The sequence below is a fragment of the Ciceribacter ferrooxidans genome (genome assembly GCF_004137355.1).
Taxonomy (GTDB): domain Bacteria; phylum Pseudomonadota; class Alphaproteobacteria; order Rhizobiales; family Rhizobiaceae; genus Allorhizobium; species Allorhizobium ferrooxidans.
Genome location: NZ_SDVB01000311.1, coordinates 338,890 through 396,560, shown reverse-complemented (window position 1 = coordinate 396,560; position 57,671 = coordinate 338,890). Strand labels below are relative to the sequence as shown.

The following is a 57,671-nucleotide window of genomic DNA, read 5'->3' as shown; positions in this document are numbered from 1 at the left end:
CGTGTCTTCCTGCTCCGTCTTCAGACGGCTGTCCTTCAGGCGATCGGTGTATTTCTTGGAGTCGCGAAACTTCAGCGGATCCTGCGCGACCTTCGGCTGCGGCAGGGCTTCATAAGCTCCGTTGTCAAAGAGATCCAGAAGTCGGGCTTTCGCCGGCATCTTCATGTGATAGCCCGAGGACGGGATCACCCACTTGTTCTCTTCAAGGTCCTTGTGAAAGACCATCTCGCCGGTTTCAGGGCATTTGATCCAGAGGTTTTCCGGAACCTCACGGCGACCGAGCATGGAATTGATGCGCGGCCGCACGTAGTTGGTAATCCAGTTCACGTCACTAAACTCCTGACTGATGTCACCGATATGGGGTGCTATTCTGCGGCGGCAAGCCGGGCGGCTCGGACACCGGTCGCCAGACCCTGCACCAGGGTCGCAACGGCCTGCACCGTGTCAGCGCTCGCCGTTCCGTCCTTGTTGAGGCTCAGAGCAACCTGGTTCACGATCGCTGTACCAACGACAACACCATCGGCGTTAGCGCCGATCAGGCGCGCATGTTCGGCCGTCTTTACACCGAAACCGACACAAATCGGCAGGTCTGTGTGCGCCTTGATGCGATTGACGGCCGCAGCCACCTTTGACGGGTCAGGCAGAGCCGAGCCGGTGATCCCCGTCATCGACACATAGTAGACGAAGCCTGACGTGTTCTTCAGCACGGTCGGAAGGCGTCGATCGTCCGTCGTCGGCGTCGCCAGGCGGATGAAGTTGATGTCTTTCCGGCGCGCCGGAATGCAAAGCTCGTCATCCATTTCCGGGGGCAGATCGACGACGATGAGGCCGTCGATTCCTGCTTCGAGCGCCGCGTCCAGGAACTTCTCCACTCCGAAAACATAGATCGGGTTGTAGTAGCCCATCATGACGATCGGCGTGTGCTGGTTCCCCTTCCGGAATTCACTAGCCAATTGAAGCGTCTTCTTCAGCGTCTGTCCGGATTTCAGTGCCCGCTGGCCTGCCATCTGGATTGCCGGACCGTCCGCCATCGGGTCGGAGAACGGCATGCCGAGTTCGATCACGTCGGCACCGGCCTCGGGCAAAGCCTTCATGATGGCGAGCGACGTTTCGAAGTCGGGATCTCCACCCATGAAGTAGGTGATCAGCGCCGGCCGGCCTTCCGCCTTCAGCTCGGCAAACTTCTTTTCCATGCGTGCAGTCATTTCAGAGCTCCATGCCGAGGATCTTGCCGACGGTGAAGATATCCTTGTCTCCGCGACCGGAGAGGTTGAGCAGGATCACCTGATCCTTGCGCATCTTCGGCGCCCGCTTGATGACCTCGGCAACGGCGTGCGACGGCTCAAGGGCCGGAATGATCCCCTCGAGCTTCGTCAGCAGCTGGAAGGCTTCGAGTGCCTCTCCATCCATGATCGGAACATACTCGGCGCGACCGGTGTCGTTGAGCCAGGCGTGTTCCGGCCCGATGCCCGGATAGTCGAGACCTGCGGAAATGGAGTGCCCTTCCTTGATCTGGCCGTCGGCATCCTGCAGAAGATAAGTGCGATTTCCGTGCAGGACGCCCGGGGAACCCGCGGTGATCGACGCACAATGTTCGTCACCGGAAAGCCCCTTTCCGCCTGCCTCGACCCCGACGATCTTGACATCAGGATCATCGAGGAACGGATGGAAGATGCCAATCGCGTTCGACCCACCCCCGACGGCAGCAATGACGAGATCGGGAAGCTTGCCCTCTGCTTCCAGAATTTGCTCGCGCGCTTCCTTGCCGATCACCGACTGGAAGTCCCGAACCATCTCGGGATAGGGGTGCGGACCTGCCGCGGTACCGATCAGGTAATAGGTGTCCTCGACGTTCGTGACCCAGTCCCGAAGCGCTTCGTTCATCGCGTCCTTGAGCGTACCATGCCCCGAGGTCACCGGCTTCACTTCGGCGCCGAGCAGCTTCATGCGGAAGACATTCGGCGCTTGGCGTTCAACGTCGGTCGCGCCCATATAGACCACGCAGGGGAAGCCGAACCGCGCGGCGACGGTAGCCGAGGCGACGCCATGTTGGCCGGCGCCGGTTTCGGCGATGATGCGCTTCTTGCCCATGCGTTTGGCAAGGAGGATCTGGCCGATGCAGTTGTTGATCTTGTGCGAGCCGGTATGATTGAGTTCCTCGCGCTTGAAGTAGATCCTGGCGCCGCCTAGGTGCTCGGTCAGCCGTTCCGCAAAATAAAGCGGGCTCGGTCGTCCGATATAGTGAGCGCCAAGCCCGGCCAGCTCGGCCTGAAACTCAGTGTCGGTTTTTGCCTTTTCCCACTCGGCTTGCAGATCCAGGATCAGCGGCATCAGCGTCTCGGCGACAAAGCGGCCGCCGTAAATCCCGAAACGTCCGTCCTCGTCCGGACCTTCGCGATAGGAATTCGGTGATACTGTCTGGTTCACTTCGTGCTCCCTGAAACCGGCTCGAGCGCAGAGGCGCGTTTCACTGCCGCAAAAAACTCGTCGATCATGGCTACATCCTTCACGCCCGGTGCGCTCTCAACGCCGGAAGAGACATCGATACCGTGGGCGCCCGTCTCGCGTAGGGCCGCCGCAATATTATCCTTGTTGAGGCCGCCGGAAAGCATGTAATCGATACTGCCGTCAAGCGTGCGCAGCACGCGCCAGTCGAAAGGAATCCCGTTTCCTCCAGGCAATTCCGAGTCGCTTGGCGGTTTCGCATCGAAGAGAAAACGATCGGCTATACCGATATATGGTTCGATTCTTTTCAGATCTTCGGGTTCCCGGATCGAAAATGCCTTGATGATCGGCAGCCCGTAGAGCGCCTTCAACATGAGAAGACGTTCCGGGCTTTCTTTCCCGTGCAGCTGAAGGATATCTGGCTTCAGCAGATCCACAATTTCATCGAGCTCGTCGGTATCGGCGTCAACGGTCACCGCGACGATCTTGGCGCGCCCGCGGACCCGATCCGCCAGCGTGCCCGCGATGTCCGGCTCGATGTTTCGCGGACTCTTTTCGAAGAAAATGAAGCCGACATGCGTCGCGCCGCGTTCAACCGCGCGGTCGACCGCCTCCGAGGTTTTCAATCCGCAGATTTTGATATCCGGCATCATGGCAGCGAAGTCGCACGAAAACGCAAAAGAGTCGAGCCAAATTGCGACAATAGCCGGCCGCCTTTGCCTGCACTAGCTAAAGTCGACGGCATGCAGCTGCGAGCCATGCCGCTTCAGCCAAGCCTTTGCCTCATCCATCGCGGGGCACAGCTCACCGCACAGAGCCCAGAAGGCGGCACTATGATTCATCTCCCGTAGGTGGGCGACTTCGTGAGCCGCAAGATAGTCGATGACCTGCGGTGGAGCCATGACGATTCGCCAGGAGAAGCTCAGATTGCCATCCCACGAACACGAGCCCCAACGGCTGCGGGTATCTTTCATCGTCAGCGAGCGTACCGGCCGTCCGATACGAGCGGCATGGGCGGCCACGAGCTTCTCCATATCCCGCCGCGCTTCCTTTTTCAGAAAGGCTGCAATGCGGCGGCCGACATGCTCTTCCATGCCGCTCACCCGGAGAACGGAGCAACCGTCGACGACGGCCGTTTCTGTGATTCCGCGCAGAAGTCCCGTGTGCACGATCCGGTGCGGCACACCCCGGACGGCTATCTCGCCGTCATGTCGCAGCCTGATTTCGGAACCATAACGCGCCAAGCGCGTCATCAGCCATCCCTGGTGACGTTCAAGGAACTCATCAACTTCCCAATGACGCAAGCCGTGTGGCACCGTCATCTTCAAGGCTCGACCGCCTGGCTCGATCCTCAGGGTAATTCTTGTGGCACGTGGATTCTGCCGGATCGTCAGCGGCATCTCTCGACCGTTGACCTGCAGCACCCGCTGCTGCGGCACCGCCTTCGGTCGCGTCGATTTCTTCAGGAGCTGAAACATAGATCGTGTTTGTACCCGATTCGCCGTCGGTACGCGAAGAAACCGGCATCCGCGGACGCCGGCCTCGATCGGTAATCCACGAGACGTTCACGTAGTGGGTTGAACAGGCGCCTCGCCGGAACGCTTCGCCGCTTCACGATCCCTCATGAAACGGTTGAACTCCTCCTGATCCTTTGCCCGTCTCAGTTCCCGCAGATAGGCATCGAATTCTTCTCGCATTTCGTCGAGCTTGCGACGTTCAGCCTCCAGCCGATCAAGTTCTGCTTTTCGCCAATCGTCGAAGGCGACGTTGCCGGTCGAAAAGTGCGGCCCGCGATAACGCCCATGCCGGCAGCGGTCGAACATACCCTCGGCCGCGGTATTGGCTTCGCGTTTGAAGCTTCGAAACCGGTCGCCGAACAGGATGTAGGCGAGCATGGCCAAGCCCAGTGGCCAGAACACTATGAAGCCGAGCACCATGAGTGCAACGGTTGCAGGCGTCCAATCCGGACGCAGCAATGCTGACTGGTTCATCATCAATGATCCTCGTTTTCTTCGGGAGCATCATGCCGTCCGAATGAAAACGATGTGGGAAGAGCCCAAACCCGCTTCAAGGTCGGACAACCCGGCCTCCTGTTAAGGGTATGAAACCCCTAGCGCAATTCTCGACTAGGCCGAACGTCCGCCCCTGATCACTTCCTTGACGACGGATCGCTTCTTTCCCTGCGCGTGGTTCCTCGCGAAGGCGAGGATCCGCGGCGCGATCTCCTTGCGGAACCTGGAGCCGTTGAACACGCCGTAGTGACCAACGTCCGGCTGAAGATAGTGCATCCGCTTCGCCTCGGGAATGTTGGGGCAAAGTGATTGGGCTGCCCGCGTCTGGCCGACGCCGGATATGTCGTCGTTCTCCCCCTCGACGGTAAGGAGCGCCACATTGCGGATAGCAGTTGTGTTTACCGGCTTCCCACGATGCGTCATCTCCCCTTTCGGCAAGGCGTGCCGAATGAAGACGGTCTCCACGGTTTGCAGATAGAATTCGGCCGTCAGGTCCATGACCGCCAGATACTCGTCGTAGAAGTCCCGGTGCTTCTCGGCCGAGTCGCCGTCATTCTTGACCAGGTTCACGAAGAAGTCCTTGTGGGCGATCATATGCCTGTCCAGATTCATCGACATGAAACCCGAAAGCTGCAGGAAACCCGGATAGACGGCACGCATGAAACCCGGCTGCGGCCACGGGACATTCATGATGACATTGTCCCTGAACCACTCGAGTGGCCTGTTCTGTGCCAATTCGTTGACCCCGGTCGGATTGATCCGCGTGTCGATGGGGCCACCCATGAGCGTCATGGTAGCCGGAGCAAGGGGATCGCCGTTCGCCTCCATCACCGCGACTGCGGCCAGAACGGGAACTGAGGGTTGGCACACCGCAACAACGTGGGTGTCGGGCCCGAGGTAGTGCAGAATGTCGATCACGTAGTCGATATAGTCGTCGAGATCGAAGGCTCCGTCGGTGACCGGGACCATGCGCGCGTCGATCCAATCTGTAATATAGACGTCTGCACCCGGAAGGAGCGCCTCTACCGTCCCGCGCAGAAGCGTGGCATAGTGTCCGGACATCGGCGCAACGAGAACGATCTTGGGATCGGAATGACCCGCCGGCAACTGGCGATCGAAATGGATGAGATTGCAGAACGGTCTGCTCCAGACGATTTGCTCCTGTACCGCGACCGGTCGACCACCGATCTGCGTAAACGGTAAATCGAACTCGGGTTTGCCGTAACGTCGTGTGACGCGCTCAAAGACCTCGAAGCCGGCCGCAAGTGTTCGTCCGACGACTGTGTGTGCCAAAGGATTGAGCGGGTTCCTGTAGGCAAGACGCATTGCGTCGGCCGTTGCGCGGAACGGGGCCATCGCTGCGTGGTTCAATTCATAGAGCTGGTAGAACATGAGCGCTCTTGCCTTTCGGTTATCATCGAACGCCGGATGTGCCGCCGGCTGATATACGAGAATTACCAGAGTTCATCAAACAAGTAACGAATTTGTTGCTGCGCAAAAAAGACCATCGTTGCGGGGCAGCATTAAGGCCGCTCGATGAACGCCTTATTGCTTGCACGCAGGCGAACGGCGCCCAAATATCGAAAACTGTCATCCCTCTCCACCAACTCGATCGGAACGAGAACACTCCATGACAAGCAGCAACCACAGGCAATCCGATTTCAACATCAATCCCGTGTTCCTCGACCGCTGGTCGCCGCGCAGCTTTTCAGGCGAGCCGATGCCGAAGGAAACACTCCTGACCATGCTCGAGGCTGCCCACTGGGCACCGTCTGCTTCGAACTATCAGCCGTGGCGGTTTGTTTACGCACTGAGAGACACCGGTGATTTCGACAGGATTCTCTCTGTTCTCGCCGAATCCAATCAAGTCTGGGCGAAGACCGCTTCGGCTCTGGTCATCATCTTTTCCGACATGCTGAGCCGCAAGGATGACGGCTCCGAGCCAAAACCTTTCCGAAGCCACAGCTTTGATGCCGGCGCATCTTGGGCAATGCTGGCGATGCAGGCCGTTTACTCCGGCTATTACGCGCACGGTATGGGCGGAGTCGACTTCGACAAGGCGATTGAGGTTCTCAACGTTCCGCAAGGTTACCGAGCGGAGGCGGCCGTCGCGATCGGCAAGCTCGCCGACAAAAGTCTGCTGCCGGAACACCTGCAAGCACGGGAAATCCCGAGCAACCGCAAGCCGCTCAGCGCCGTCGCCTTCGAAGGGTTGTTTCGCTCCACCTGAGGCCGGCATTGTTTCACGTGAATCATCGTTAACAGATGATTCACGTTCTCGTCAGATGTCGAGATTGGCGACGCTCAACGCATTGTCCTGGATAAACTCGCGCCGGGGCTCGACCTCGTCGCCCATCAGGCGCGAGAACAGGCCGTCGGCATCGGTCGCGTCGGTGACCTTCACCTGGAGCAGTGACCGGACGTTCGGATCGAGCGTCGTCTCCCAGAGCTGTTCGGCGTTCATCTCACCGAGGCCTTTGTAGCGTTGCATGGACAGGCCTTTTCGGCCGGCGGCAAAGATGGAGTCCAGCAAGGCTCGAGGACCCGACATCTCCTGCTGTCCATCCTTTTTGGAGAGTGCTGGCGGAACGCCATAGACTTCCCTCAGTCTGGTGGACATCTGATCGATGTGGCGCGCGTCCGCGGAACCGATCAGGGCTACATCGACGAAAGCGACTTCCTTGACCCCGCGGACCATGCGCTCGAAGCGCAGTCCGCCTTCATCGGTCACATGCCCAGTCCAGCCACGCTCCGTCTCCTCAGCAATCAAGTCGAGCCGACGCGCAACCTCAGCCGCAGTCTGCTCCGCACGTTCACGGTTCCCCGTCAGTTCCGGATTAAGCGCCCCTGCGATTGCCGCCTGTTCAATTACGTTGCGGTTATAGCGGGAATGCAGACCGTCGATCAGGGACCGCAGCCGGAGAGCGTCCTGGATGACTTCGCGAAGATCGGAAGCTGCGCGCACCTCACCGTTGCCGAGTGTCAGCCGCGCATCTTCCAGACCCATCGTGATGAGATAATCCTCGAGTGCCTTCTCATCCTTCAGGTACTGGACCGACTTGCCACGGGTCACCTTATAGAGCGGTGGCTGGGCTATGTAGAGATGGCCCCGCTCGATCAGTTCCGGCATCTGGCGGAAGAAGAAAGTCAGCAGAAGGGTGCGGATGTGGGCGCCGTCGACGTCAGCATCGGTCATGATGATGATCTTGTGGTAACGCAACTTGTCTGCGTTGAACTCATCCTTGCCGATCGACGTACCGAGCGCCGTGATCAACGTTCCGATTTCCTGGCTCGACAGCATCTTGTCGAAACGCGCACGCTCGACGTTCAGGATCTTGCCCCGCAATGGCAGGATGGCCTGTGTCTCGCGGGAGCGTCCCTGTTTTGCCGATCCGCCAGCGGAGTCGCCCTCGACAAGGAAGAGTTCGGACTTGGACGGATCACGCTCCGAACAATCGGCAAGTTTGCCCGGCAGCGATGCAATATCCAGTGCGCCCTTACGCCGGGTCAATTCACGCGCCTTGCGCGCGGCCTCCCGAGCCGCAGCCGCCTCGACGACCTTGCCGACAAGGATCTTGGCATCACCCGGATGCTCCTCGAGCCACGTGCTGAGGGCTTCGTTGACGAGGCTTTCAACTACTGGCCGAACTTCCGACGAGACGAGCTTGTCCTTAGTCTGCGAGGAGAACTTCGGATCCGGAACCTTTACCGAAAGAACGGCGGTCAATCCTTCGCGGCAATCATCGCCGGTCAGCGTCACCTTCTCCTTCTTCATGATCCCGGAACTGTCGGCATACGAGACGATCTGGCGGGTCAGCGCTCCGCGGAAGCCGGCCATGTGCGTACCACCATCCCGCTGCGGAATATTGTTTGTGAAGCAGAGGACGTTCTCGTGATAGCTGTCGTTCCACCACATGGCGACTTCGACGGTGATCCCGTCCTTCTCACCCTTGATGGCAACCGGTTTTTCCACCAGCGGCTTCTTCGAGCGGTCGAGATAGCGGACGAAGGCTTCCAGGCCACCGTCGTAACTCATCTCTTCCTGGCGGACATCGGACTTTCGCTTGTCGGTCAGCAGGATATGAACGCCGGAATTCAGAAACGCCAACTCGCGAAGCCGGTGTTCCAGAGTTCCGTAGTCGAATTCTATGTTGGTGAAAGTCTCCGGGCTCGGCAGGAACGTAACCTCTGTGCCCGAGCGACCTTCGTACTCGCCGCTGACCCGGAGCGGAGCATCGGCGACACCGTGCGTGAAGCTGATTTCGTGAATCTTGCCGCCACGGCGGATCTTGAGCACCAGCTTGGTTGACAAGGCATTGACCACCGAGACGCCGACCCCGTGAAGACCGCCGGAGACCTTGTACGAGTTCTGATCGAACTTACCGCCGGCATGGAGCTGCGTCATGATCACTTCGGCCGCGGACACCCCTTCCGACGGGTGAATATCCGTCGGAATTCCACGACCGTTATCCGTGACTGTGACAGAACCGTCCGCGTTCAGCGTGACGGTGACAATGTCGGCGTGGCCCGCCAACGCCTCATCGATCGCGTTGTCTACGACTTCATAGACCATGTGATGCAGACCTGAACCGTCATCGGTGTCGCCGATATACATGCCCGGGCGCTTGCGCACGGCATCCAGACCTTTCAGTACCTTGATCGACTCTGCCCCGTATTCAGCGGAAGCAGTGTTCTCAGTTACCGGCGTGTCACTCATTTAACGATCTTTCCAGTCAGTCATAAGGAGCCGCAGCGCGTCGAATCAGCGGCTACAATCGCGTCGACTATAGGTGGTTTGACAGAAGTTCCAAACGCAAGGGACCCCAAATCCCGTGGATAGGGATGCCACCGGGGGGTTAAACAGGTCATTTGGCTTTTTCTAGGACGCTGTTCAACTCGTTTATCACGTTCGGAGGAAGCGAGCGAATCCTGTGAGCGAGCGCATTGGCGAGAGCAGTATACTGCGGAGGAAGGCCCGATGTGTCGAGCACCACGCGAGGATCGGACATGCCCGCTACAAGAAAGAGTTCCTCGGCTTCGTCCCAGATAATGTTGAAATAGCCGGCGATGCGTTGGAGAAGATCGAAATTCGGCCTGCCGCGTTTTCCGTGTTCAAGCGCCGACAGGTAGGCCGGTGACACGCCGATCGCGGCGGCCATCTCTTTCTGCGAAACGCCTTTTCTCTCGCGAAGCATCCGCAGCGCCTGTCCGAAAGGTGTCATGGATGATCCCCGCGCGCGCGGGAGAGGCGGACATACAACGCCCCCTCACCGCCGTGCTGGCGCGCAGCCACCTCATACGAGGAGATCAGGCGGCGGAATTCCGGCTTAGAGAACCACAATGGTGCGGCCCGCTTCAACGCTCCGTCGCTGCCAAGTGAACTCCCCTTGCCTGTAATGACAAGCACATGCCGCAGTCCGCGCTCATGCGCCCTCACGAGGAAGTCGAGAAGCATCGCGTGCGCCTCGCTCTGGACAAGCCCATGGAGATCAATACGCGCTTCGAGAGCGAGATGTCCTCGCGCCAGTTTGCGTTTGACGGGCTTCTCCAGCGGGTGATGACGGTTGGCAATCTTCTTTTCGCGCTCGCCTGCGGTCGTCTTCGGCGCTGCACTGCTTTCCGGCTGCTCGACTCCGCCCGGGCTCGACTCCGCCGATTCGGCAAACTCCTCCTCGAAAACCAGCAAATCTTCGAGCCTGCCGTGCAGAGGTCGCGTGGTCCGGGCCACCTTGCCCCACAGAATCCGATCATCGGCGCTGAGCTTTCCCTTTCCCGCCACTAGGCATACCTCGCCGCTGCGTCTTTCGGCATGAGTATATAGAAGTCGGCGTCGTTGCGAACGGCTCCCGCCAGTTCGCCGGCCTCATCACCTGAGCCGGTGAAGATGTCACCCCGCGCCGGGCCGACAATGGCCGAGCCGGTATCGAGGGCCAGCATCAGCCGTGCGAACGGCTTGCCGCGGTCAATGCTCGTCAGGGTCTCCGAGTGGACAAAAAAAGGAAAACCAAAGGTATGGATCTGCCGATCAACCGCCAGCGATCGTCCGGCGATCAGCGGAACTTTCGCTGCGGCGATCGGGCCGAGGACCGGATCGTCCACATCCGCCCCTCGGAAGAATATGTAGGAGCGGTTATGCCATAACACTTCATCGGTCTGGTCGGGATGCTGTGCCAGCCAGCTGCGGATCGACTGCATTGAGATGTTCTCCGGCTCGATCTCGCCACGCTCGATGAGCAACGTGCCGATCGCCGAGAAAGGATGGCCTGCCTTGGCGTCGTAGGTGATACGCTTCGTCTCTCCGTCCGGATAGCGAAGACGCGCGGCGCCTTGGATATGGGCGAAGAAAACGTCTACCTTCGATTTCGCCCAGGCGATCTCGAGATTCTGTCCTTCGAGGTAACCTCGATCGATCGCCCTACGGTCCGGATAGGTCGAAATCGTCCCGTTCCGCAGCAATCCGAAGCGATAGGAAGGATCCATGTCCGCCGGTCGGTTCTCTTGATCGATGTCGATCAAATCGGACGGACGGCGATAGAACGGGTGCCGGTACTCATCACTTGGTTTCGAAGAGACGCTTACCTCGGGTTCGTAAAACGCCGTGACAAGACCCGGTTTGCCGTCCTTTCGGTCAATCCGGAAAGGCTGACACTCCGTTTCAAAGAAACGACGGGCGAATCCACTGGCCTGACTTTCCGCCTCTTCCGCTTTCTCGACAAGCGGCATCAGATCGTCACAACGGAGACCCAGAGAGCCCGTGCTGTAAGGCCTCACGGACCGGATATATCGCCCGCACGCCCTTAATCCTGCAAACAGGGGCGAGGGATCGTCCTCACGCCAATGAGGGATCTCGTTGAACGAGACTGGTGTAAGCCGGAAGCCTTCAAGTTCCCCGCTCATTGTTCCGATTCGGTCGCGACGAGCTTCCAGTTCGGGTCACGCGACCGGACGTCGCGTGCAAAAGTCCAGATGTCATTGACTTCCCCGACCGCTTCGGGATCGCCGTCGATGAGCTTTCCGTCCCTGTCAAAGGTTGCCGTTATGAGCTGGCAGAGCACGCGAACCGTGACCTGTTCCTCGTTGTCCTTAACGCCGACCTGCTTTATTTCGGCCTTTTCGATGCCGACGAACGTCGACTTCATCGTTTCTCCACGCGACTCCCGCTCGGAAATCGCACTGTCGAAACCCTCATAGACCTCCCGCGAGAGAAGGCTCTTCAACGTCTTGCGATCTCCGGCGGCAAAGGCGGTGACGATCATCTCGTAAGCCATTCGCGCACCGTTCAGGAATTCCTTGGGGTTGAAACCAGGGTCAACGCCCACCAAGTCCCTAAGTGATGAATTGAGCGACGTGCCGGGTTTGGCAAAGGCATCAATCGCAGAAAAGCGGTCATCGCCGGCGTCCTCGCGGCGCGGCAATGTCACCAGCTTTCCATCGTCGCCGCCCGGTGCCTGTTGGACATCGCGGGGGCTGTAGGGTTCAAAGGGTGGCTTCTCATTGCCGGTCCTGCGACCTAGAACGCTGCGCAGCTGGAGAAAAATCAGCACTGCGGCCACGAGAAAAAAGAGCGTTACAAAGTCGTTCGAACCCATCGCATCCGCCAGTGACGTTTATTTTCCGATCTTCATCCCCATATAGTCTGCATCCGGCCATCATTCAAATGGCGTTGCCAATGTTTGGCTCGCCTCATGCCGAACCATTTGCCGAGGGGCCATCGACAGGTTCGGAGGAGAATTGCGCATGCACATTACGGCACTGTTATTCATACTCCTCCCCCTCGTCGAGATCACTGGTTTTATTCTGGTCGGGAAGGCAGTCGGCGTCGCCGTTACACTCGGCTTGATTATCCTCTCGGCGGTCGCCGGGCTCATGCTGCTTCGCGTTCAAGGCGTAGGAATGGTACGGAAACTGCGCCGAGAAAGCCAATCGGCGCCTGATGGGGGAGAGGCTCTCGCTCACGAAGCGATGATCGCTGCTGCAGCCATACTTCTGATTGTTCCTGGTTTCGTGACCGATATCATAGGCCTGCTGCTCCTGCTGCCGTTCCTGCGAAATATCGTATGGTCGCGGCTTGGTGCGCGAACCGTCTTCTTCTCCTCACGTCAGCGGTTTTACGCCGAGCAGGGCAACGGTTCGGAAAGAGCGCAGTCACGAACCATCGATCTTCATGAAGCCGATTTTCGTCGTAAGCCGGACAACAGATCACCGTGGCATGTGGAGAAGGACGGCGACCAATAAGCTCGTCGGGTTCGGCCGGCCGCAAGGGTTGTAACCGTGGGCCCGAAGTGTTAGATGGCCACGACAATCCAAAGCCGCGAGGAGCGCCCAATGGCCAATGACAACACGGGAACGGCGAGCCCCTCCCTTAATATTCTGGCTCAGTACATCAAGGATCTCTCTTTCGAGAACCCCGGCGCTCCGCGCTCGCTGCAGTCTCGCGACAGGGCTCCCGCGATCAACATCAACGTCAATGTTAACGCCAATCCGCTGTCGGAGTCCGACTTCGATGTCGTGCTTTCGCTGAACGCCGAGGCCAAGGACGGCGACAAGGTCGTGTTCGCCGCCGAACTGGTTTATGGCGGCGTCTTCCGCATTTCCGGATTCCCGCAGGAACATATGCTGCCGGTTCTCTTCATCGAGTGCCCGCGGTTGCTTTTCCCCTTCGCGCGCCAGATCATTGCCGATGCAACGCGCAACGGTGGCTTCCCGCCGCTGATGATCGATCCTATCGATTTCGCGCAGATGTTCGCGCAGCGTGTGGCCGAAGAACAGGCCCGAGCGAAGGTCCAGGCTACGAACTAACCGCCGTTGTACCGAAAGAGAAAGCCCGGTTCGCCGGGCTTTTCTGTATGAGCGGGGGCTGACGTCTCTAGGGCTGATACCTGGACCAGATTGCTTTTTCGCCCAGGCGCGCGATCAACAAACGGTGAGACTCAATTTCGTCGACGGTAAGGCGCGGCGCGAGCTTTGTCGTCCGCACGAGCAGATGGTCGGCGATCTCGACTTCTTCCTCCGCAATTGCCTTCTTCTCCTCTGCCTGCACCAAACCGAAGGCAGCCTGCCTACCTCCAAGCATTTCGACGTAGACTTCGGCCAACAGCTCGGCATCGAGAAGTGCCCCGTGCTTTGTACGGTGGGAGTTATCGACACCGTAACGCCGGCAGAGCGCATCAAGTGAATTCGGCCCCATGGGATGTTTTCGGCGCGCCAGAGCCAGAGTGTCGATCACCATATCGGACGGCACCGGCGAGCGATTCAGGCGTTCGAATTCGGCATTTATGAAGCCGATGTCGAAGTTCGCGTTGTGGGCGATCCAGCGAGCGCCCTCGAAGAACTCGAGGAGCTCCTCCACGATCTCTGCGAAGCGCGGCTTGTCTTTCAGAAAGTCATCACTGATGCCGTGGACGGCAAGCGCGTCCGGATGCACCTTGCGATCGCCGGGATTAATATAGACGTGGAAGCTGCGACCGGTCGGAAAATGGTTCAGCAGTTCGATCCCACCGATTTCGATGACCCGATCGAACTTAGACTCCAGTCCCGTCGTTTCCGTATCGAAGACGATTTCCCGCATGTACTATCCTCCAGTCGGCGACTGGCGTCGCAAGATTGAAATAATCTCATCCACCTGACTGCGCGCCGATTCGATGCCATGACCCGTGTCGACGACAAAATCGGCACGCGCACGCTTTTCCTTATCGGGCACCTGTCGCGACAGGATCAAGTCGAATTTCTCCTCCGTCATTCCCGGCCGCTTCAGGACCCGCTCCTTCTGTAGCTCCGGATCACAACTGACGACCACGACCACGTCGACACGATCCTGGGCACCGGTCTCGAAGAGAAGCGGTATATCCAGCACCGCTATGTCGGCGCCAGAATCCCGCGCACCGTCCAGGAACGCCCGCTCGCGGCTTCTCACCAGCGGATGAACGATCCCCTCAAGGGTCTTAAAGTTAGCCGGATTCTTCGCCAGATTCTCCGAGAGCTTGTTCCTATCGATTACTCCCCCTTCGATTACATCCGGAAATGCAGCCGCAATCAGCGGCACTGCTTCTCCACGGTAGAGATCGTGGACCACCCGATCCGAATCGCTGACGGGAATGCCCTGCTCCGCAAAGAGCGCTGCTGTCGTCGATTTGCCCATGCCAATCGAGCCAGTCAGTCCAACAATAATCATGCATGTGTTTCCATGTCGGCAATCACAAGCGCCCGCAGCTCAGGCGTGACTTCCGGACGGCGTCCGAACCACTTTTCAAAACCTGGCACCGCCTGATGTAGAAGCATGCCGAGTCCGTCCACCGTCGCCAATCCGTGGTGCTCCGCCTGCAGCAGAAGCGGCGTTACGAGCGGGACATATACGATGTCGGTCACGGTCGCCTCCGGCTTCAGCCGCTCCAGAGGAAAGTCCGGAACCGGTATCCCGTGCATCCCCAGTGAGGTCGTATTGACAAACAATCCCGCGCCGGTGAGGACCTCGGCGAGTGCTCCCATCGGATGAGCAAAGACCTTTCTCCCGAAGCGATCCGCCAGTTCCTCCGCACGCTCCACCGTGCGATTGACGACGTGGATCTCATCGAAACCCCGATCTCTCAGGGCCTGGATGATCGCTCGGCTCGCACCGCCGGCGCCGAGCACGACGGCTTTCTCAAAACGATCCCAACCCGGCCTTCGCTCGTCGAGATTGGCAAGGAAACCGAGTCCGTCGGTATTCGTCGAGTATACCAGCCCGTCTTCTACCCACAACGTGTTGGCGGCACCAAGTTCCTCGCTCAAGACATCCGGTCTATCGGCAAGTCGCACCGCCATTTCCTTATGCGGTATGGTGACATTACCGCCGCTGTAACCCGCGGTACCGTCTCTCAAACGTCCAAGGAATACCGGAAAGTCCGCTTCGGTGACTTCTTCGGCGCGATAGCTCCCTTCAATTTCAAACTGCCTGAGCCAATAGCCGTGGATAATCGGCGAGCGGGAATGCTTGATCGGATAGCCGACCACAAAAGCGTGGCGACCTGTTTCACGTGAATCAGGCATTGATCTCCCCCAGTTCCCGGAGTTGTGCCAACAGCGGCAGGAGAGGAAGTCCCAAGATGGTGAAATAGTCTCCCTCCATTCTCTCGAAGAGCTGAATGCCCTCCCCTTCAAGCTGGTAGGCTCCGACGCTGCGCAGGACCGCCTCAGCCATCCTGGCGAGATAGAGATCGAGGAAGTCATCGGAGAATTCGCGCATCGTGAGTTCCGCTATGCCTACGTCACTCCATAGAATCGCACCGTTGCGCGCAAGGGTGACCGCGCTGTTCAAGCGATGGGTTCTTCCTCTAAGGAGCACCAGGTTGGTCCTCGCCTCGGCAATGTCGGCAGGCTTGTGAAATATGCGATCTCCAAGCGACATCGTCTGGTCGCAGCCGACCACCACCGCAGACGGGAGACGGCGACTCACGTCGAGCGCCTTCTGTCGAGCGAGCTCCGCGGCCAGTTCCACCGGTCCGAGACATACGCCTCCGCTGCCGCGTTCGATCTCGCGTTCATCTATTTCCGCCGGGATCGCCTCGAAATCGAGGCCGGCATTCTTCATCAACATTCGCCTCGAGGGGCTTGCCGACGCGAGAACCAATCCTATCGCCATATTTCCTCGTCCCGTCCTTGCTTGCCGGATTCGGCTAACGCTGCTTCACCTTCAAAGCAACGATCGCCGCCGCAGTCTCTTCAATCGACCGTCGGGTGACATCGATCAACGGCCAGTTATGACGAGCACAGAGCAGACGCGCATATTTCAGCTCTTCGGCGATTGATGCACGGTCGATATAGTCGCGCTGGTCAAAGCCGGTCGTCGTCCCGAGCTCGCGGTTTCCCCTTACTTGAGAAATCCGATCACTCGTAGCAATCAGTCCGACGACAAGGGGTTTTGTGGCGCTAAGTAGGCTCTCCGGCAACGGCACGCCGCAGACGATAGGCACGTTGGCGGTCTTGATGCCCCGATTGGCCAGGTAGATGCTCGTCGGCGTTTTCGAGGTACGGCTGATGCCGACAAGGACGACGTCCGCCTCGTCGTAGTCGCCAGGCAATTGGCCGTCGTCGTGATCCATGGTGAAATTAAGAGCTTCAATACGGGCGAAATATTCGGCCGTAAGAGCGTGCTGCGCTCCGACTCGTCGGCGAGACGGAGCACCGAGATACGTCTGGAAGATAGCCATGACGGGTTCGAGCACGTTGACCGTCGGAAGCGCCATGTCACGGCAACGCGCTTCCAGCACTTCGGCAAGCTCGCGGTCGACGATTGTGTAAAGAACAATTCCAGGTTCCTGATCGATCGTCTCCAAGACCGATGTCAGCTGTCGTTTATTACGGATAAGCGGATAGACGTGTTCGATCGCCACGCTCGCATTGAATTGCGCGGCAGCGGCTCTTCCCGCTGAGATCAGAGTCTCCCCTGTCGAGTCAGAAATCAGATGCAGATGGAAGAAGTTTTTTCTGTTCTCCACGCTGTTCTTGCTCGTCTGTTGAAAACCAGGGAGGAAAAGAGGTAGCGACAGCCGAGGCTCCCAGGCAAGGGGAAAAGTGCGCTTTTATCCACATCTGCCTCTGGAAGGAGAAAGAACGGCACTCCCTGTGGATTGCGGGAATATGAGGATAAGAGTTCCGAGTTGTCCACAGCTTGTCCAATTCAATTTGATGATGCGATTTTCATCAAGACACTGAAATTAAATGATATATCTTACCTTCCGGCCTTTTTCAGTCGTGCTCGGGGCTTTTTTGTCCTTAGGACTTCAGACGTCGTCAGCATCAGCCGTATTGTCGTGGACGAGCTTTAATCCTTGATAGTCAGTGACTCTTAGAAATAGAAGAAGATTCATATCTCATATTTTTTTGGAAGGTTTGACCGTTGGCCAACTCTCGTCGGAAGGTGATGGATGTCTTGAGAGGGGAAGTGGTGAACCCGCCGCCGATCTGGCTCATGCGGCAGGCAGGACGCTATCTTCCGGAGTACAGGGAAACACGCGCGCTTGCGAAGAACTTCCTCGACCTCTGCTATTCACCTGACCTCGCCGTGGAGGTCACTCTGCAGCCGATCCGCAGATACGGCTTCGACGCAGCGATCCTCTTTTCTGACATTCTCGTGGTACCCGATGCGCTTCACCGCAATGTACGCTTCTCAGAGGGCCATGGTCCGCAGATGGATCCGATTTCGGCTGATGAAATCGGTGCGCTGAAGCCAGTAGGTTTCCTTGGCCATCTTCAGCCGGTCTTTGAGACTGTCCGTAGGTTACGGAAGGAATTGCCCGACGAGACGACGTTGTTGGGCTTCTGTGGCGCGCCATGGACCGTCGCAACCTATATGATCGCTGGCCACGGGACCCCCGATCAGGCGCCAGCGCGGCTGTTCGGGTACCAGCATCCCGAAGTGTTTGAACACTTGCTGGCCGTTCTCGCCGAGCTGTCGGCCGAATATCTCGTGGCCCAGATTGATGCTGGCGCGGACGCCCTCCAGATCTTTGATTCTTGGGCAGGCGTTCTTGGTGAGGATGAGTTCGAACGCTACTGCGTCAAGCCGGTGGCACGAATCATTGCCTCGGTGAAAGCGCAACGACCCTCGGCGAAGACTATCGCGTTTGCGAAGGGAGCGGGCCTGATGTTGACGGATTACCGGCGAAAGACCGGAGCCGACGCCATCGGTCTCGACTGGACAGTACCTCTCTCTTTCGCGGCCGAATTGCAGAAAGATGGACCGGTGCAGGGAAATCTTGACCCGATGCGCGTGGTAGCCGGCGGGAATGCCCTTGCGGAAGGTGTCGATGCGATTCTGGCGGCACTCGGAAATGGGCCCTTGATTTTCAACCTTGGCCACGGCATCACTCCTCAGGCCGATCCGGAAAACGTTGCCGCCTTGGTCGCCCGAGTGCGCGGGAGCGGAACCTGATGACGGAGCATGAAGCGAAGGCCTCGGGGCGGAAGGTCGTTGTGAGGGCTGCGACGGCCATCTTCCTGTTTTGCCTCGTCGCATTAGGTCTTGTGTTTCTGCAGCCGGACGCATTGTATCTTTGGATCAAGGCGCTTCACGTCATCGCCGCCATCTCCTGGATGGCGGGAATGCTCTATATGCCGCGTTTGTTTATTTACCATTTGGACGCGCCGCTGGGCTCGCAACTGGCGGAGACCTTCTCGGTCATGGAGCAGCGGCTGCTGAAGATCATCATGCGTCCTGCGATGGTGATTGCTTGGATTCTTGGCCTCTACCTGGCTTGGGAGGGTTTTGGCTTCGTGGGCGGTTGGCTTCATGTGAAGCTGGCGGCAGTGCTTGCGCTGTCGGCCGTGCATGGATATTTTGCCCGTGCTGTTGCAGCTTTTGCCCGTGGCAATTACATGAAGACCGCTCGGTTCTGGCGGTTGATGAACGAAGTCCCGACCGTCCTGATGGTCGTCATCGTCATCATGGTCATCGTGAAGCCCCTTTAAGCCGTCGGGCGGCCTTCCGGCTTATTTTGGATCGGATGCGCCTTTTCTCTTGCGGCGGGTAGGTTGAATCGCTATTTTCCCGCAAATCCCATCTATCCTCAGTGTGCGTGACGTCCTGTCACTTGCGGCTCCACAGACCGTACCGACCAGCATCAGCACGCCCTCCCCGACAAAAAACGTGGTTCCCCTTAATGGCTGAAATGAAGCTACAAGAACTCAAGAGCAAATCTCCGACGGACCTGCTTACCTTTGCGGAGTCGCTTGAGGTCGAGAATGCCAGCACCATGCGCAAGCAGGAGCTGATGTTTGCGATTTTGAAGATGCTCGCCGCCCAAGACGTCGAGATTATCGGCGAAGGCGTGGTTGAAGTTCTGCAGGACGGTTTCGGCTTTCTCCGTTCAGCCAACGCAAACTACCTGCCGGGGCCGGACGATATCTATATCTCCCCCTCACAGATTCGTCGCTTCTCTCTGAAGACCGGCGATACGGTCGAGGGCCCAATTCGTGGACCCAAGGAAGGTGAACGGTACTTCGCGCTTCTGAAGGTCAATACGATCAATTTCGAGGATCCGGAGAAGATCCGCCATAAGGTTCATTTCGATAACCTGACGCCGCTTTATCCGAACGAGCGGTTCAAGATGGAACTCGAAACGCCGACGAAGGATCTGTCTGCACGCGTAATTGATCTCGTCGCCCCTCTCGGCAAAGGCCAGCGGGCACTCATCGTGGCGCCCCCGCGAACCGGCAAGACGGTACTGTTGCAGAACATTGCGCATTCCATCACGGCCAACCATCCGGAATGCTACCTGATCGTTCTGCTGATCGATGAGCGTCCGGAAGAAGTGACCGACATGCAGCGTTCGGTGCGGGGCGAGGTTATCTCCTCGACGTTCGACGAACCGGCAGTTCGCCATGTTCAGGTGGCTGAGATGGTCATCGAGAAGGCCAAGCGCCTCGTCGAGCATGGTCGTGACGTCGTTATCCTGCTCGATTCCGTCACGCGCCTGGGTCGTGCCTACAACACGGTTGTTCCGTCCTCCGGTAAGGTTCTGACCGGCGGCGTCGATGCGAATGCGTTGCAGCGTCCCAAGCGCTTCTTCGGTGCGGCCCGCAACATTGAGGAAGGTGGCTCACTGACGATTATCGCGACTGCGCTGATCGATACAGGTAGCCGAATGGACGAGGTGATCTTCGAAGAATTCAAGGGTACCGGCAACTCGGAAATCGTTCTCGATCGGAAGGTCGCCGATAAGCGTATCTTCCCGTCTATGGATATCCTGAAGTCGGGTACGCGCAAGGAAGACCTTCTGGTTCCGCGTCAGGATCTTCAGAAGATATTTGTGCTGCGGCGCATTCTTGCGCCCATGGGTACGACCGATGCCATCGAATTCCTTATCGACAAGCTGAAGCAGACGAAGAACAACGGAGACTTCTTCGACTCGATGAATACCTGAGCGGCTTTGGTACTTAGCCGGATTCTTCAGCGGGCGGCAAGGACGGAGGGTGTAGCTCGCTTGGGGTACGTCAATGATCCCTGATTTCAATGAGACGATCTTTGCACTTTCGTCCGGTGCCTTGCCCGCAGGGGTGGCCGTTGTACGACTGAGCGGAGCGGCCACGTTCCAGATCCTGAATGCACTCGTTGGAACGCTTCCAAGGCCCCGTTTTGCAGGCTTGAGGTCGATTCGGAGCCGTGACGGTGTTCTCTTGGATACGGGGCTCGTCGTCATCTTTCCCGGTCCCGCGTCGTTCACCGGCGAAGACTGCGCCGAGATCCATCTTCACGGTGGAAAGGCAGTGGTCGCGGCACTACTCTCAGAGTTGGGAAGCTTCGACGGATGCAGAATTGCTGAGGCCGGAGAGTTCTCCAGGCGAGCGTTCGAGAACGGAAAACTCGATCTGGTCGAGATCGAGGGCCTCGCCGATCTTCTCGCGGCGGAAACCGAGATGCAGCGGCGGTTGGCCGCGGAGCAGAGCTTCGGCCGGTTGTCGGCGGTCTATGATGGCTGGCGCGAGCGGCTTCTCCATGCCAGGGCCATGGTCGAGGCGGAGCTGGATTTCGCAGACGAGGGTGATATTCCCGGCTCTGTTTCGGACCGAGTGTGGCCGGACCTCAGCGCGCTTGCAGGTGAGGTGAGAGGGCAGCTTGAGGCCGAGAGAGCCGGCGAGATCATTAGAGACGGCTTCAAGGTAGTCATTGCGGGGTCTCCTAATGTCGGCAAGTCAAGTCTCTTGAATGCCCTGGTCGACCGCGAGGTCGCGATCGTAACCGAATACGCCGGTACGACACGCGACGTTCTTCATTGCGAGTTGGATATCGACGGCTTCGCCGTTCACCTTTTCGATACGGCCGGTATCCGGGAAACCGATGAGGCCGTCGAGAAGGAGGGTATAAGGCGTGCGTTAGGGAAGATCGCGGAAGCCGATCTCGTTCTTCATCTGAAGGACGCCAGCGCGGCCGTCGAGTCGGTCGATCTCGCGTATAACGGCGATGCGCCTGTGATCACCGTCGGAACAAAGATCGACGCGATAACCGCTTCTTCGCCGAAACAAATATATGATTTGATGATATCATCAGCTCAGAGGGTTGGCTTGGACGATCTTCGGCAGGCTATCCTTCAGGTGTTGCGCGAGAAGACAGATGTGATCTCGCTTGCAATTCCGAGCCGGATTCGGCAGAGACAGCATCTGCGCGATGTCCTCGCGAATGTCGAGGAAGCGGTGAGAAGTGCTGACATCGGTTTGGAATTGAGAGCCGAGTATCTTCGGCGTGCGTCAGACTCGCTCGGAAGAATCACGGGGAAGATTGATGTCGAGGCTATGCTCGGGAAGATTTTCTCGGATTTCTGTGTCGGCAAGTGATTCACGTGAAACACGCGACATCTTGAAGCGCGAATGAAATCTGCGAACGCGGAAGGTGAGAGATATGCGTTTTGATGTAGTCGTTGTCGGGGGTGGCCACGCCGGTTCCGAGGCCGCCGCGACCGCGGCCCGGATGGGTGCCCGGACCGTCTTGGTTACGCATCGTCGCGACACGATCGGCACAATGTCATGCAACCCGGCAATTGGTGGCTTAGGTAAAGGACACCTGGTTCGTGAAATTGACGCTCTCGACGGCTTGATGGGGCGTTGCGCAGATCGAGGTGGCATCCAGTTCCGGATGCTGAACCGACGGAAGGGCCCGGCGGTGTGGGGTCCTCGGACGCAGGCGGACCGTGGACTGTATAAGAACGCTATACAAGAGTCGCTGTTTGCTCTCGATAACCTCGAGATTATCGAGGGCGATGTTTTCGATATAGATCGTTCCGATACCGAAATAAAATCGGTGATTCTGAAGGACGGGCGACATATACATGCTGGCGCCGTCGTGCTGACGACGGGAACATTCTTGCGCGGACTAATTCACATTGGCGACCGCAAGATTGCGGCTGGCCGCATGGGCGAAGATCCGTCCGTCGGGCTGAGCGCAACGCTGGCGAAAGCCGGCCTTCGGCTCGGACGATTGAAGACTGGCACTCCTGCTCGTCTTGACGGGAACACGATCGACTGGGCATCGCTGGATAGTCAGGCGGCCGATGCTGATCCGACGCCGTTCTCCTTCCTCACCGAGAGAATTACCAATCCGCAGATCACTTGTGGGATCACGCGGACGACGGAGCGAACCCACGCGCTTATCAGAGAGAACATTCATCGATCGGCGATGTATTCCGGACAGATTGAAGGCGTCGGGCCGCGTTATTGCCCGTCGATCGAGGACAAGATCATGCGGTTCGGTGACCGCGACGGGCACCAGATCTTTCTCGAACCGGAAGGGCTGAACGACGATACTGTGTATCCGAACGGCATCTCAAGCTCCCTGCCGGAGGAGGTTCAGGAGGCCTTTATCCACTCCATTCCGGGTCTTGAGAGCGTTCGAATCCTACAGACCGGCTATGCGATCGAGTATGACCATGTCGACCCTACCGAACTTTACCCCACCCTGCAGGTCAAGAGTATACCCGGTCTGTTCCTGGCGGGACAGATCAACGGGACCACGGGATACGAGGAGGCCGGTGCCCAGGGGCTTGTCGCCGGTTTGAACGCAGCGCTTCTTGCGGGAGGCGGAGCGCCTCTAGTCCTGAGCCGCACCGATTCGTATATCGGCGTCATGATCGATGATCTTACTTCCCGCGGAGTGGCTGAGCCGTACCGCATGTTTACGTCGCGCTCAGAATACCGGCTGACACTCCGTGTCGACAATGCGGACGAGAGATTGACGCCGTTCGGTATGCAAGTCGGCTGTGTTGGGGCGGAGCGCGCCCAACGCTTCTCGGCATACCAGCGCGAGATGGAGGATGCGCTTGCGCAGCTTTCAACCCGGACGCTTTCTCCAACAGCTGCGTCACACGCCGGTATCGTGGTGAATCAGGACGGGCGCCGACGGAGCGGCCTGGAGCTTCTTTCCTATCCCGGGGTCGATCTGGATGCACTGCGCCGGGTCTGGGGTGATCTCCCCTCATGGCAACCGAAGGTGAGGCAGGCGGTGGAGATCCACGCCGCCTATTCGGTCTATCTCGACCGGCAAGAGTCAGACATCGCGATGGTCCGGAGGGAAGAGGGTCGCGTGATCCCCGCGGACTTCGACTATTCCGGCCTGTCGGGTCTCTCTAATGAGCTGAAGCAGAAGCTTGGAGTCGCCCGTCCCTGGAGCATCGCGCAGGCGTCGCGCCTGGACGGCATGACGCCGGCAGCACTTTCGTTGTTGATTGCGCATCTCAAACGCGCAGAGCTTCGGATGGTCGGTTGATACAATGCAGGAGAGTCTCGCCCTTGATGTAATCGGCCTGCGTGTTTCACGTGAAACGTTGGGACGGCTCCAACTGTTTGCGGAGCTCTTCCGGAAGTGGTCACGCACGATCAATCTCATCGCGGCTTCCACGCAGAACGACATGTGGACACGCCACATCGCCGATAGCGCACAGATCTTCGCCCTCTCGCCGGAACCAAAGCGGTGGGTTGATCTTGGAAGCGGTGGCGGCTTCCCAGGCGTAATTACCGCCATTCTGCTGGCAGAAACGGGCGCCGGATGGGTTCACCTCGTTGAAAGCAATCACAAAAAGGCGAGCTTCCTGCGTGTTGCCCTCAGCGAAACTGGCGCAAGGGGGAGTGTTCACGCGTGTCGGATCGAGGAAGCGCACCAACAAATCCAGCATTGCGATGCGATATCGGCGCGAGCACTAGCGATGCTTGATCTCCTGTTCGATTTTGCAGCTCCGTGGGCAGAACGCAATCCCGACCTCCGTTGCTTCTTCCACAAAGGACGGGATTACCAATCCGAGGTGGACAAAGCTCATGGTGGTTGGTCTTTTGATCTGCTACAACACCAGAGCGCGATAGAGGCGGATTCCGTCATCCTGGAGATCGCTCATTTGGCGCGGAAACTCTGAGCAGAGTCAGGTAGCAGCATGGCTGGCGAGAAGAACCGGATCATCACCATTGCCAATCAAAAAGGCGGCGTTGGAAAGACAACGACTGCGATTAACTTGGCCACTGCGCTGGCGGCCATCGGAGAGCGCGTGCTGATTGTCGATCTCGATCCGCAGGGAAACGCCAGCACGGGTCTTGGAATCGAGCGCAAGGAGCGCAGGTACTCATCCTACGACGTTCTGGTCGGGAGCCACCGGATTGAAGACGCTGTTCTGCACACAGCGGTGCCGAACCTTTCTATCGTTCCCTCCACGCTCGATCTCCTTGGACTTGAGATGGAGATCTCCCAACACGCAGACCGAGTTTTCAGACTGAAGAAGGCGCTTCAGGCCGATGACGCGCAAGAGTACACTTATATTCTCATCGACTGTCCGCCATCGTTTAATCTCCTTACAATGAACGCGATGGCCGCAGCGCACTCCGTTCTCGTACCGCTGCAATGCGAGTTTTTCGCTCTTGAAGGGCTCAGCCAGTTGCTTGAGACGATCAATCAGGTTCGCCACAGCGTCAACCCGACGCTGGATATACAGGGCATTGTCCTGACAATGTTCGACTCGCGCAACAATTTGGCCCAGCAAGTGGTCTCTGATGTGCGCACCCACCTCGGTGAAAAGGTCTATTCGACACTTATACCGCGCAACGTGCGCGTGTCGGAGGCGCCGTCATACGGGAAGCCGGCAATTCTCTACGACCTGAAGTGTGCAGGCAGTCAGGCTTACCTTCAACTTGCATCCGAGGTCATCCAACGTGAGCGTCAGCGGCGGGCCGCGTGACGCCGCCATTCGATTTTTTCAGGTGAGGCGAGCATGAGCGACGATCTTTCCAAACGCCGGCTTGGGCGCGGTTTGGCAGCACTTATCGGTGAGATGGATCAACCTCTCCCTGTCGGAACTCCCCGCTCCGCCGTCAATCCCGACCGGACCGTTCCGATCGAGTTTGTGTCCCGAAACCCGCGCAATCCTCGTCGGTACTTCGATGAGACGGAGCTGCAGGATCTTGCGGGATCCATCCGCCAGCACGGGATTGTTCAGCCAGTAGTTGTAAGGACATCCAGCGCCGATCGGTACGAAATAATAGCCGGCGAAAGACGCTGGCGAGCGGCTCAACTTGCGGGGTTGGCCGAAATTCCTGTGATTGTCCGGGATGTCGATGACCGGACGGCCTTGGAGCTTGCGATCGTCGAAAACGTCCAGCGCGCAGACCTTAATCCGCTGGAGGAGGCGCTCGGCTACGAGCAGTTGATTGCGGAGCATGGCTACACTCAGAACGACCTTGGAGAGATCATCGGTAAGAGCCGAAGCCACGTCGCCAACAGTCTTCGCCTGCTGAAACTGCCTGAGCCGGTTCGGGACATGCTGGCTGAGGGAACTTTGTCAGCCGGGCACGCGCGAGCACTGGTGTCGACGCCGGACCCATTGGCCCTGGCGAAGACGATCGCCACCAAGGGGCTCTCGGTGCGTGATGCCGAGCGACTTGCTCAGAATCAGATCAGGGCTCAGTCAGAGCCTAGCGCGGCGATACAACGGGAAGCCAAGGACTCGGATACGATTGCACTCGAGCGCAGCCTTTCCGATCGACTTGGCCTTTCCGTAACTATCAACCATAAAGGTGCGGGCGGCCAGATTCGCATCGGTTATAAGTCATTGGATCAGCTCGAAGAAATATGCCGACTTCTTGAAGGTCGCTGACCTGCTCAGTCTAGCGGGTCTGCCTGTTTCGACGCGAGGCCTGCAAAGTCGTCGACAGAAGCGTCTGCAGGGCGAGATTGTCTTCGAGGAGCGGCTTTTGCCGCGATTGCAGGATCGCGGCCTGTAGCTTCGTCGCCTCTCGCGAGAGATCCACCGAATTCCAGTTCTTGAGCGCTCTCTCGACGCTCGGCTTGCGCCTAAAATGTATTCCGCGGCCGAGATTTTGCATGACCTGAGCAGGCTGGAGACGCCTCTCTTCCATCTCTGACCGCATCAGATCGAGTTGCTGGAACTGTCGCAAGCAAGACTGCAGGACAAGGAATATGGGCGTCTTCGACGTTGTGATCTTTTGCACGGCGTGAAGAAACGCGTCAGAATCGCCAGTCAGGACAGCGTCGATAACCTCGTCAGTGGAAATACCACTTGCGTCTCCAATGATTTCTCTCACGTGCTCTTCATCAATAACGTCCCGCCCGAGACAATAGAGAGCAAGTTTCCTGATTTCATTGCGTGAGGCAATCCTGTCCCCACCGAGCAGTTCGACCAGCAACTCGCGTGCCGCCGGCGTGATTCGCAGGCCAGCGGCCGCGAGCTCGCTGTCGATCAGAGCATTCAGCTGACGCACGTCGTCTTGGTAACAGGCAATTGCTGCCATCGTGCGGGCGGCTTCCGCAGTCTTGCGCAGCAGCGCGCCCTTCTTGAGATCGCCAGCCTCTACGATGACATGGCTCGTTTCAGGTGGATTCTCGCTCAGGTACTGCAGGCCCTCGACGAGTGCCTTCTCGCTCGCGGCGTCCTTGATCCAGATAAGCTTACCACCGCCGAAGAGACCAAAGGCGTTTGCTTCGTCAATCAGACGCCCCGGATCGCCTTGAAGATCACCAACGTCCAGGCGGATCACTGAAAAAGGATCCTCGAGGTCAACTCCGGTGACCTTCGCCAACTGACCCGCTCGCTCGGAGACAAGCCCCCGGTCCGGGCCGTAGATGACGAAGAGCCGGTAATGCCTTGCCGACTTCTGGAGAAAACTGTCGAACTCGCCTGACTTTATCTCCGACATCGCGGCGCCTGCTCAGCGCCCGATGATCGTCGCAATGTCAGCTCGAATAAGCTCGGCCAACTGATGGGCGCCCCTGTCTTCCGCATCGCGGATCGCGCGGAGCTTGGCAAATTCCTGCTCGGGATAGTCAACCGGCGCAACGATCTGGCGACGGCCGGTACGTAGGACCGTACCGTCCGAGGTACGTGTGAGTGTATAGTCAGCGGAGACAATGACACGCCCCGCTTTCGGAACGTCTGAAGACTGCTCGAGAAGTACGCCCATTGTCTTCGAATCGACCTTCATGTTGACTGTGTACTGCGGATTCGCTGGCTCTCCGCCACCTCCGCCGGTCAGGAACACCAGCTGATTGCGGACCTCTTGGCCGACGCGGCTGTCGGCCTGCGAGTAGCCGATAGCCGCCAGGCTCTCCGCCCTGCCCGCCGCTCCGTCATGCAACGGACGAACTTGGCAGCCAGCCAGAGCCGTTGCTACGCTCAAACCAAGCAAAATCCTTCGGATCGGACGAGCGATGCGTTCACACAACAATGTTGACGATCCTCTGAGGTACCACGATGATCTTCTTCGGCACCTGCCCGTTCAAGGTGGCCTTGACGGTATCAAGGGCGAGGACCGCATTCTGCACCGCAGTTTGATCCGCCTCACGAGCGATTGTCAATTCCGCGCGCTTCTTTCCGTTGATCTGCACCGGCAGAACAATTTCGTTCTCGGTCACCAGGTCAGGATCGTATGTCGGCCACGGTGCTTGGGCGACCATGCCCGGATTGCCGAGCGCCCCCCAGCACTCTTCTGCCAAGTGTGGTGTCATCGGAGCGATCAGGTGGACGAGGATGTTCGCGCCGTCCTTGACCGCAGCTAGGTAAGCCCTGTCGGCACCACCGGCGGCTACTTTCGTTAGCGGGGCCGCGAGCGCGTTCACGAACTCGTAGATACGTGCGACGGCCTTGTTGAAGGCGAGCTTGTCGTAGTCAGCCTGAACCGCCTTCAAGGTCTTGTGCGCGATTTGCGAGACAGCGAGCCCCTCGCCTTCCTTAGCCGGATTCGCGTTACACTCGGCCATTTGCTCGGAAGCTTCGGAAATCAGACGCCATGCTCGTTGTACAAAACGATGTGCGCCTTCCACCCCTGATTCCGACCAGATGACGTCGCGATCGGGCGGCGAATCTGAAAGCACAAAGAAGCGCGCCGTGTCGGCCCCGTAGGAGGCGATGATGTCGTCTGGGTCGACCACGTTCTTCTTCGACTTGGACATCTTCTCGATTGAGCCGATCGTCACCTCTTCCCCGGTCGCGATCAGAACCGCGCGGCGATTGCCGTCGACCTCTTCGATGCGGATCTCGGCCGGTGCGACCCACTGCCCCTGTGCGCCGGAACCGAGCTTATAGGTCTCGTGCACCACCATGCCCTGGGTGAATAGGCCCTTGAATGGTTCGCTGAGGTTCACGTGACCGGTCTCGCGCATGGCGCGGGTGAAGAAGCGAGAATAGAGCAGGTGCAGGATCGCGTGCTCGATGCCACCAATATACTGGTCGACCGGCAGCCAGCGGTCGGCGATCGCCGGAACGGTCGGCATGTCCTCGTGCGGTGCCGTAAAGCGGGCGAAATACCAACTCGAATCGACGAAGGTATCCATCGTGTCGGTCTCGCGCCGGGCATCCTTCCCGCATTCCGGGCAGGCCACATGGCGCCAGGTCGGATGGCGGTCGAGCGGATTGCCAGGGACGTCGAAGGCGACGTCGTCCGGCAGTTTGACCGGCAGGTCCTTCTTTGGCACTGGTACGACACCGCAGTCGTCGCAGTGGATGACCGGAATCGGGCAGCCCCAGTAACGCTGGCGCGAAATGCCCCAGTCGCGCAAGCGGAACTGCACCCTGCGTTCGCCCTGCGGTGCATTGCCCAGCATGGTCGAAGACAGGCGGTCCGCGACCACCTTGAAGGCCACCTCGGTGTCGAGGCCGTCGAGGAAGCGCGAATTGATCATCACACCGTCACCGTCATAGGCGGTGTCGCCGACCGTGAAGGTCGCAGCGTCGCCGTCCTTCGGCATAACTACTGGCACGACCGGCAGATCATACTTGCGGGCAAAGTCGAGGTCGCGCTGGTCGCCGGACGGGCATCCAAAGATCGCGCCGGTGCCGTATTCCATCAGCACAAAATTGGCGACGTAGACCGGCAGCTCCCAGGAGGGATCGAAGGGATGGCGAACCCTGATACCGGTATCGACCCCCTTCTTCTCGGCCGTCTCCAGCGCGGCGAGCGAGGTCCCGGCGCGACGGCACTCCTCGCAGAAGGCGGCGATCTCGGCATTGCCCTCGGCAACGGCCTTGGCCACGGGGTGATCGGCAGCAATTGCCAGGAAGGAAGCGCCGAACAGCGTGTCGGGCCGCGTGGTGTAGACGGTGATCTCGGAATGCCCGTCCAGGGCCGCACCGGCAATCTCCCAGCGCAGCGTCAGGCCCTCCGAACGCCCGATCCAGTTCTTCTGCATCAGGCGCACTTTTTCCGGCCACTGGTCGAGCGTGTCGAGCGCGTCAAGCAGGTCCTGGCTGAAGTCGGTGATCTTGAAGAACCACTGCGTCAGTTCGCGCTGTTCGACGAGGGCACCCGAACGCCAGCCTCGACCTTCGATCACCTGCTCGTTGGCGAGCACGGTCTGGTCGACCGGATCCCAGTTGACCTTCGACTGTTTGCGGTAGACGAGCCCCTTCTCCATCATGTCGAGGAACAGATACTGCTGGCGATGGTAGTATTCGACGTCGCAGGTCGCGAATTCGCGGGACCAGTCCAGCGAAAGGCCCATCGACTTCAGCTGGCCGCGCATCGTCGCGATGTTCCGATAGGTCCAGTCCTTCGGATGAACCTTGTTCTGCATCGCTGCGTTCTCGGCCGGCATGCCGAATGCGTCCCAACCCATCGGATGCAACACGTTGTAACCGCGAGCGCGCTTGTAGCGGGCGACGACATCGCCCATGGCGTAGTTGCGCACATGGCCCATGTGAATGCGTCCCGACGGATACGGGAACATCTCTAGCACGTAGTATTTCTCGCGCATGTCGCTGTTGTCCGTGACGAAAACGCCAGCTTCGGACCATTTCGCCTGCCAACGAGGTTCGGCGTCGCGCGGATTGTAACGTTCGGTAGCCATTTGTCGCATTTCCGGAAAATCAAGGAGAGTCGGCGTGACCTTCACCACGAAACCGGCCAAGCGTCAAGTTTTCCGGGCACTTCGGCGGCGGAAAGCTCGAACGGATACGCTGCTGCAAGTTGCCATCGAAGCAGCTTGCTTGGCGGGGGCACCAAGGGTGATTATATCGGCCGTGAGTCGATTGACCGGAAGGACAGAAATGACAGTCGCAGAGCAGTTGGACAGCGTGGTGGGTCGGGTCGCTTCGGTGGCGAGAAGGGCAGGTCGTGAGCCGGATTCGGTGCAACTCGTCGCGGTATCGAAGACCTTTCCGGCTGATGTGATCCGCTCGGCGATCGCCCGCGGTCAGAGGGTGTTCGGCGAAAACCGCGTGCAGGAGGCGCAACAGAAGTGGCCGCATCTCAAGGCGGAGACGGCCGGGATAGAGCTGCATCTCATCGGACCGCTGCAGTCCAACAAGGCTGCCGATGCCGTGGCGCTCTTCGACGTCATCGAGACGGTCGACCGGGAGAAGATTGCCCGTGTCCTGAGTGAGGAAACGAAACGGCAGGGGCGCTCGCTGCGGTTCTACATCCAGGTGAACACAGGGCTCGAACCACAGAAGGCCGGCATCGCACCCGACGAGACCGTCGAATTCGTTCGATTCTGTAACCAGGAACTCGGCATGACCGTCGAGGGACTCATGTGCATTCCGCCGGCCGCCGAGAATCCCGGACCGCATTTCGCGCTGCTTGCCAAGTTGGCCGCTGAGTGCGGTTTGCGCAGACTCTCCATGGGAATGTCGGGCGATTTCGAGACCGCTATTGAATTCGGGGCGACCAGCGTTCGGGTGGGATCCGCGATCTTCGGCACGCGTTAGCCTCTGCTCAGCGACCGCGGATCTGCGCACGCCATAGGCTTTCGTCTGACTTTCCAGCTAGCGAGTGCCTGCCTAATATCCCGCCAATCTTGCAAAGAGTTGGTTCGGGAGGACGTCATGGAGAGCAAGTACCTCGATACCTATCGCTCGTGGGAGCGTGATCCGGAAGCGTTCTGGGGTGAACAAGCGGCCAAGATCCACTGGTTTCGCCCTGCCGATAAGGTATTTGACGCGGACATGGGCGCGTATGGTCGCTGGTTCGTCGGCGCGGAGACGAACACCTGCCACAACTGTCTCGATCGGCATGTCGCCGCTGGCCGTGGCGAGCAGGCTGCCGTCATCTACGACAGCCCGATGACGGGTGAGAAGAGAAGCTTTACCTATAACGAGGTGTTGACGGAAGTGACGGCGATTGCCGCCGTCCTCAGAAACCATGGCGTCACTAAGGGTGATCGCGTCATCATCTACATGCCGATGATCCCGGAAGCGGTCTTCTCCATGCTTGCCTGCGCGCGGCTGGGAGCGATTCACTCGGTTGTATTCGGCGGCTTTGCTGCCCATGAACTTGCCACCCGTATCGACGATTCGAAGGCGAAGGTGATCATCAGCGCGAGCTGCGGTCTCGAGCCTGGGCGTATTGTGCCGTACAAGCCACTTCTCGATCACGCGATCGACATGGCGCAGGTAAAGCCCGAGTATTGCTTCGTTCTGCAACGCGACCAGTTGCATGCACCGCTCCGGTACGAGCATGGCGACGTCGACTTCGCGAAGGCTGTTGACGTCGAACGCGCGAACGGCACCGATATCCGGTGTGAACCGGTGCTCGCGACCGATCCGCTCTATGTTCTCTATACGTCAGGTACGACGGGGCAACCGAAGGGCGTCGTTCGCGACAACGGCGGGCATATGGTTGCGCTACAGTGGACGATGGAGAACATATACGGGGTCGCTCCCGGCGAAGTCTTCTGGGCGGCATCGGACATCGGCTGGGTCGTCGGTCATTCCTACATCGTCTATGGGCCTCTTCTCGCTGGAAACACGACGGTCATCTTCGAAGGCAAGCCAATCGGCACGCCCGATGCCGGAACCTTTTGGCGTGTCGTTTCCGAGCACGACGTAAAGGCGCTGTTCACCGCGCCCACTGCTTTCCGCGCCATCCGTCGTGATGATCCAGACGGCGACCATATCCGGCGTTACGACCTCTCTGGTCTCCGTTCGTTGTTTCTTGCCGGCGAACGGGCCGACCCTGAAACCATCAAATGGGCGGAGAGGATGCTCGAGGTTCCGGTGATTGATCACTGGTGGCAGACGGAAACCGGTTGGCCCATGGCAGCCAATCCCGCAGGTCTCGGCCTTCTGCCGGTCAAATATGGCTCTCCTACCGTGGCGATGCCCGGATATGCGATCGACGTGCTCGACGATGCCGGACACCCCGTGCGCAAAGGGACGCTCGGCAATATTGTCGTGAAGCTTCCTATGCCTCCCGGTTGCCTTGTGACCTTCTGGAATGCGGAGGAACGTTTCCGTTCCTCCTGTCTCGAGGAGTTCCCGGGGTATTACAAGACCGCTGACGCGGGGATCGTCGATGACGACGGCTACGTCTTCGTCATGGCCCGTACGGACGACATCATCAACTGTGCCGGCCACCGTCTTTCTACCGGTGCGATGGAAGAGGTCTGCGCGATGCATCCGGATGTCGCCGAATGCGCGGTCATCGGTATCGCCGACGACCTCAAGGGGCAGATTCCTTGCGGCTTCCTGGTGCTGAAGAACAATGTCTCACGTGACTTCTCAGTCATACAGCGCGAAGTCGTTCAGCTTGTCCGCGACGAGATCGGCCCGGTGGCGGCGTTCAAGACCGTGATGAAGGTCGAGCGCCTGCCGAAAACCCGATCCGGTAAGATCCTGCGCGGGACAATGCAGAAGATCGCGGACGGGCTACCCTGGAAAATGCCGGCTACGATCGATGATCCCGCGATTCTTGATGAGATCAGCACCGTCCTCAGGCAGCACGGTCACGGTTGAGCGCTAGTGCCGTCGTGACAGCGACGTTGCAAAAACAAAAAGCCCCGCGACTCGCGGGGCTTTGAAGTATCAGTCGATAGAAGCGGCTCAGTAGAGATCGTCTTCGTCGTCGTCCTTGCGGTCCGACTTCAGCGATTTCAACTTGGCGAAAACCGCATTGGCGTCAATTTCCTTCTCCTCATCCTGAGAGAAGTCATAGCCGAGGTTTTCAGTCTCTGTCGCCGACTGCAGGGTTGCTCCGAGTTCTGCAGCGGTCGGTAGCGGCCGGCCCTTGGATGCCTTCTCGACTTCCATATCGAGATCAATCTGGCTGCAGAGGCCAAGGGTGACCGGGTCCATCGGCGAAAGGTTCGCCGAGTTCCAGTGGGTCCGGTCACGAATCTGTTCAATTGTGCTCTTGGTGGTTCCGACCAGCCGCGAAATCTGCGCATCCTTCAACTCAGGATGGTTGCGCACGAGCCAGAGAATGGCGTTTGGCCGATCCTGGCGTTTGGAGACGGGCGTGTAGCGGGGTCCACGACGCTTGGAATCCGGAACGCGGACCTTCGGCTCCTGCAGCTTCAGTTTGTGGTTCGGATCCGCTTCTGCGCGTGCAATCTCTTCACGGGAAAGCTGTCCGGTTGCGATCGGGTCCAGGCCCTTGATGCCTTGCGCTGCTTCGCCGTCTGCGATGGCTTTGACCTCAAGCGGGTGAAGCTTGCAGAACTGTGCGATCTGATCGAATGACAATGCCGTGTTATCGACCAGCCATACGGCCGTTGCCTTTGGCATGAGCAATGTCTGAGCCATGGAAATAGTCCTTCTTTGCGTCCGCGCCGGGGGCCGCGGGCCGTGGGTATCAACCACAATTTCCGGAGAATAATGAGCTGTATACCCTCATTAAACGGCAATTGCAATTCTTCCTAAAACGGATGACCTTTGTCTAATTGCTGGGTCTGTATGACCTGCTATGAATGTGGCACATACGGCCGAAAACGGGAGTTCGGCGTTCAGACCAGTTGGCGTCTCTACATGAGGAGGAGTTCATGTCAGCCAAAATCTATCCGGTCCTAAAGGCGGCGAAGAGCCGAGCCTTGGTCGACAACGAAAAATACCTGAAGTGGTATGAGGAGAGCACTGAGGATCCGGAGAAGTTCTGGGATAAGCACGGCAAGCGGATCGACTGGTTCAAACCTTACACGAAGGTCAAGAATACGACGTTTAAGGGCAAGGTTTCGATCAAGTGGTATGAAGACGGCCTGACGAACGTTTCGTACAATTGTATCGACCGTCACCTGAAAACCCACGGCGAGCGCACGGCAATCATCTGGGAAGGTGACAACCCGTACATCGACAAGAAAATCACCTACAACCAATTGTACGAACAGGTTTGCCGCCTTGCAAACGTGCTGAAAGCCAACGGCGTCAAAAAGGGTGATCGCGTCACCATCTATATGCCGATGATTCCGGAAGCGGCGTACGCCATGCTGGCCTGCGCCCGCATCGGCGCCGTACATTCGGTGGTCTTCGGCGGGTTCTCGCCCGAGGCGCTGGCCGGCCGCATCGTTGACTGCGAATCGACCTTCGTCATCACATGCGACGAGGGGCTTCGGGGTGGCAAACCGGTGCCACTGAAAGAGAATACGGATACGGCGATCGATATCGCCGCGAAGCAGTTCGTCATCGTCAACAAGGTCCTTGTTGTTCGCCGGACCGGGGGCAAGATCGAGTGGGCTCCAGGCCGCGACCTCTGGTATCACCAGGAAATTGCCAAGGTGAAACCTGACTGCCCGCCGGTTAAAATGCGAGCTGAAGACCCCCTCTTCATTCTCTATACCTCCGGTTCGACTGGTAAGCCGAAGGGCGTGGTACATACGACCGGCGGCTATCTCGTCTATGCCGCGATGACGCACGAATACGTGTTCGATTACAAGGACGGCGAGATCTATTGGTGTACGGCGGACGTCGGTTGGGTGACAGGCCACTCCTACATCGTGTACGGACCACTTGCGAACTGTGCGACAACGTTGATGTTCGAAGGCGTGCCGAACTTCCCTGATCAGGGCCGGTTCTGGGAAGTGATAGACAAGCACAAGGTGAACGTCTTCTACACCGCTCCGACGGCAATCCGCTCCCTGATGGGAGCCGGCGATCACTTTGTGAAGCGTTCGAGCCGTTCGAGCCTCCGTCTGCTGGGCTCGGTCGGCGAGCCGATCAATCCGGAAGCCTGGGAGTGGTACTACAACACGGTGGGTGACGAGCGTTGCCCGATCGTGGATACTTGGTGGCAGACGGAAACGGGTGGCATTTTGATCACGCCGTTGCCGGGCGCCACCGATCTCAAGCCCGGCTCCGCAACGCGTCCGTTCTTCGGGATCAAGCCACAGCTCGTCGACAACGAGGGCAATGTGCTTGAGGGGGCCGCCGACGGCAATCTCTGCATCGTCGACAGCTGGCCGGGTCAGGCAAGATCGATTTATGGTGACCATCACCGCTTCGCGCAGACCTACTTCTCGACCTACAAAGGCAAGTACTTCACCGGCGACGGTTGCCGCCGCGACGAAGACGGCTATTACTGGATCACTGGACGCGTGGACGACGTTCTCAACGTATCCGGTCATAGACTTGGTACCGCCGAAGTCGAGTCCGCCCTCGTGTCGCACCATCTGGTCTCCGAGGCAGCGGTGGTCGGTTATCCGCATCCGATCAAGGGCCAGGGCATCTATTGCTACGTCACGCTGATGGCGGATCACGCCGGCGACGATGCCCTGCGTCAGGACCTGCTGAAGCACGTACGTGCGGAAATCGGTCCGATCGCCACGCCGGACAAGATCCAGTTTGCCCCGGGGCTGCCGAAAACTCGCTCCGGCAAGATCATGCGGCGCATCTTGCGTAAGATCGCTGAAGACGATTTTGGCTCGCTCGGCGATACGTCGACCCTCGCGGATCCGGGTGTCGTTGACGACCTGATTGCCAACCGGCAGAACCGTAACGGTCAGTAGATGATCTGACGCGAGAGTTCAAAAAGGTCGTCCCACGATGCCGTGGGGCGGCCTTTCGTTTTCCTGGCTAGCAAGGGTGCAGATGCTTGCGGCCGCCGTCATATGATTCAACAAGGCCGGAGGCGAGCAAGACGTCCGCGACGCTTCGCCCATCCTCCAGGCGAATGTCGGCAAGCACCCGGCCGTAATACTTGTCACCCGAGATGGCGAGCAGCGAAATCTTCGTGGTGAGGAGCTTCGACAGGCCATCTCGCGCCTGCTGCGCAGCAAACCGGGTCGCTTCGCACTTCGCATGCAGTTCCGGTGCGTCAATCCCACGCAACCGGACGTAGGTCTCGATACTATGTTCGGGCCACGGAGCGGCACTGACCAGAAGCGTATCTCCATCGACGACGCGAATGAGCTTTGCTTCCACAGGCCCTGAGATCAGGTGATCCTCGGAAGCTGCCGCGTGATGCCCACTTGACACGGCCAGCAGCAGCAGGAGGGAGGAAAGGGAAGTCGAGCGCATGAAAGGAATATATTCCGTTTCTCGGACGTCGACAATAGGTATTTATTCTGCATTAGAAGTCGATCGCACGCCCCTTGATTTCCCAATCGCCAAAACGCGCAGGATCAGGGCCACCTCGCCCACCGATCTCCTTTGCGGGTTCTACCGTAGTTTCACTGCGGCGCCTCTCCTCGGCCTCTTTCAGAGCACGTATGGCCGGGGCAGAGAGCTCTTTCTTTACCGGATGTTCCACAGTCGGGCTGTTGTCTGAGGAGGGATGCTGCTGGTCCTGCGAGAGTGTCATGTCCGTTCGTATCCGGATGTGTTGGCGTTCAGCAGACATTGAAATCGCCTGCTGAAATTTTAAATCATAATGTAGCTGCTGCAGCCGGTGATGTCCAACTGCAGAAAGCCTGAGGAGCAAAACATGAACTTCATGCGTACCGCGATGCTGCTTGCGTTTATGACGGCGCTATTCATGGGCGTCGGCTACCTGATAGGTGGTCAGAGCGGCATGATCATCGCGCTGATGATCGCCGCCGGCATGAACTTCTTTTCCTATTGGAACTCCGACCGAATGGTGCTCGCCGCTTACCGGGCGCAGGAGATCGACGAGAATAACGCCCCGGAATTCTTCCGGATCATCCGCGACCTGGCGCACCGGGCGAGTCTGCCGATGCCGCGCGTCTATGTTTTCGACAGTCCGCAGCCGAACGCGTTTGCCACCGGACGCAATCCGCAGAACGCGGCCGTAGCCGCCTCCACCGGCCTTCTGAATCGCCTGACTCCGGAAGAAGTGGCCGGTGTCATGGCGCATGAACTTGCGCATGTCGAAAACCGAGATACGCTGACTATGACGATTACCGCGACGCTTGCCGGCGCGATTTCCATGCTTGGTAATTTCGCCTTCTTCTTCGGCGGTCGCCGCGACGAGAACAACCCCCTCGGCGTGGTGGGATTGCTTGTCACTATGATCGTTGCACCGCTTGCCGCCATGTTGGTTCAGATGGCGATCAGCCGTACCCGTGAGTATGCCGCGGACCGTCGTGGCGCCGAAATCTGCGGCGATCCCCGGTGGCTTGCGTCAGCCCTGCGCAAGATTGCGAGCGACAGCGCCCGGATAGTCAATGACGATGCCGAACGTAATCCTGCGACGGCGCATATGTTCATTATCAATCCCTTGAGCGGTGAACGGATGGACAACCTTTTTTCGACCCATCCAAACACGGAAAACCGCATCGCGGAGCTAATGCGGATGGCGGAAAGCACAGGGCCGGTATCGACGTGGTCCAATTCCGCTGTTAAGCCGAGCCGCAGGTCGCGCTCTGTTCCGGATACCGGGCGTGGCCGCGTTGGTTCGCAACCGCCCAAGGGACCGTGGTCTTGAACGACAGAGACAAGAATAAGAATGCCAAAGTCGGCAAGGCAAGAAACAAGGACAGTCATCCTGATCGTCGCCGACCTACGTTGGAAGACAAAGCCGGGCTGGACGCGAGAATAGCGGCCGCCAAGATCCTTGCGGCTGTGGTCGATCGCCGGACACCTCTGGACGGTATGCTGGATGCGGAGCACGGCAATCCGGCGTACAGAGCGCTCATCGAGCCGGATCGTGCCCTGGTCCGGGCAATATTGCAGGCTGCGCTCAGACATTTGCCGCGAATCGAAGCGATTCTTTCGTCGCTTCTCGACTCGCCGCTGCCGGAAGGTGCCCGTTCCTTACACCACTTGTTCGTGGTCGCGATGACGCAGATGCTCTATCTCGACGTGCCGGACCATTCTGCCGTCGACCTTGCTGTCGAACAGTCGACACGGGACCCTCGCAACAGGCGGTTTGCAAAGCTCGTCAATGCCGTCCTGCGGCGGCTGGGACGGGAGAAGGCGGCGCAACTCGCGAGTGTCGCTTCGCTTCCCTCGACGCCGAAATGGTTCTTCGATCGTCTTGTGGCTGTGTATGGGGCTGATGCAGCGGCACGAATAGCCGACGCCCAAAGCCGTCCTGCCCCCATAGATCTCACGGTGAAGAGCAATCCTCAAGGTTGGGCAGAGCGTCTCAATGGATGTGTTCTGTCGACGGGCAGCATTCGGCTTGCCGGATTTCGTGGTGGAATTCCCACTCTTGAAGGTTTCTCCGATGGCGAATGGTGGGTCCAGGATGCGGCAGCCGCTCTGCCTGCCCGGCTTCTCGGTAACGTTGCCGGTCAACGGGTGGCCGATCTCTGCGCGGCACCCGGCGGAAAGACTGCGCAACTCATTCAGGCCGGAGCTACCGTCACTGCTGTTGAGCAGTCGGAAAACCGCATGCGGCGACTGAAGGGCAATCTGGCCCGTTTGCACCTCGAGTGCGAATGCGTGAACGCCAATCTGCTTGACTTCCGGCCGGCCGAACTCTTCGACGGCGTGTTGCTCGACGCGCCCTGCTCGTCAACAGGTACGGCGCGACGGCACCCTGACGTGCTCTGGACCAAAGGCCCGGAGGACGTCGCAAAACTCGCCAGTCTGCAGGAAACGCTTCTCCGGCATGCCCTGACACTGGTTCGCCGCGGCGGCCGTCTCGTTTTTTCGAACTGCTCGCTCGATCCTTCTGAGGGAGAAGAGGTTGTCGCGCGCGTCCTCGCCGACACGCCTGGTTATCGCCGGGAGTCGATCCTTGCTGCCGACTGGCCGGGGCTGGAGGAAGCTGTCACTCCCCTTGGGGAGTTGCGAACCACGCCGGCAATGCTGCAACCGGAGGGCACCGAAGGTGGGCTCGACGGGTTCTACGCATGTGTTCTCTCGCGAGATTAACGGAATATTTACCAAAATCATTGCCATCATCCGGTGGATAACGGCTAAATCGCTCAGCGCGCGGGTCGTTGATGCGCATGCATTTCGTGGGTACGAAGCGGCGAGGCCCCGTTCTTCGTCCGATTTCAGTGCGGCCGTGCTGTCATGGAAAAACAATGCGATTCACGGAACGCCAAAGGCTGGTCTATCTTTACCTCCGTGAAGCGTGGAGACGGATTTCCCGGCAGATTGCGATCGGTCACATCTCAGCCCTGCGCTTTGCAGGTGCGGGATCCGGTCGTCTGATCGTCGCACCCACTGACCTCAGGATCGTCGACCCCTTCGTTGCCGAGGAAATCCTCGTTCGGCGCTTTCCGCTCGCGGGAAAGATCCTGGATGCGGGGGACCGGTCGCCTTTCGAGCTCGAGGCGCCTTCTTCATCATTTGCCGTCCGCCTGCATTCCTTCGCCTGGCTCAGGCACGTCCGTGCCGACAAGTCACCGGGCGCCTGCGCCAATGCTCGGGCCATTGTCGATGAGTGGATCCGATTACATGGCACCCGCATCAGCGGAGTTCCGTGGGACGCCGACGTGATCGCCCAGCGGGTGATCGCCTGGTTGTCGCATTCGCCGGTCGTCCTGCAGGATGCTGAAGGTGGTTTCTACAGACGTTTCCTTGGGAGCCTCGCTTTCCAGATCCGCTATCTCAACCAGATCGCCGATCACGTACCGGATGGGCTGCCGAGACTAAGGGTCCGGATCGCACTCGCGATGGCTTCCATCTCAATGCAGATGCGGGGCATTTCCGCTCGTCGGGCGGCGCGGCATCTCGACCGGGAGCTGGACCGGCAGATTCTGCCGGACGGCGGTCATATTTCGCGCAATCCGAACGCGGCGGTGGACCTCTTGTTCGATCTCCTGCCTCTGCGTCAGACCTACATCAATCTTGGCCATGACATACCGGTAAAACTCATTCCGGCCATCGACAGGATGTACCCTGCAGTGCGCTTCTTTCGGCACGGCAGTGGTGATCTCGCTCTCTTCAACGGCGCGACCTCAATTCTCGCCAATGAACTGATGTCAGTGCTGCGCTACGACGAGACGGCCGGGCAACCCTTCAAGTCGCTGCCACATTCGCAGTATCACAGGCTCTCCGGTGGTTCGGCCGTAATCCTCGTCGACACCGGCTATCCGCGATCGACGGAGCTGTCGAAGACAGCCCATGCCGGCTGTCTCTCCTTCGAGTTTTCCTCGGGGCGGCATCGTCTCATTGTCAACAGTGGCTCTCCCCGCTTTGCTGGCGAGAAGCTGCGCCAGCTCGCGCGGACGACCGCCGCGCATTCGACAGTTTCGGTTGGCGAGACATCTTCGGCGAGGATCTCGCGTTCCCCCTTCCTCGGTCCTTTGATGGTGTCGGGTGTAACCGCCGTCGAGGTGACACGACAAACTGCAGCCGACGGGAGCGATCGGCTTTGTGCCCGCCATAACGGCTATCTCCTCAATTTCGGCCTTTGGCATGAGCGGGAGTTGCGGTTGAACGAGGCAGGCACGAAGGTCGCGGGGCGTGACCGTTTTCTGCTGCCCGGTGGCGAGCCGCTGCAAAGCGCACCGCCACCTGAAAGCCTCGGCCGTTTCCATATCCATCCGGCGGTGCGCCTCGAACAGGTAGACGATCGTGCTGTTCATCTGATCGCTCCAGATGGTGAGACCTGGGTGTTCTCAGTTCCGACGGGCGAGGTGGCTATTGGCGAGGACGTCTTTTTCGCCGACGCATCGGGTGCGCGCTCCTCCGAACAGCTCGAAATTGCATTTGAGGGCCCGGAAATCCGCTGGTTTCTCACACATAAGACTTAGGCTGGTTTCCTCTCGCTGCAAGCTGTGCTAGGCGGCTGCCACACATGCTATCTTCCGCGCTGCCGCAGCACGCCCATCAGATTGGAGCAGAAACCATGGCCGTCGTTTCCAAGAAAATACCCGCTCCCGACCGGGTCAGAATCCAAACCGCTCTTCTCTCGGTCTCAGACAAGACAGGCATCGTCGAGCTGGCCCGAGCGCTGAACGCCATGGGTGTACGACTTCTGTCGACCGGCGGTACTCACAAGGCGATTGCCGGTGCCGGCCTGCCGGTGACCGACGTTACCGACGTCACCGAATTTCCGGAAATCATGGACGGGCGGGTGAAGACGCTTCATCCGCGCGTTCATGGCGGTCTTCTCGCGATCCGCGACGATGTCGAGCACCAGCAGGCGATGCGTGAGCACGGCATCGAAGCCATCGACCTCACCGTCATCAATCTCTATCCGTTTGAGGAGGTTCGAGCCGCCGGCGGGGACTATCCGACGACCGTCGAGAACATCGACATCGGAGGCCCGGCGATGATCCGGGCGTCGGCGAAGAACCATTCCTATGTGACGATCGTCACCGATCCCGCGGATTACGAGCCTCTGCTTGCGGCGCTCACGTCCGACGATTGTCAGACGAGCTACGCGCTTCGCCAGCAGTTCGCGGCGAAGGCTTTCGCCCGGACGGCTGCCTACGATACGATGATCTCCAACTGGTTTGCCGTTGCCCTTTCGATCGATGTTCCGATGTACCGCACGATCGGCGGCGTTCTGAAGGAGAAGATGCGCTACGGCGAAAACCCGCATCAAAGCGCGGCATTCTACGTCACCGGCGACGATCGTCCGGGCGTCGCGAACGCTACCCTGCTGCAGGGCAAACAGCTCTCCTACAACAACATCAACGACACCGACGCGGCGTTCGAGCTGGTCGCCGAGTTTACACCCGATAACGGGCCTGCCTGCGCGATCATCAAGCATGCCAATCCCTGCGGCGTCGCGACCGGCTCGTCTCTCGTCGAAGCTTACAAGCGAGCACTTGCCTGTGATTCCGTTTCTGCCTTCGGCGGCATCATCGCACTCAACCAGACGCTCGACGCCGCGACGGCTGAAGAGATTGTAAAGCTGTTCACCGAGGTGATCATTGCGCCTAATGTCACTGACGAAGCCAAGGCGATCATCGCCCGGAAAGCAAATCTTCGCCTCCTGACGACGGGTCGTCTGCCCGATCCGCGAGCGGCCGGCATCACGGCGAAGACCGTTTCCGGCGGGTTGTTGGTCCAGTCTCGCGACAATGTTGTCGTCGAAGATCTCGATCTGCGTGTCGTCACCAAACGGGCGCCGACGCCGACCGAGCTCGACGACATGAAATTCGCGTTCAAGATCGCCAAGCACGTGAAGTCGAATGCGGTGATCTACGCAAAGGACGGACAGACGGCGGGTATCGGCGCGGGCCAGATGAGCCGAGTCGATTCCGCTCGCATCGCCGCCATGAAGGCCGAAGACGCGGCCAAGGCACTCGGCCTTGCACAGCCATTGACGAGGGGTTCAGCAGTTGCCTCGGAAGCCTTCTATCCCTTTGCCGATGGATTGCTCGCCGCCATCGCGGCAGGCGCGACGGCTGTCATCCAGCCGGGCGGCTCGATGCGTGATGAGGAAGTGATCGCAGCAGCCGACGAACATGGCGTGGCGATGGTCTTTACCGGCATTCGGCACTTCCGTCACTGATCACGGCAACCCTGTCGCCATTCTGGAGTCCGGCTTCAGCCGGGCTCCTTTTATTTTGGCCTGGTTGCCGGATTACCGCCGGCCGGGTAAGGCGTGGCAAGCAGCACGATGAATCCGACGCCGAGGTAAATCAGAATGCTTGCCATGCCAACTCGCGGCGAGCCGGTCCAGTAGGTCAGCATCGAGAAGCTCAGGGTAGCCATAAAACTCGTGACGCGACCGGACAGCGCATAGATGCCGAAATAGCGCCCTGCTTCTTCCGGGGAAACGCTGCGGGCGAGATAGGATCGGGACGAGGCCTGAACGGGGCCGAAGGCGAGTCCGATAAGAACACCGAACAGGATATAGGTTTTTTCTGCGGCTGTCCCGAAAATGCCCGGTGTGGACATCGCGGAGAGATCGACGATGCCGAAGAGCGTGTAGCCCGGGCCGGTCGAGATGATGCCGAAAGTGGCAACCATCAGCATGACGACGCTGAGAAGCACTGTGATTTTCGCGCCGAACCGGCGGTCGATCGAACCGGCTGCCAGACAGCCGAAGATCGCGACGACATTCAGGATTATTCCGTAGAGCCCGATTTCCATCGTGGACCACTGGAACATGGCGGCCGCAAAGACGCCGCCAAGCACCACCAGGCCGTTCACACCATCCTGGTAGATCATGCGTCCGATCAGGAACCGGGCAAGGCCGGCCCTTGCCCTCAGCTCGCCAAGCGTATTGCCGAGTTCGTTCAATCCGGCTTTCACCGCCTCGCCGAGCGGCTTTCCCTTGGTCGCGTCCGGGGTGAAGAAGAACATCGGCAGGATGAAAACGAAATACCAGAGAGCCGATATCGGGCCTGTGATGCGTGCATCCTCGCCGGTAACCGGATCCAGTCCGAAAAGCGGCGGTCGGCCGATCAGCGTCATTCCGGTCTCCGGGTTCGCTGCCAGCAGGGTTACCACCGCGATGAGCACGATGATCCCGCCGAGATAGCCGAGACCCCAGGCGAGGTTTGAGATTCGGCCCACCGTCTGCGGGGTGACGAGACGCGGCATCATCGAATCGTTGAAGACGACGGAGAACTCAGCCGACACCGTGGCGAGGATAATCAGAATGACGGGGACGACAACCGGCGAGCCCGGAGCAGCGGTCCAGAGCAGGCCTAGGCTGATGATCTTTATGATGGCGAAGAAGCCGATCCACGGTTTGCGGCTGCCGGACTGATCCGCAATTGACCCGAGGACAGGAGAGAGAACGGCGATGATGATCGATGCGATCGTCGCCGTGTTGCTCCATGTCGCCTGGGCGGAGACCGGGTCGGAGGTCATCCGCGAGACGAAGTAGGGTCCGAAGATGAACGTCGTCACCACCGTAAAAAAGGGCTGGGCTGCCCAGTCGAACAGCATCCAGCCCCAAATTCCTCGGGCGGGTACCCTTGCGGTTCCCGCTACCGACATCTCCGTTTCAAGCGCCACCAACTCTTCCCCCGATGTTTCGGGGGAGAGTGTCACCTTGTTTTTCCGTGCGCAAGGTCTGTCAGAAGGCCCGCGGCAACCGCAATTTTGGAGAGGCTAGGATCACCGCTCTCGGTGATCGCAACCAGCTCGGTGACAAGCCGGTCGATACGCTGCTGATCGGCCCGTCGCCACGCAACAATTGGATCCCTTTCCGTCGCGTAACGCGACAGCGCCTCGGCAACGATGTCACGCCTCGCCGCACCGATCTGATGAATGCTGCGGGTCAGCGAGAGGCTTTCGTAGTGATCGGCCGTGGAGACGCGGTTGGCCGCGGCAAGGACGCGTTCGATGCTGAAAGCCCCGGAGACTGCGAAGTAGCTGCTGACGGTGCGCGTGATCGTTGCGCCCGTTCGCCCGGAAATTTGCATGACTTCCGGCACCAGCAACAGGACCGACAAGCGGACAACGTCACCGGCAAGATCCTCCGGCGTCCCTGCCTGCACGAGCTCGGCAATTTCCCTGTCGAGCCGTTGACGCAGGTCCTGCGGCAGCGCGGTTCCAAACGACTGCTTCAGTGACTTGACGGTCGTCTTGAGTCGGGCAAGAGCTTCGGTGATCCCGCCTCCTGACAGCCCGGTCTCGACGAGCAGACGTGACACGCCGGTGTAGACATCTTCCACGGCCGCATAGAGCCTGTTCTGCAGCTCTCCGGGCACCTTGGCGTCCAGCGCGTCGATGCGCCCCCACAGATCGGTGAGGTCGAGACCATCCCTCACAAGCAGAGCCGCCTTGACTACATCTGCCGGAAGAACACCGGTCGCGTCCGCTGTGGTGACGACAAAGCCAGGACCACCGCGATTGATAACGTGGTTGGCCAGCACCGTGGCAACGATCTCCCTGTGCAAGCGGTGCCCGGCGATCTCCGCAGCAAAGGCCTTGCGCATTTTCGCGGGGAAATAGTTGAAGAGCGTTGTCGTGCAATACGGGTCATCCGGCAGGTCCGACGCCACCAGTGAATCGAAGAGAACGATCTTGGCGTAGGAGAGCAGAACGCCTATCTCGGGACGAGTCAGTGCCTTGCCTTCGGCATAGCGCTCGGCAAGTGCATTGTCATCCGGCAGGGTCTCTACCTTGCGATTGAGCCGTCCCGCTGCCTCGAGTGAAGACATCAGGCGACTCAGTTCCTCCCGGTTGCGAACGCCCTTCCGCTCCGTCAGCGAGATCGCCAGCGGCTGCAGATAATTGTTGCGCAGAACGAGGGATGCGACTTCGTCGGTCATGTCGGCGAGCAGCCTGTCGCGCTTGGCCATGGTGAGGCGATTTTCCGCAACCGCCGGCGCCAACGCGATCTTGATGTTGACCTCGACGTCGGAGGAGTTCACGCCTGCGGAATTATCGATGGCGTCTGAATTCAGGCGTCCGCCGCTGAGAGCATAGGAAATCCGCCCACGCTGGGTCACACCGAGGTTTGCCCCCTCGCCGATAACCTTGGCGCGAACTTCGTTTCCGTTCACGCGGATCGCATCGTTGGTTCGGTCGCCGACCTCTGCATCCGTTTCCCCTGCGGCCTTGATGTACGTACCGATGCCTCCGAACCAGAGAAGGTCGACTGGTGCCTTTAGGATCGCCGTCATGATTTCGAAGGGCGTCGCGGTCGTTTTTTCGAGGCCGATCGCTTCGGCCGCTTCCGCCGTCAGGTCTACGGATTTGACCGCGCGGGAAATGATCATCGCGCCTTTTGAAAGTGCCTTGCGATCGTAATCCTGCCAACTCGATCGCGGCAGGGCGAACAGCCGTTTGCGCTCGGCAAAGGAGAGGTCTGTATCCGGATTCGGGTCGATAAAGATGTCGCGGTGATCGAATGCTGCGACGAGACGGATTTTTTCGGAGAGCAACATCCCGTTGCCGAAAACATCCCCCGACATGTCGCCGACCCCCGCGACCGTGAAGGGTGTCGTCTGTATGTCGATGTTCATCTCGCGGAAATGCCGTTTGACTGCTTCCCAGGCACCTCGCGCCGTGATGCCCATCTTCTTGTGGTCGTAACCGGCGGAACCGCCCGACGCGAACGCGTCGTCCAGCCAGAAGCCGGCCGCACGCGCGAGGGCGTTTGCCGTATCGGAGAATGTCGCGGTACCCTTGTCGGCGGCAACGACGAAGTAAGGATCGTCATCATCAAGCCGTACCGTGTCCGCCGGCGGCACAATCTGTCCAGCCTGAATGTTGTCGGTGATCGACAGCAGTGTCGTGACATAGGTCTTGTAGGCTTCCTTGCCTGCGTTGAGATACTCGTCGCGGCTTCCGCTCGCCGGGAGCTGTTTGGGGAAGAAGCCGCCCTTGGCGCCCACCGGCACGATCACGGCGTTCTTGACTTGTTGGGCCTTTACCAACCCCAGCACCTCCGTTCGGTAGTCCTGGGCGCGGTCGGACCAGCGCAGCCCGCCACGCGCGACCTTGCCGAACCTGAGGTGGACGCCTTCCACTTCTACGCCATAGACGAAGATCTCGCGGAACGGGCGAGGTTCCGGCAGCCCTTCCAGACGCTGCGGATCGAACTTGAAGGCGAGCATGGGGCGAGGTACGCCACTTGAGGTCTTCTGGAAGAAATTCGTCCGGAGCGTCGCATCTACGGCGTTCAGATAGCGGCGAAGAATGCGGTCTTCATCAATGCTGGGTACGGCAACGAGCGCGTCGAGCAGTTCCTTTCGGCTGTCATTGATCTTTCGCTGTCTACTCTTCTCGCTGAGTGCGGGATCGAAGATGTCACTGAACAGCCTGAAGATCGACGCAGCGATCTGCGGATATTTGTTAAGCGTTTCGGCAATGTGATTTTGCGAATAGACGATTCCGCACTGGCGGAGATACGCCGCATAGGCGCGCAGAACCGTGACCTCTCGAGCGGTCAGTCCTGCGGTCATGACCAGACGGTTGAAGGTATCGTTGCCGATCGAGCCAATGAAGGCACCGAGGAATGCGTCTTCCAGCAATTTTCCATCGCGATCGATGTCGAATGCGCCGCCGCCCCTGACTTCCAGCTCCATGTCGTGCAATACGACTAGCTTACGGCTCTCCGCCGCTGAGACATGGATGTCGAAGGTACGTTCACTGATGACGCCGAAGCCGAGGTTCTCCAGAAGTGGCACACGCCGCGACAGCGGCAGATGTTCTCCGGCGTGGAAAATTTTGAGATAGAGCAGACTTCCTTTCTCCGACGCCTGCTTATGGAAGCCGATACTGACGGGCCGACCATCGAGGCAGGCATTGATGTGCTGCAGATCGGCCACCGCCTCTTCGGGAGTGAAGGCCTCCTGATACGCCTGGGTGACGGCAAGCGCCGGAGCATTCGACCCCGCGAGTACCGCAAACCGGTCCGTCCAGCGCGCGGTGATCGCGCGGACCTCTTCTTCAAGCCGTGCCTGCGGTATGCGGGGCGTCTTGCCTTCGTTGCGGCCGATAATGATATGGACGCGCGCGACCCCTCCCTCAGGAAACGCCGGGTAGTAGGCCGAGACATGACCCTGATAGGCATCCTTGAAGTAGTTTCCGATTTTCTCGCGCACGAGAGAATTGTAATCTTCTCGGGGGACGTAGACGATCAGGGAGACGAACCGGTCGAAATGGTCGATACGCGGCAGGACGCGGACTCTCGGACGCTCGGAGAGATCGTTGATCTGCTCGCAGAACCGGGCAAGCAATTCTGCGTCGATCTGGAAAAGGTCGTCACGCGGATAGGATTCGAGCGTGTTCTGCAACATGCGGCCGGAATGGCTTTGCGGGTCGAAGCCGAAGTGTTCGACCACCTTTTCGACTTTGGCTCGCAGCAACGGAATCTGGCTTACCGAGCGGGTGTAGGCGGTGGCGGTGAAGAGGCCAACGATGCGAAGCTCCCCCACCACCTTTCCGGATGCATCGAAACGCTTCACGCCGACGTAGTCCATGTACGCCCGCCGGTGCACGACCGATTTCACATTCGCCTTGGTGACAATGAGAAAATCCGGACCCTGCAGAAATTCCAGGATTTCCGGTGTGGTCGTGACCGCTTGCTTGCCGTGACGGAGAACGAGAACCTCGGGGTCCGCGAGAATGCCGAGGCCGCGCCCCTTGCCCCGCTCGAGTTTGCCGTCCGGACCGTCTCCCGTGTAGACGTATTCCCGCATACCGAGGAAGGTAAAATTGTCATTCCTGAGCCAGTCAAGAAACGCGAGCGCTTCGTCGCGTTCGGCCTGCCGGCGACCGGGAGCAAGTTGTCTCACTTCCTCCATCGACGTCTCCAGGACCGCGAGCATGGCCTGCCAGTCGCTCGAGGCCATGCGAACCTGCTCGAGGACGAAGGCGAGGCGCTCTCTCAGCGCGTCGGCCTGTTCGTTCGTGAGTGGTGCAAGATGGAGCTGAATGTAGCTGACCCGATGCGCCGGATCGGTTGGCTTGTCCGGTCGGAAGAGCTCGACAGTCTTGTTCGGCTCCGTCACGAGGATGGGGTGAATTGCAAGGAAGATGTCGCGATAGAGGCTGGTAACCTCGCCCATAACTGAGTCGTAAAGGAACGGTTTGTTGCGATCTACGATAGAGAGCACGCTCGCCGGTATACCTGAGTGTTCAACGCCGGGCACACGCTCAATCGTGATCTTCGGCTCGTGTCCGTCCCAGCTCGCGACGTCTTCCGCCGCCCGTACAGCCGAAAAAGCAAGCATTTCAGGCGTGTAGAGGGCGAGGTCGTCCGCGCTGGCGCGGCTAAACAAAATATCCGGATCGATGAAAGGCTTCCCCAGTTCCTCAAGCCGTCCGTGGGTCAGCTCCCAATTATAATCTCGCTTGGATTTCCTGCTTGCGACCATCGAGCCTTTCCTCCCTTATGCTCCAGCCTACAACGTGACTCGTATAAGCGCTGTTTAATACCGACTCGTTTAAGAATGCCACACAAATCGCATATGAAATGAGAAGCTACGGTGCAATTTTGCGATTTTGTGGCTATTTGACGACAAAAATCGTGGGTGAAGGACATTGGTCATGAGTAAGAGCCCTGCCAGCGCGGTGATCGTCATTTCCAGTCACGTGGTTCGCGGATCCGTCGGCAACCGGGCCGCCGTCTTTGCGCTGGAAACGCTCGGGTATCCCGTCTGGGCTGTGCCGACCGTCGTCCTGCCGTGGCACCCGGGGCACGGGAAGGCGACGCGGCTTTCTTTTCCGGACGATAGTTTCGACAAGATGATCGATGACCTGATCGGCGCGCCGTGGATTTCCGAAGTGGGCGCAATACTGACCGGCTATTTTGGAAGCGCTGCACAGACCCGTTCCGTCGCCCGCCTCATCACGGCGATTAAGGCGAGAAATCCGGATCTCATTTATCTCTGCGACCCGGTCATGGGGGATGTAGGCGGTCTCTATGTTCCTGAGGATACTGCGGAGGGAATACGCGACAACCTGATTCCGCTTGCCGCGATTGCAACACCCAATCGGTATGAGCTTGGCTGGATGGCGGGGAGCCCGCTCGAAACCAACGCCGACATCATCGATGCGGCCTTGTCGCTCGGTCCAGCGCGTATGCTGGTGACGTCGGCGGTGCCGATGATGGCGGGCGGGGTCGGCAATCTTCTGCTTACCGGCCGACATGCTTTGCTGGCGGAGCACCGATGGATCGAAAATCCGCCGAATGGCCTGGGCGATCTTCTCGCCGCAATCTTCCTTGCCCGCCTTCTCTCCGGGGTTCCCGAAGAGCGGGCACTTCAGCTGGCGACTGCGGGTGTTTACGAGGTGCTGGCGCGAACGATGAAACGCGGGAGCGACGAGCTGACGCTGGAAAGCGATGCGTCGAGCTTGATGTCGCCGATGGCGCTTGTGCAGATTCGGCGAATTATGCACCCCGCTTTGAAGACCAAACCCTCCTCTTGAGCGACGGGAGTACACGCGCCCCGGCAACTCTTGCAAGAATGTTGCTAGAGCGGATTGCATCTCATTTCAGACCATTATAATTCAATGCACATGCTGCGTTTTCCAGACTCTCTCGTTGCCGGCTATCGCAACTTTATGACCGGGCGCTACGTCGATGAGCGCGAACGTTACCGCGTTCTGGCCGAGACGGGTCAGAAACCCCAAACATTGGTGATTGCCTGTTGCGATTCTCGGGCGGCTCCAGAAACCATTTTCGATGCCGGTCCGGGTGAGCTTTTCGTGGTCCGTAACGTCGCGAACATGGTTCCTCCCTACGAGCCTGACGGCCATTATCATGCGACGTCGGCAGCACTCGAGTTCGCCGTGCAGGCCCTGAAAGTGCGCGATATCATCGTGATGGGCCATGGACGGTGCGGAGGCATTCGCGCCGCGCTCGACCCGAATGCGGAGCCGCTTTCTCCCGGTGACTTCATCGGCAAGTGGATGGGACTGCTGAAACCCGCCGCCGAGCAGATTCAGACGAACTCCGTCATGACGGCAGGCGAGCGGCAGACTGCGTTGGAGCGCATCTCGATCCGCAACTCAATTGCAAACCTCAAGAGTTTTCCCTGTGTGAAGATTCTCGAGGAGCGCGGAAAGCTTAATATTCACGGCGCCTGGTTCGACATCGGTAATGGCGAACTCTGGATCATGAACCGCGAGACGCGCGATTTCGAGCGCCTCGAATTCTAGGCCCTACTGCCCGTCGATCTGCGCTCCGATATAGGCGATGGCCTGCTGGTAGACGGAGGCTGCGTTCCAGCCTTGGAGCGCTCCAAAATTAGGTTCGCCCGGCTGATACCCCGCGCCGGGCTGCCAGCCGTGACCGCGCAGAAAATTGGCGGTCGAGGCCAGGGCATCAGCGCGTGAGTGCACCAGGTCGATGCGGCCGTCCCCATCGCCGTCGGCACCGAAACGGACGACGTTGCGCGGCAAGAATTGTGTCTGGCCAATTTCGCCGTGAGCGGCGCCTCTTGCGTTGAGGGCCAAGGACTTGCTTCCGACCAACTGGAGTGCGGCATAAAGCTGATCGGTGAAGTAATCAGTCCTCCGGCAGTCATAGGCGAGGGTGGCAACGGCGGAGAGCGTGTGCTCGTTGCCCATGTATCCACCGAAGCCCGTCTCCATGCCCCAGATGGCGATCAGTGGACCAGCGGGGACTCCGTATTTGCTCTCGATCCTTGAAAACAGCGAGGCATTGTTCTTCTTCATTGCCTTGCCGCGAGAAATAATGACCGAACCGCCGCGCTTCTTCATGAATTGATCGAAAGAGAGCTTGAAGCTCTTCTGGCCGCGATCCGCCCGAATGGTGTTGGTGTTATAGGAGACGGTCGCGAAAACCTGGTCCAGCAACCTTGCACTCACACCCTGCGTAGCCGCTTCCTGCTTGAACACCTGAATCCAGTCAGAGAATCCGGCGGATGTTTTGCCGCACTGAGCCGCGCCGGCGCTGCTGACGGTCGCGCCGCCCACAACCATTGCCAGAAAAGCAGTCGTAGCAAACCTTGAGAATTGCATAGAGACCTCGTTTTCTGCGTCCTGAACCTTGCGAGCGAACATGCCAGCCGGTATTGATTCTGTCACGCAGTAGTTTCGAACTTGCCAGTTACTTGAGAGCGCCGTCTCAGATGCCGCACCCGCCGCCGGCCAGGACCGGCGACGGCGCGAACCCACATCCACTATTTCGCGGCGTTCTTCGGCTTCAGCAGGCCTCGATTGACGAGCAGCTCCGCAATCTGAACTGCATTGAGCGCCGCGCCCTTGCGGAGATTGTCGGACACTATCCACATATTGAGGCCATTCTCGACTGTGGCGTCCTCGCGGATGCGGGAGATATAGGTCGCATCTTCCCCGGCACACTCGACCGGGGTGACGTAACCGCCGTTCTCATGCTTGTCGACGACCAGGCAACCAGGGGCCTCGCGCAGGATGTCGCGGGCCTGATCGGCCGTAATTTCGTTCTCGAACTCAATGTTCACCGATTCCGAATGGCCGATGAACACAGGAACGCGCACGGCGGTACAAGTTACCTTGATCGCAGGATCGAGCATCTTCTTGGTTTCAGCGAGAACCTTCCACTCTTCCTTGGTGTAGCCGTCCTCCATGAAAACGTCGATGTGCGGAATGACGTTGAAGGCGATTCGCTTCGTGAACTTCTTCGCTTCGATCGGATCGGCGACGAACACGGCGCGAGTTTGGCTGAAGAGTTCGTCCATACCTTCCTTGCCGGCGCCCGAAACCGATTGGTAGGTCGATACGACCACCCGCTTGATCTTTGCCGCGTCGTGAAGCGGCTTCAGGGCGACGACCAGCTGGGCGGTCGAGCAGTTCGGATTCGCGATGATGTTGCGCTTCTTGAAATCGACGATGGCGTCCGGGTTCACTTCCGGTACGATCAGCGGAACGTCGGCGTCATAGCGCCATGCGGACGAGTTGTCGATGACGACGCAACCCTGCGCCCCGATCTTCGGCGACCACTTCTGTGAGATCGTGCCGCCTGCCGACATGAGGCAGATATCGGTGTCGGAAAAATCGTAGTTCTCGAGGTTTTGTACCTTCAGCGTCCTGTCGCCAAAGGACACTTCCGTGCCCTGCGAGCGGGCCGACGCGAGGGCAACAACTTCGTCTGCCGGAAAGCCGCGCTCCGCGAGAATGCCAAGCATTTCCCGCCCGACATTACCGGTGGCGCCTACAACTGCAATCTTGAAACCCATGTTTCCTGCTCTCTTTCTTTCTCTCCACGACTGGGTGAGGGGAAACATGCGGCAAGCGCTCTGTTTCCGTGTCCCCGACCTTGCCGGGGAGAGAGCGGAGGCCAGAGACGTCAGACGGTTTTCGTCGTCGTTTTGGCCTTGGTTGTGGATGAACGGAAAGCAAATGCATTTTGCCCGGCCAGATTGGCCAGGTCGGACACTGCGGCGATAGGCAGACCGAAGTAATGCATAAGGATCCCTTTTCCGGCCGAGCTATTAAGGCGTTTTCCGGCGGAGTCAAGTGGAAGCGTGAGACAGTCGTCATGCTGCGTTTCCCGATGAGTGAACGGGCCGTCCTGTAGTTGCAACCCGACACCATTTCTGCAGCCGCTGATAAGCGGCCGACGACGCTTTCCGCTAGTGACGGATCCGAATCGCGGGAACAGCACCTCATGCCGCAAGGCAACAGGTCCAGGCGCCCGACACTAGCCAGGGCGTTGCCAAAGACCACGCGGCCGTCTCGCCTGTTGAAAATCTTCCGACTATCCACCTGCCGCATTAGACTAAAGTCATAATTCCAAAGCATCTCTCTTGATTTCGGTGGTTTTCTGCCAGTGTGTAAACGATCCGTTATCGCGACGGTTCTGCCCGGAGGAGTAATGGGCGCGTCGCGGCCGGGGGCGTTTTCTTTGTGGAGGAACAACAATGGCAAATGTCGCAGCCGTCGGCAGCGCGCCGCGTGGCATGACGCGAGAGGAGCGAAAAGTCATTTTCGCATCGTCTCTCGGCACCGTTTTCGAATGGTATGATTTCTATCTCTATGGTTCGCTTGCGATCTACATCGGCGCGACCTTCTTCTCGCAGTATCCGGAGACGACCCGGAACATCTTCACCTTGCTCGCCTTCGCCGCGGGCTTTCTGGTCCGTCCGTTCGGTGCGCTGGTGTTCGGCCGGCTCGGGGACCTCGTTGGCCGCAAATACACCTTCCTGATCACGATCTTGATCATGGGCGCGTCGACCTTCCTGGTCGGCCTTCTGCCGGGATCGGCGAGCATCGGGATTGCCGCTCCCATCATCCTGATTGGGCTTCGCATGCTGCAGGGTCTCGCTCTGGGCGGCGAATACGGCGGTGCCGCGACTTATGTCGCCGAACATGCCCCGCATGGTCGCCGCGGTTTCTACACGTCCTGGATCCAGACCACTGCGACCCTAGGTCTGTTCCTTTCGCTGCTCATCATTCTCGGCATTCAAACCGCGATGGGCAAGGACGCGTTCGCAGCGTGGGGTTGGCGTATTCCCTTCCTGCTCTCGTCGTTGCTGCTGGCAGTATCGGTCTGGATTCGTATGAAGATGAACGAGTCGCCGGCCTTCCAGAAAATGAAGGAAGAGGGCACGCAGTCCAAGGCTCCGATTTCTGAAGCTTTTGGTCAGTGGAAGAATGCCAAGGTGGCTATTCTCGCGCTGCTGGGCGCCGTTGCCGGTCAGGCGGTGGTCTGGTACTCGGGCCAGTTCTACGCGCTGTTCTTCCTGCAGAACGTGCTGAAGGTCGACCCTCAGGACGCCAACATCATGATCGCGATCGCTCTTGCGATCGGCACCCTCTTCTTCGTCGTGTTCGGCTGGCTCTCTGACAAGATCGGCCGCAAGCCGATCATCATGGCCGGCCTGTTGCTCGCCGTCGTCACTTACTTCCCTCTGTTCAAGGCCATGACCCAGTTTGGTAACCCGGCCCTTGCACAGGCGCAGGAGAGTATTCGCGCGACGGTAACTGCGGATCCGAAGGACTGCAATTTCCAGTTCAATCCGACCGGTACTGCGAAGTTCACCACCTCTTGTGACATCGCAACCTCGACGCTGACGAAGAACTCCGTGCCCTATGACGTCGTCGCCGGGCCTGCGGGTTCGGTCGCCACTATCAAGATTGGTGATGCCACGGTCGAAAGCTATGATGCCGTGAAGTCCGGTGATCAGGCAAAGTCCCTCGACGGCAAGATGCAGAAGGGTATTAACCTGGCTCTGCAGGCCAACGGATATCCGTTGGTTCGGGCTGCAGCCAAGGTTCCTGAAAGCAAGCTCGACGCATTCGTTGCCGGCAACCCGGAACTTAATCTCGACGCCGCAGCGCTTCGGGCCGGCGAGAAGACGATGGTCCCGACGAGCCAGCTCGTCACGGACAAACTCTTGACGGCGGAAGAGGCGGCGGGTGCAACCGAAATGGCTGTCTACACCGTTCCGAATGGCGGTGCCTTCAAGATGGTTGCTGATCCCCAGGCGGTGAACTGGACGGGTATGATTGTCGTCCTCACGATCCTGATGATCTATGTAACGATGGTCTACGGTCCGATCGCGGCGATGCTGGTCGAGATGTTCCCGACCCGTATCCGTTACACCGGCATGTCTCTGCCTTACCATATCGGTAACGGTTGGTTCGGTGGCTTGCTGCCGGCAACGGCCTTCGCGATGAGCGCGGCCAAGGGTGATATCTACTACGGCCTTTGGTACCCAATCGTCATCGCAGGCATGTCGTTCGTCATCGGCATGATCTTCCTTCGGGAAACGAAAGACACCGATATCCACGCGTAAGCGTGCCTGTCTCGGACGATCTTAACTCATCCTTCGGAGGCCCGGCAGAGCACTTGCCGGGCCTTTCTCTATCTGGTCCCAAGGCCGATCTTGCGGCGCGATAATGTTTGTGGAAGATGCCGTTATTGCTTCCTCTTTCCTGCGTCCCTGCCATGTCTTTTGTTCTGCGCGATACACAGTTGACGGATGTCGTATCAATAGCAGCGATCTATGCCGATGCTGTGCTGACCGGTACTGCCAGCTACGAACTCGTTCCGCCGACACAAGAGGAAATGGCCTCGCGTTTCGCAACGATAACCGGACAGGGATATCCCCATATCGCAGCCGTCGACGAGGACGGCACGCTCCTCGGCTATGCCTATGCCTCGGCGTTCCGCACGCGGCCCGCCTACCGATGGCTCGTCGAGGATTCCATATATCTCGCACGCGAGGCGCAAGGCAGGGGGATCGGCAAAGCGCTGCTGAAGGAACTGATATGGCGCTGCACAGCGCTCGGCTTCCGACAGATGGTCGCCGTCATCGGCGGCGCGAGTCCGGCTTCGGTTCGTCTCCACGGTGGATGCGGCTTTGTCATGACAGGCACGCTGGTCGGGACCGGCTTCAAGCACGGTCAGTGGCTCGACACCGTCCTGATGCAGTTACCGCTGGGTGACGGAAACACCACGGTCCCCGACGAAAAGGCGTATCCCGGCTCACTGTTCTGAGGTCAGTCTATTCCACCAGCTTCAGTTTCTTGTCGAAGATCTTCAGCACTTGCGTCAGCTCGTGTCCGCGCTTGAGCACCCGACCGCTGGTATGAATAACTGAATAGGCGCCCTGTCTGGCGGCGAGTTTCGGATCTTTTTCGATGCGATATAGCGGCAGTTCGCCGGATCTTTTGAACACTGAGAAGACGGCCTTGTCCTTGAGGTGGTCGATCGCGTAGTCGCGCCATTCGCCCTCGCCCACCATGCGTCCATAGATCCACAGGATCGAATCGAGCTCCTTGCGGTGAAACGTGACCGGAAGCGTATCACGACTCTGGCGATAGTCCTGTAGACTGACGATAGGCGCCGAATGGCTTGCCTGCGGTGCATCCGTGCGCGGCAAATCCGGCTGATCGCTCATCAAGACTTCCCCGACTTCCCGGTTGTGACAGATGGGTGACAGTTTGCCTCAGGCAGCACAAAAAGCAAGCCTATGTGCAAATAAGTGAAGCACACTGCCTTTCTTTCCATTGCCGCATTTTGGTCAAAACAGCGCCCCATTTGCAACCGAAGCTGGCGTCACTGAGTTGGCGCGCCGCGCCAAAGGTCCGGTCTGTCGCATTGACCCCTTACCCCCAGCCCCCCAATGCTTCTAGGCCGGACCACCCCCTCAGGGGCTAGGTGCCATCATTGCCGATGATCATCGTCGCGCCGAGAATGGCCGACGGCTCTCCTTCTGTACCGGAAGTCTGAAGCAGGACGGCGCAACCGTCGTTCCCGTCCTTTGCCATGACTTTGGCCGGTAACACGAGGTGAAGTTCACTTCCCTCCCACATTCCGACCGTCTGGACGTCGGTGACGCTGTTCCAGTAAGCGACTTTCTTGCCGACATTCTCGCCTTTCAGGACGTCGACAATTTCCTTCCGGCGGAAATAGACAATGACGACATCCGCCTTGCCTTCTCCCTTTCCGACCGTGATCGCCAACTCCTCGCTTTTGCGCGCCGCGCTTACCGGTACCGAAAGACCGAGACCTTGCTTCCCCATCTGGTTCAGTTTGCGCATGACCTCGTCCGCATCGGTGCCCTTCAGATGGTCGCGACCGTTGAGCACGACTTGCGGAGTGTAAACGCCGCTGCGACCGAGGCTTCGGGCATAAGCGTATTGGCGACCGGTATTCTCTGGCGTGGCCAGCGTGTCGTTCCAACCAATATAGTTCCAGTAGTCGACGTGGTAGGCGAGCGCCACGAGGTCGCCCTTCCTCACGAGCTTTTCGAACGCCTCGTCAGCCGGAGGGCAGGAACTGCAGCCCTGAGAAGTGAAAAGCTCGACGACCCCCCGTGGCGTCACGCCGTCCTGCGCTTTGGCGGGCGTGCAGATAACGGTCATGCAGACCAGG

General features: G+C 59.0%; 51 protein-coding genes (2 of these 51 only partly in view). 22 read left to right on the top strand and 29 right to left on the bottom strand.

All coding sequences use genetic code 11. From position 1 onward, the window contains the following. The 7 genes from accD to EUU22_RS21965 all read right to left on the bottom strand — a co-directional run. Positions 1-327: the beginning of an acetyl-CoA carboxylase, carboxyltransferase subunit beta gene (gene accD, locus EUU22_RS21995; protein ID WP_129334097.1), read on the bottom strand. It extends 534 nt beyond the left edge of the window; 327 of the gene's 861 nt are visible here — the first part of the coding sequence; its start codon is at positions 325-327; its stop codon lies off the left edge, out of view. A 38-nt stretch (positions 328-365) separates the two neighbouring features. After that, the gene (gene trpA, locus EUU22_RS21990; RefSeq protein WP_129334096.1) at positions 366-1,205 is read right to left on the bottom strand and encodes a tryptophan synthase subunit alpha; all 840 of its coding nucleotides are present in this window, start codon (positions 1,203-1,205) and stop codon (positions 366-368) included. A gap of 1 nt (position 1,206) precedes the next feature. Beyond that, positions 1,207-2,427 (bottom strand): tryptophan synthase subunit beta, encoded by a 1,221-nt coding sequence (gene trpB / locus EUU22_RS21985; protein WP_129334095.1) that lies wholly within the window; start codon positions 2,425-2,427, stop codon positions 1,207-1,209. Then, entirely contained in the window at positions 2,424-3,098 is a 675-nt protein-coding gene (locus EUU22_RS21980) for a phosphoribosylanthranilate isomerase (protein ID WP_129334094.1), read from the bottom strand. Before EUU22_RS21980 ends, trpB begins: the two co-directional genes overlap by 4 nt. Positions 3,099-3,170: 72 nt before the next feature. Continuing rightward, a complete protein-coding gene (locus tag EUU22_RS21975; RefSeq protein WP_129334093.1) occupies positions 3,171-3,923 on the bottom strand; it encodes a M48 family metallopeptidase in 753 nt (250 codons plus the stop codon). A gap of 87 nt (positions 3,924-4,010) precedes the next feature. Further along, on the bottom strand, positions 4,011-4,436 hold the full coding sequence (locus tag EUU22_RS21970) for a DUF2852 domain-containing protein (protein WP_129334092.1): 426 nt from the start codon (positions 4,434-4,436) through the stop codon (positions 4,011-4,013). Positions 4,437-4,571: 135 nt separating this feature from the next. Further along, positions 4,572-5,849: a polyhydroxyalkanoate depolymerase gene (locus EUU22_RS21965; protein WP_129334091.1), complete on the bottom strand. Its 1,278-nt coding sequence runs from the start codon at positions 5,847-5,849 to the stop codon at positions 4,572-4,574. A 238-nt stretch (positions 5,850-6,087) separates the two neighbouring features. Here EUU22_RS21965 and EUU22_RS21960 point away from each other — a divergent pair, with 238 nt between their 5' ends. Next, positions 6,088-6,687: a nitroreductase family protein gene (locus EUU22_RS21960; protein ID WP_129334160.1), complete on the top strand. Its 600-nt coding sequence runs from the start codon at positions 6,088-6,090 to the stop codon at positions 6,685-6,687. Between the two features lie 51 nt (positions 6,688-6,738). Here EUU22_RS21960 and gyrB read toward each other — a convergent pair whose 3' ends face one another. The 5 genes from gyrB to EUU22_RS21935 all read right to left on the bottom strand — a co-directional run bounded on the left by gyrB (position 6,739) and on the right by EUU22_RS21935 (position 12,046). Beyond that, positions 6,739-9,174, bottom strand: a complete 2,436-nt coding sequence (gyrB, locus tag EUU22_RS21955) for a DNA topoisomerase (ATP-hydrolyzing) subunit B (RefSeq protein WP_129334090.1) — start codon at positions 9,172-9,174, stop codon at positions 6,739-6,741. A gap of 148 nt (positions 9,175-9,322) precedes the next feature. Continuing rightward, positions 9,323-9,679, bottom strand: coding sequence for a helix-turn-helix domain-containing protein (locus tag EUU22_RS21950; protein WP_129334089.1), 357 nt, complete (start codon positions 9,677-9,679; stop codon positions 9,323-9,325). After that, positions 9,676-10,236 (bottom strand): Smr/MutS family protein, encoded by a 561-nt coding sequence (locus tag EUU22_RS21945; RefSeq protein ID WP_129334088.1) that lies wholly within the window; start codon positions 10,234-10,236, stop codon positions 9,676-9,678. Before EUU22_RS21945 ends, EUU22_RS21950 begins: the two co-directional genes overlap by 4 nt. Continuing rightward, positions 10,236-11,354: a murein transglycosylase A gene (gene mltA / locus EUU22_RS21940; RefSeq protein WP_129334087.1), complete on the bottom strand. Its 1,119-nt coding sequence runs from the start codon at positions 11,352-11,354 to the stop codon at positions 10,236-10,238. Before mltA ends, EUU22_RS21945 begins: the two co-directional genes overlap by 1 nt. Next, positions 11,351-12,046, bottom strand: a complete 696-nt coding sequence (locus EUU22_RS21935) for a Tim44/TimA family putative adaptor protein (RefSeq protein ID WP_129334086.1) — start codon at positions 12,044-12,046, stop codon at positions 11,351-11,353. The genes mltA and EUU22_RS21935 overlap by 4 nt, the downstream gene beginning before the upstream one ends. A gap of 148 nt (positions 12,047-12,194) precedes the next feature. Between EUU22_RS21935 and EUU22_RS21930 the strand changes: the two genes are divergently transcribed. After that, entirely contained in the window at positions 12,195-12,692 is a 498-nt protein-coding gene (locus EUU22_RS21930; RefSeq protein WP_129334085.1) for an FxsA family protein, read from the top strand. A gap of 90 nt (positions 12,693-12,782) precedes the next feature. Next, entirely contained in the window at positions 12,783-13,256 is a 474-nt protein-coding gene (gene secB / locus EUU22_RS21925) for a protein-export chaperone SecB (protein ID WP_129334084.1), read from the top strand. A gap of 67 nt (positions 13,257-13,323) precedes the next feature. On the opposite strand, the gene dnaQ is transcribed toward secB, so the two are convergent. From dnaQ to EUU22_RS21900, 5 genes are read right to left on the bottom strand one after another with little or no spacing between them, the layout of a single operon-like run. Next, positions 13,324-14,025 (bottom strand): DNA polymerase III subunit epsilon, encoded by a 702-nt coding sequence (dnaQ, locus tag EUU22_RS21920; protein WP_129334083.1) that lies wholly within the window; start codon positions 14,023-14,025, stop codon positions 13,324-13,326. Positions 14,026-14,028: 3 nt separating this feature from the next. Beyond that, positions 14,029-14,628, bottom strand: coding sequence for a dephospho-CoA kinase (gene coaE / locus EUU22_RS21915; protein ID WP_129334082.1), 600 nt, complete (start codon positions 14,626-14,628; stop codon positions 14,029-14,031). Continuing rightward, positions 14,625-15,482: a shikimate dehydrogenase gene (locus tag EUU22_RS21910; RefSeq protein WP_129334081.1), complete on the bottom strand. Its 858-nt coding sequence runs from the start codon at positions 15,480-15,482 to the stop codon at positions 14,625-14,627. The genes coaE and EUU22_RS21910 overlap by 4 nt, the downstream gene beginning before the upstream one ends. Then, positions 15,475-16,074 (bottom strand): Maf-like protein, encoded by a 600-nt coding sequence (locus EUU22_RS21905; RefSeq protein ID WP_129334080.1) that lies wholly within the window; start codon positions 16,072-16,074, stop codon positions 15,475-15,477. Before EUU22_RS21905 ends, EUU22_RS21910 begins: the two co-directional genes overlap by 8 nt. A gap of 34 nt (positions 16,075-16,108) precedes the next feature. Next, on the bottom strand, positions 16,109-16,930 hold the full coding sequence (locus EUU22_RS21900) for a pyruvate, water dikinase regulatory protein (protein WP_129334079.1): 822 nt from the start codon (positions 16,928-16,930) through the stop codon (positions 16,109-16,111). Positions 16,931-17,331: 401 nt separating this feature from the next. Between EUU22_RS21900 and hemE the strand changes: the two genes are divergently transcribed. The 8 genes from hemE to EUU22_RS21860 all read left to right on the top strand — a co-directional run bounded on the left by hemE (position 17,332) and on the right by EUU22_RS21860 (position 26,056). Next, complete coding sequence (hemE, locus tag EUU22_RS21895) at positions 17,332-18,366, top strand: uroporphyrinogen decarboxylase (protein ID WP_129334078.1); 1,035 nt, start codon at positions 17,332-17,334, stop codon at positions 18,364-18,366. After that, positions 18,366-18,902, top strand: coding sequence for a protoporphyrinogen oxidase HemJ (hemJ, locus tag EUU22_RS21890; RefSeq protein WP_129334077.1), 537 nt, complete (start codon positions 18,366-18,368; stop codon positions 18,900-18,902). The genes hemE and hemJ overlap by 1 nt, the downstream gene beginning before the upstream one ends. 191 nt (positions 18,903-19,093) lie before the next feature. Next, entirely contained in the window at positions 19,094-20,356 is a 1,263-nt protein-coding gene (gene rho, locus EUU22_RS21885) for a transcription termination factor Rho (protein ID WP_129334076.1), read from the top strand. Between the two features lie 73 nt (positions 20,357-20,429). Beyond that, on the top strand, positions 20,430-21,764 hold the full coding sequence (gene mnmE, locus EUU22_RS21880) for a tRNA uridine-5-carboxymethylaminomethyl(34) synthesis GTPase MnmE (RefSeq protein ID WP_129334075.1): 1,335 nt from the start codon (positions 20,430-20,432) through the stop codon (positions 21,762-21,764). Positions 21,765-21,819: 55 nt separating this feature from the next. Next, positions 21,820-23,688, top strand: coding sequence for a tRNA uridine-5-carboxymethylaminomethyl(34) synthesis enzyme MnmG (gene mnmG, locus EUU22_RS21875; protein ID WP_129334074.1), 1,869 nt, complete (start codon positions 21,820-21,822; stop codon positions 23,686-23,688). Between the two features lie 4 nt (positions 23,689-23,692). Continuing rightward, on the top strand, positions 23,693-24,328 hold the full coding sequence (rsmG, locus tag EUU22_RS21870; protein WP_129334073.1) for a 16S rRNA (guanine(527)-N(7))-methyltransferase RsmG: 636 nt from the start codon (positions 23,693-23,695) through the stop codon (positions 24,326-24,328). Between the two features lie 18 nt (positions 24,329-24,346). Then, on the top strand, positions 24,347-25,141 hold the full coding sequence (locus tag EUU22_RS21865) for a ParA family protein (RefSeq protein WP_129334072.1): 795 nt from the start codon (positions 24,347-24,349) through the stop codon (positions 25,139-25,141). A gap of 33 nt (positions 25,142-25,174) precedes the next feature. Next, entirely contained in the window at positions 25,175-26,056 is an 882-nt protein-coding gene (locus EUU22_RS21860) for a ParB/RepB/Spo0J family partition protein (RefSeq protein WP_129334071.1), read from the top strand. Positions 26,057-26,066: 10 nt separating this feature from the next. On the opposite strand, the gene holA is transcribed toward EUU22_RS21860, so the two are convergent. The 3 genes from holA to leuS are packed head-to-tail and all read right to left on the bottom strand — an operon-like array spanning position 26,067 to position 30,261. After that, positions 26,067-27,116: a DNA polymerase III subunit delta gene (holA, locus tag EUU22_RS21855; RefSeq protein ID WP_129334070.1), complete on the bottom strand. Its 1,050-nt coding sequence runs from the start codon at positions 27,114-27,116 to the stop codon at positions 26,067-26,069. A 12-nt stretch (positions 27,117-27,128) separates the two neighbouring features. Further along, positions 27,129-27,596, bottom strand: a complete 468-nt coding sequence (locus EUU22_RS21850) for an LPS assembly lipoprotein LptE (RefSeq protein ID WP_245485224.1) — start codon at positions 27,594-27,596, stop codon at positions 27,129-27,131. A gap of 37 nt (positions 27,597-27,633) precedes the next feature. After that, positions 27,634-30,261: a leucine--tRNA ligase gene (leuS, locus tag EUU22_RS21845; protein WP_129334069.1), complete on the bottom strand. Its 2,628-nt coding sequence runs from the start codon at positions 30,259-30,261 to the stop codon at positions 27,634-27,636. Between the two features lie 199 nt (positions 30,262-30,460). On the opposite strand from leuS, the gene EUU22_RS21840 reads away from it, so the two are divergent. Both EUU22_RS21840 and EUU22_RS21835 read left to right on the top strand, forming a co-directional pair. Beyond that, entirely contained in the window at positions 30,461-31,120 is a 660-nt protein-coding gene (locus tag EUU22_RS21840) for a YggS family pyridoxal phosphate-dependent enzyme (protein ID WP_129334158.1), read from the top strand. 117 nt (positions 31,121-31,237) lie between these two features. Next, the gene (locus tag EUU22_RS21835) at positions 31,238-33,145 is read left to right on the top strand and encodes a propionyl-CoA synthetase (RefSeq protein WP_129334068.1); all 1,908 of its coding nucleotides are present in this window, start codon (positions 31,238-31,240) and stop codon (positions 33,143-33,145) included. A gap of 87 nt (positions 33,146-33,232) precedes the next feature. Here EUU22_RS21835 and EUU22_RS21830 read toward each other — a convergent pair whose 3' ends face one another. After that, positions 33,233-33,934, bottom strand: coding sequence for a DUF1013 domain-containing protein (locus EUU22_RS21830; RefSeq protein WP_129334157.1), 702 nt, complete (start codon positions 33,932-33,934; stop codon positions 33,233-33,235). Between the two features lie 236 nt (positions 33,935-34,170). On the opposite strand from EUU22_RS21830, the gene acs reads away from it, so the two are divergent. Continuing rightward, positions 34,171-36,126: an acetate--CoA ligase gene (gene acs, locus EUU22_RS21825; RefSeq protein WP_129334067.1), complete on the top strand. Its 1,956-nt coding sequence runs from the start codon at positions 34,171-34,173 to the stop codon at positions 36,124-36,126. Between the two features lie 67 nt (positions 36,127-36,193). Here acs and EUU22_RS21820 read toward each other — a convergent pair whose 3' ends face one another. Beyond that, positions 36,194-36,637, bottom strand: a complete 444-nt coding sequence (locus tag EUU22_RS21820; RefSeq protein WP_129334066.1) for a thermonuclease family protein — start codon at positions 36,635-36,637, stop codon at positions 36,194-36,196. Positions 36,638-36,689: 52 nt separating this feature from the next. Then, positions 36,690-36,920 carry a DUF1674 domain-containing protein gene (locus EUU22_RS21815; protein WP_129334065.1) on the bottom strand — a complete coding sequence of 77 codons (231 nt, stop codon included), beginning with the start codon at positions 36,918-36,920 and terminating at the stop codon, positions 36,690-36,692. 123 nt (positions 36,921-37,043) lie between these two features. Here EUU22_RS21815 and htpX point away from each other — a divergent pair, with 123 nt between their 5' ends. The 4 genes from htpX to purH all read left to right on the top strand — a co-directional run bounded on the left by htpX (position 37,044) and on the right by purH (position 42,944). Then, positions 37,044-38,003 (top strand): zinc metalloprotease HtpX, encoded by a 960-nt coding sequence (htpX, locus tag EUU22_RS21810; protein WP_129334064.1) that lies wholly within the window; start codon positions 37,044-37,046, stop codon positions 38,001-38,003. After that, positions 37,994-39,400 (top strand): RsmB/NOP family class I SAM-dependent RNA methyltransferase, encoded by a 1,407-nt coding sequence (locus EUU22_RS21805; RefSeq protein ID WP_439329178.1) that lies wholly within the window; start codon positions 37,994-37,996, stop codon positions 39,398-39,400. Before htpX ends, EUU22_RS21805 begins: the two co-directional genes overlap by 10 nt. Positions 39,401-39,555: 155 nt before the next feature. Beyond that, positions 39,556-41,232 (top strand): heparinase II/III family protein, encoded by a 1,677-nt coding sequence (locus EUU22_RS21800; protein ID WP_129334062.1) that lies wholly within the window; start codon positions 39,556-39,558, stop codon positions 41,230-41,232. A gap of 95 nt (positions 41,233-41,327) precedes the next feature. Then, complete coding sequence (purH, locus tag EUU22_RS21795) at positions 41,328-42,944, top strand: bifunctional phosphoribosylaminoimidazolecarboxamide formyltransferase/IMP cyclohydrolase (protein WP_129334061.1); 1,617 nt, start codon at positions 41,328-41,330, stop codon at positions 42,942-42,944. Positions 42,945-42,994: 50 nt separating this feature from the next. Here purH and EUU22_RS21790 read toward each other — a convergent pair whose 3' ends face one another. After that, on the bottom strand, positions 42,995-44,383 hold the full coding sequence (locus EUU22_RS21790; protein ID WP_129334156.1) for an MFS transporter: 1,389 nt from the start codon (positions 44,381-44,383) through the stop codon (positions 42,995-42,997). Positions 44,384-44,433: 50 nt separating this feature from the next. Then, the gene (locus EUU22_RS21785; protein ID WP_129334060.1) at positions 44,434-49,218 is read right to left on the bottom strand and encodes an NAD-glutamate dehydrogenase; all 4,785 of its coding nucleotides are present in this window, start codon (positions 49,216-49,218) and stop codon (positions 44,434-44,436) included. 172 nt (positions 49,219-49,390) lie between these two features. Here EUU22_RS21785 and pdxY point away from each other — a divergent pair, with 172 nt between their 5' ends. Together pdxY and EUU22_RS21775 are read left to right on the top strand one after the other, a co-directional pair. Then, on the top strand, positions 49,391-50,272 hold the full coding sequence (gene pdxY, locus EUU22_RS21780; RefSeq protein WP_129334059.1) for a pyridoxal kinase PdxY: 882 nt from the start codon (positions 49,391-49,393) through the stop codon (positions 50,270-50,272). 90 nt (positions 50,273-50,362) lie between these two features. After that, positions 50,363-51,004 carry a carbonic anhydrase gene (locus EUU22_RS21775; protein WP_165351258.1) on the top strand — a complete coding sequence of 214 codons (642 nt, stop codon included), beginning with the start codon at positions 50,363-50,365 and terminating at the stop codon, positions 51,002-51,004. A 3-nt stretch (positions 51,005-51,007) separates the two neighbouring features. On the opposite strand, the gene EUU22_RS21770 is transcribed toward EUU22_RS21775, so the two are convergent. Next, the gene (locus EUU22_RS21770; RefSeq protein WP_245485239.1) at positions 51,008-51,790 is read right to left on the bottom strand and encodes a lytic murein transglycosylase; all 783 of its coding nucleotides are present in this window, start codon (positions 51,788-51,790) and stop codon (positions 51,008-51,010) included. Positions 51,791-51,990: 200 nt separating this feature from the next. Next, positions 51,991-53,025, bottom strand: coding sequence for an aspartate-semialdehyde dehydrogenase (locus EUU22_RS21765; protein ID WP_129334057.1), 1,035 nt, complete (start codon positions 53,023-53,025; stop codon positions 51,991-51,993). 684 nt (positions 53,026-53,709) lie between these two features. Here EUU22_RS21765 and EUU22_RS21755 point away from each other — a divergent pair. After that, the gene (locus EUU22_RS21755) at positions 53,710-55,587 is read left to right on the top strand and encodes an MFS transporter (protein ID WP_129334055.1); all 1,878 of its coding nucleotides are present in this window, start codon (positions 53,710-53,712) and stop codon (positions 55,585-55,587) included. Positions 55,588-55,739: 152 nt separating this feature from the next. After that, entirely contained in the window at positions 55,740-56,291 is a 552-nt protein-coding gene (locus EUU22_RS21750) for a GNAT family N-acetyltransferase (protein ID WP_129334054.1), read from the top strand. Positions 56,292-56,298: 7 nt separating this feature from the next. Here the strand turns inward: EUU22_RS21750 and EUU22_RS21745 are convergent, their stop codons facing one another. Next, positions 56,299-56,694 (bottom strand): DUF2794 domain-containing protein, encoded by a 396-nt coding sequence (locus tag EUU22_RS21745; RefSeq protein ID WP_129334053.1) that lies wholly within the window; start codon positions 56,692-56,694, stop codon positions 56,299-56,301. 256 nt (positions 56,695-56,950) lie between these two features. Further along, on the bottom strand, positions 56,951-57,671 hold the 3' portion of the coding sequence (locus tag EUU22_RS21740; protein ID WP_129334154.1) for a DUF1223 domain-containing protein. 29 nt of this gene lie beyond the right edge of the window; only the last 721 of its 750 coding nucleotides appear in the window; its start codon lies off the right edge, out of view — the gene reads right to left on this strand; it ends in the stop codon at positions 56,951-56,953.

Bases quoted from the DNA above. Each gene is read 5' to 3' on its own strand.
- trpA (WP_129334096.1), bottom strand. From the start codon at position 1,205: ATGACTGCACGCATGGAAAAGAAGTTTGCCGAGCTGAAGGCGGAAGGC.
- EUU22_RS21965 (WP_129334091.1), bottom strand. From the start codon at position 5,849: ATGTTCTACCAGCTCTATGAATTGAACCACGCAGCGATGGCCCCGTTC.
- EUU22_RS21930 (WP_129334085.1), top strand. From the start codon at position 12,195: ATGCACATTACGGCACTGTTATTCATACTCCTCCCCCTCGTCGAGATC.
- EUU22_RS21745 (WP_129334053.1), bottom strand. From the start codon at position 56,694: ATGAGCGATCAGCCGGATTTGCCGCGCACGGATGCACCGCAGGCAAGC.
- rsmG (WP_129334073.1), top strand. From the start codon at position 23,693: ATGCAGGAGAGTCTCGCCCTTGATGTAATCGGCCTGCGTGTTTCACGT.
- EUU22_RS21860 (WP_129334071.1), top strand. From the start codon at position 25,175: ATGAGCGACGATCTTTCCAAACGCCGGCTTGGGCGCGGTTTGGCAGCA.
- EUU22_RS21785 (WP_129334060.1), bottom strand. From the start codon at position 49,218: ATGGTCGCAAGCAGGAAATCCAAGCGAGATTATAATTGGGAGCTGACC.
- leuS (WP_129334069.1), bottom strand. From the start codon at position 30,261: ATGGCTACCGAACGTTACAATCCGCGCGACGCCGAACCTCGTTGGCAG.
- EUU22_RS21840 (WP_129334158.1), top strand. From the start codon at position 30,461: ATGACAGTCGCAGAGCAGTTGGACAGCGTGGTGGGTCGGGTCGCTTCG.
- EUU22_RS21950 (WP_129334089.1), bottom strand. From the start codon at position 9,679: ATGACACCTTTCGGACAGGCGCTGCGGATGCTTCGCGAGAGAAAAGGC.
- dnaQ (WP_129334083.1), bottom strand. From the start codon at position 14,025: ATGCGGGAAATCGTCTTCGATACGGAAACGACGGGACTGGAGTCTAAG.
- EUU22_RS21775 (WP_165351258.1), top strand. From the start codon at position 50,363: ATGCTGCGTTTTCCAGACTCTCTCGTTGCCGGCTATCGCAACTTTATG.
- pdxY (WP_129334059.1), top strand. From the start codon at position 49,391: ATGAGTAAGAGCCCTGCCAGCGCGGTGATCGTCATTTCCAGTCACGTG.
- EUU22_RS21970 (WP_129334092.1), bottom strand. From the start codon at position 4,436: ATGAACCAGTCAGCATTGCTGCGTCCGGATTGGACGCCTGCAACCGTT.
- EUU22_RS21790 (WP_129334156.1), bottom strand. From the start codon at position 44,383: ATGTCGGTAGCGGGAACCGCAAGGGTACCCGCCCGAGGAATTTGGGGC.
- EUU22_RS21975 (WP_129334093.1), bottom strand. From the start codon at position 3,923: ATGTTTCAGCTCCTGAAGAAATCGACGCGACCGAAGGCGGTGCCGCAG.
- EUU22_RS21750 (WP_129334054.1), top strand. From the start codon at position 55,740: ATGTCTTTTGTTCTGCGCGATACACAGTTGACGGATGTCGTATCAATA.
- EUU22_RS21980 (WP_129334094.1), bottom strand. From the start codon at position 3,098: ATGATGCCGGATATCAAAATCTGCGGATTGAAAACCTCGGAGGCGGTC.
- EUU22_RS21830 (WP_129334157.1), bottom strand. From the start codon at position 33,934: ATGGCTCAGACATTGCTCATGCCAAAGGCAACGGCCGTATGGCTGGTC.
- EUU22_RS21905 (WP_129334080.1), bottom strand. From the start codon at position 16,074: ATGGCGATAGGATTGGTTCTCGCGTCGGCAAGCCCCTCGAGGCGAATG.
- coaE (WP_129334082.1), bottom strand. From the start codon at position 14,628: ATGATTATTGTTGGACTGACTGGCTCGATTGGCATGGGCAAATCGACG.
- htpX (WP_129334064.1), top strand. From the start codon at position 37,044: ATGAACTTCATGCGTACCGCGATGCTGCTTGCGTTTATGACGGCGCTA.
- EUU22_RS21800 (WP_129334062.1), top strand. From the start codon at position 39,556: ATGCGATTCACGGAACGCCAAAGGCTGGTCTATCTTTACCTCCGTGAA.
- EUU22_RS21910 (WP_129334081.1), bottom strand. From the start codon at position 15,482: ATGCCTGATTCACGTGAAACAGGTCGCCACGCTTTTGTGGTCGGCTAT.
- EUU22_RS21935 (WP_129334086.1), bottom strand. From the start codon at position 12,046: ATGGGTTCGAACGACTTTGTAACGCTCTTTTTTCTCGTGGCCGCAGTG.
- acs (WP_129334067.1), top strand. From the start codon at position 34,171: ATGTCAGCCAAAATCTATCCGGTCCTAAAGGCGGCGAAGAGCCGAGCC.
- EUU22_RS21765 (WP_129334057.1), bottom strand. From the start codon at position 53,025: ATGGGTTTCAAGATTGCAGTTGTAGGCGCCACCGGTAATGTCGGGCGG.
- EUU22_RS21835 (WP_129334068.1), top strand. From the start codon at position 31,238: ATGGAGAGCAAGTACCTCGATACCTATCGCTCGTGGGAGCGTGATCCG.
- rho (WP_129334076.1), top strand. From the start codon at position 19,094: ATGGCTGAAATGAAGCTACAAGAACTCAAGAGCAAATCTCCGACGGAC.
- EUU22_RS21865 (WP_129334072.1), top strand. From the start codon at position 24,347: ATGGCTGGCGAGAAGAACCGGATCATCACCATTGCCAATCAAAAAGGC.
- EUU22_RS21820 (WP_129334066.1), bottom strand. From the start codon at position 36,637: ATGCGCTCGACTTCCCTTTCCTCCCTCCTGCTGCTGCTGGCCGTGTCA.
- holA (WP_129334070.1), bottom strand. From the start codon at position 27,116: ATGTCGGAGATAAAGTCAGGCGAGTTCGACAGTTTTCTCCAGAAGTCG.
- gyrB (WP_129334090.1), bottom strand. From the start codon at position 9,174: ATGAGTGACACGCCGGTAACTGAGAACACTGCTTCCGCTGAATACGGG.
- EUU22_RS21960 (WP_129334160.1), top strand. From the start codon at position 6,088: ATGACAAGCAGCAACCACAGGCAATCCGATTTCAACATCAATCCCGTG.
- EUU22_RS21815 (WP_129334065.1), bottom strand. From the start codon at position 36,920: ATGACACTCTCGCAGGACCAGCAGCATCCCTCCTCAGACAACAGCCCG.
- mnmE (WP_129334075.1), top strand. From the start codon at position 20,430: ATGATCCCTGATTTCAATGAGACGATCTTTGCACTTTCGTCCGGTGCC.
- purH (WP_129334061.1), top strand. From the start codon at position 41,328: ATGGCCGTCGTTTCCAAGAAAATACCCGCTCCCGACCGGGTCAGAATC.
- EUU22_RS21755 (WP_129334055.1), top strand. From the start codon at position 53,710: ATGGCAAATGTCGCAGCCGTCGGCAGCGCGCCGCGTGGCATGACGCGA.
- mltA (WP_129334087.1), bottom strand. From the start codon at position 11,354: ATGAGCGGGGAACTTGAAGGCTTCCGGCTTACACCAGTCTCGTTCAAC.
- EUU22_RS21770 (WP_245485239.1), bottom strand. From the start codon at position 51,790: ATGGTTGTGGGCGGCGCGACCGTCAGCAGCGCCGGCGCGGCTCAGTGC.
- secB (WP_129334084.1), top strand. From the start codon at position 12,783: ATGGCCAATGACAACACGGGAACGGCGAGCCCCTCCCTTAATATTCTG.
- hemJ (WP_129334077.1), top strand. From the start codon at position 18,366: ATGACGGAGCATGAAGCGAAGGCCTCGGGGCGGAAGGTCGTTGTGAGG.